The sequence below is a fragment of the Halanaerobium salsuginis genome (assembly GCF_900114545.1).
In the GTDB taxonomy this organism is placed as follows: domain Bacteria; phylum Bacillota; class Halanaerobiia; order Halanaerobiales; family Halanaerobiaceae; genus Halanaerobium; species Halanaerobium salsuginis.
Window position 1 is genome coordinate 1 of sequence record NZ_FOTI01000023.1, and the last position, 48,087, is coordinate 48,087.

45 protein-coding genes are annotated in these 48,087 nt (G+C 31.4%); 40 read left to right on the top strand and 5 right to left on the bottom strand.

Annotation, left to right across the window (positions count from 1 at the left end; translation table 11 throughout):
• The coding region (locus BMZ74_RS08390; RefSeq protein WP_177181400.1) for an ATP-binding protein at positions 1-234 on the top strand (234 nt) is incomplete at its 5' end.
• Here BMZ74_RS08390 and BMZ74_RS08395 read toward each other — a convergent pair.
• On the bottom strand, positions 226-681 hold the full coding sequence (locus tag BMZ74_RS08395; RefSeq protein WP_089861797.1) for an MATE family efflux transporter: 456 nt from the start codon (positions 679-681) through the stop codon (positions 226-228). The genes BMZ74_RS08390 and BMZ74_RS08395 overlap by 9 nt on opposite strands.
• A gap of 507 nt (positions 682-1,188) precedes the next feature.
• Here BMZ74_RS08395 and BMZ74_RS08400 point away from each other — a divergent pair.
• From BMZ74_RS08400 to BMZ74_RS08475, 16 genes are all read left to right on the top strand, one after another.
• Complete coding sequence (locus BMZ74_RS08400; RefSeq protein WP_089861798.1) at positions 1,189-2,181, top strand: LacI family DNA-binding transcriptional regulator; 993 nt, start codon at positions 1,189-1,191, stop codon at positions 2,179-2,181.
• Positions 2,182-2,231: 50 nt separating this feature from the next.
• On the top strand, positions 2,232-3,728 hold the full coding sequence (locus BMZ74_RS08405) for an ATP-binding cassette domain-containing protein (RefSeq protein ID WP_177181401.1): 1,497 nt from the start codon (positions 2,232-2,234) through the stop codon (positions 3,726-3,728).
• Between the two features lie 23 nt (positions 3,729-3,751).
• Positions 3,752-4,723, top strand: coding sequence for an ABC transporter permease (locus tag BMZ74_RS08410; protein ID WP_089861799.1), 972 nt, complete (start codon positions 3,752-3,754; stop codon positions 4,721-4,723).
• Between the two features lie 57 nt (positions 4,724-4,780).
• Entirely contained in the window at positions 4,781-5,722 is a 942-nt protein-coding gene (locus BMZ74_RS08415; protein ID WP_089861800.1) for an ABC transporter substrate-binding protein, read from the top strand.
• An 80-nt stretch (positions 5,723-5,802) separates the two neighbouring features.
• Positions 5,803-6,246 carry an RbsD/FucU family protein gene (locus tag BMZ74_RS08420; RefSeq protein WP_089861801.1) on the top strand — a complete coding sequence of 148 codons (444 nt, stop codon included), beginning with the start codon at positions 5,803-5,805 and terminating at the stop codon, positions 6,244-6,246.
• A gap of 97 nt (positions 6,247-6,343) precedes the next feature.
• Complete coding sequence (locus BMZ74_RS08425) at positions 6,344-8,143, top strand: L-fucose isomerase (protein ID WP_089861802.1); 1,800 nt, start codon at positions 6,344-6,346, stop codon at positions 8,141-8,143.
• 110 nt (positions 8,144-8,253) lie between these two features.
• Positions 8,254-9,696, top strand: coding sequence for a rhamnulokinase (locus BMZ74_RS08430; protein ID WP_089861803.1), 1,443 nt, complete (start codon positions 8,254-8,256; stop codon positions 9,694-9,696).
• 50 nt (positions 9,697-9,746) lie between these two features.
• Positions 9,747-10,391, top strand: coding sequence for an L-fuculose-phosphate aldolase (locus BMZ74_RS08435; RefSeq protein ID WP_089861804.1), 645 nt, complete (start codon positions 9,747-9,749; stop codon positions 10,389-10,391).
• A 411-nt stretch (positions 10,392-10,802) separates the two neighbouring features.
• Positions 10,803-11,969, top strand: coding sequence for an acyl-CoA dehydrogenase family protein (locus tag BMZ74_RS08440; RefSeq protein ID WP_089861805.1), 1,167 nt, complete (start codon positions 10,803-10,805; stop codon positions 11,967-11,969).
• Between the two features lie 94 nt (positions 11,970-12,063).
• Positions 12,064-13,287 carry a CaiB/BaiF CoA transferase family protein gene (locus BMZ74_RS08445; protein ID WP_089861806.1) on the top strand — a complete coding sequence of 408 codons (1,224 nt, stop codon included), beginning with the start codon at positions 12,064-12,066 and terminating at the stop codon, positions 13,285-13,287.
• 26 nt (positions 13,288-13,313) lie between these two features.
• Complete coding sequence (locus tag BMZ74_RS08450; RefSeq protein WP_089861807.1) at positions 13,314-14,459, top strand: acyl-CoA dehydrogenase family protein; 1,146 nt, start codon at positions 13,314-13,316, stop codon at positions 14,457-14,459.
• Between the two features lie 13 nt (positions 14,460-14,472).
• The gene (locus BMZ74_RS08455) at positions 14,473-15,264 is read left to right on the top strand and encodes an electron transfer flavoprotein subunit beta/FixA family protein (protein ID WP_089861808.1); all 792 of its coding nucleotides are present in this window, start codon (positions 14,473-14,475) and stop codon (positions 15,262-15,264) included.
• Positions 15,265-15,275: 11 nt separating this feature from the next.
• Complete coding sequence (locus BMZ74_RS08460; RefSeq protein WP_089861809.1) at positions 15,276-16,292, top strand: electron transfer flavoprotein subunit alpha/FixB family protein; 1,017 nt, start codon at positions 15,276-15,278, stop codon at positions 16,290-16,292.
• Positions 16,293-16,388: 96 nt separating this feature from the next.
• A complete protein-coding gene (locus BMZ74_RS08465; RefSeq protein WP_177181402.1) occupies positions 16,389-18,035 on the top strand; it encodes an AMP-binding protein in 1,647 nt (548 codons plus the stop codon).
• A gap of 96 nt (positions 18,036-18,131) precedes the next feature.
• Complete coding sequence (locus BMZ74_RS08470) at positions 18,132-19,055, top strand: LysR family transcriptional regulator (RefSeq protein ID WP_089861811.1); 924 nt, start codon at positions 18,132-18,134, stop codon at positions 19,053-19,055.
• Positions 19,056-19,568 (top strand): desulfoferrodoxin family protein, encoded by a 513-nt coding sequence (locus BMZ74_RS08475; RefSeq protein ID WP_089861812.1) that lies wholly within the window; start codon positions 19,056-19,058, stop codon positions 19,566-19,568. It abuts the gene before it with no gap.
• A 184-nt stretch (positions 19,569-19,752) separates the two neighbouring features.
• On the opposite strand, the gene BMZ74_RS08480 is transcribed toward BMZ74_RS08475, so the two are convergent.
• Positions 19,753-21,750, bottom strand: a complete 1,998-nt coding sequence (locus BMZ74_RS08480; protein ID WP_089861813.1) for an oxidoreductase — start codon at positions 21,748-21,750, stop codon at positions 19,753-19,755.
• 188 nt (positions 21,751-21,938) lie between these two features.
• On the opposite strand from BMZ74_RS08480, the gene BMZ74_RS08485 reads away from it, so the two are divergent.
• From BMZ74_RS08485 to BMZ74_RS08515, 7 genes are all read left to right on the top strand, one after another.
• Positions 21,939-22,835: a LysR family transcriptional regulator gene (locus BMZ74_RS08485; protein WP_089861814.1), complete on the top strand. Its 897-nt coding sequence runs from the start codon at positions 21,939-21,941 to the stop codon at positions 22,833-22,835.
• Positions 22,836-22,982: 147 nt separating this feature from the next.
• Complete coding sequence (locus BMZ74_RS08490; protein ID WP_089861815.1) at positions 22,983-23,855, top strand: shikimate dehydrogenase; 873 nt, start codon at positions 22,983-22,985, stop codon at positions 23,853-23,855.
• Between the two features lie 26 nt (positions 23,856-23,881).
• Complete coding sequence (locus BMZ74_RS08495) at positions 23,882-25,135, top strand: MFS transporter (RefSeq protein WP_218142065.1); 1,254 nt, start codon at positions 23,882-23,884, stop codon at positions 25,133-25,135.
• Between the two features lie 218 nt (positions 25,136-25,353).
• The gene (gene aroD / locus BMZ74_RS08500) at positions 25,354-26,118 is read left to right on the top strand and encodes a type I 3-dehydroquinate dehydratase (protein ID WP_089861816.1); all 765 of its coding nucleotides are present in this window, start codon (positions 25,354-25,356) and stop codon (positions 26,116-26,118) included.
• Positions 26,119-26,281: 163 nt separating this feature from the next.
• Positions 26,282-26,761: a TRAP transporter small permease gene (locus tag BMZ74_RS08505; protein ID WP_089861817.1), complete on the top strand. Its 480-nt coding sequence runs from the start codon at positions 26,282-26,284 to the stop codon at positions 26,759-26,761.
• A 3-nt stretch (positions 26,762-26,764) separates the two neighbouring features.
• Positions 26,765-28,057, top strand: a complete 1,293-nt coding sequence (locus BMZ74_RS08510; RefSeq protein ID WP_089861818.1) for a TRAP transporter large permease — start codon at positions 26,765-26,767, stop codon at positions 28,055-28,057.
• Positions 28,058-28,074: 17 nt separating this feature from the next.
• Positions 28,075-29,097: a TRAP transporter substrate-binding protein gene (locus BMZ74_RS08515; protein ID WP_089861819.1), complete on the top strand. Its 1,023-nt coding sequence runs from the start codon at positions 28,075-28,077 to the stop codon at positions 29,095-29,097.
• 177 nt (positions 29,098-29,274) lie between these two features.
• Here the strand turns inward: BMZ74_RS08515 and hydE are convergent, their stop codons facing one another.
• Positions 29,275-30,354 (bottom strand): [FeFe] hydrogenase H-cluster radical SAM maturase HydE, encoded by a 1,080-nt coding sequence (hydE, locus tag BMZ74_RS08520; protein WP_089861820.1) that lies wholly within the window; start codon positions 30,352-30,354, stop codon positions 29,275-29,277.
• A gap of 300 nt (positions 30,355-30,654) precedes the next feature.
• Here hydE and BMZ74_RS08525 point away from each other — a divergent pair, with 300 nt between their 5' ends.
• From BMZ74_RS08525 to BMZ74_RS08565, 10 genes are all read left to right on the top strand, one after another.
• On the top strand, positions 30,655-32,670 hold the full coding sequence (locus tag BMZ74_RS08525) for a BglG family transcription antiterminator (protein ID WP_089861821.1): 2,016 nt from the start codon (positions 30,655-30,657) through the stop codon (positions 32,668-32,670).
• A 125-nt stretch (positions 32,671-32,795) separates the two neighbouring features.
• Complete coding sequence (locus tag BMZ74_RS08530) at positions 32,796-33,254, top strand: PTS sugar transporter subunit IIA (RefSeq protein WP_089861822.1); 459 nt, start codon at positions 32,796-32,798, stop codon at positions 33,252-33,254.
• A 24-nt stretch (positions 33,255-33,278) separates the two neighbouring features.
• Positions 33,279-33,566 carry a PTS sugar transporter subunit IIB gene (locus tag BMZ74_RS08535; RefSeq protein WP_089861823.1) on the top strand — a complete coding sequence of 96 codons (288 nt, stop codon included), beginning with the start codon at positions 33,279-33,281 and terminating at the stop codon, positions 33,564-33,566.
• Positions 33,567-33,660: 94 nt separating this feature from the next.
• A complete protein-coding gene (locus tag BMZ74_RS08540; RefSeq protein ID WP_089861824.1) occupies positions 33,661-35,097 on the top strand; it encodes a PTS galactitol transporter subunit IIC in 1,437 nt (478 codons plus the stop codon).
• Positions 35,097-35,255 (top strand): hypothetical protein, encoded by a 159-nt coding sequence (locus tag BMZ74_RS14505; protein ID WP_177181403.1) that lies wholly within the window; start codon positions 35,097-35,099, stop codon positions 35,253-35,255. Before BMZ74_RS08540 ends, BMZ74_RS14505 begins: the two co-directional genes overlap by 1 nt.
• 41 nt (positions 35,256-35,296) lie before the next feature.
• A complete protein-coding gene (locus BMZ74_RS08545; RefSeq protein ID WP_089861825.1) occupies positions 35,297-35,941 on the top strand; it encodes an L-fuculose-phosphate aldolase in 645 nt (214 codons plus the stop codon).
• Between the two features lie 171 nt (positions 35,942-36,112).
• Positions 36,113-37,093 carry a dipeptidase gene (locus BMZ74_RS08550; protein WP_089861826.1) on the top strand — a complete coding sequence of 327 codons (981 nt, stop codon included), beginning with the start codon at positions 36,113-36,115 and terminating at the stop codon, positions 37,091-37,093.
• A 127-nt stretch (positions 37,094-37,220) separates the two neighbouring features.
• Positions 37,221-38,345: a DUF6765 family protein gene (locus BMZ74_RS08555; protein ID WP_089861827.1), complete on the top strand. Its 1,125-nt coding sequence runs from the start codon at positions 37,221-37,223 to the stop codon at positions 38,343-38,345.
• 18 nt (positions 38,346-38,363) lie between these two features.
• Positions 38,364-39,089, top strand: a complete 726-nt coding sequence (locus BMZ74_RS08560; RefSeq protein ID WP_089861828.1) for a M48 family metallopeptidase — start codon at positions 38,364-38,366, stop codon at positions 39,087-39,089.
• 103 nt (positions 39,090-39,192) lie between these two features.
• Complete coding sequence (locus BMZ74_RS08565; RefSeq protein ID WP_245750857.1) at positions 39,193-39,693, top strand: hypothetical protein; 501 nt, start codon at positions 39,193-39,195, stop codon at positions 39,691-39,693.
• A gap of 50 nt (positions 39,694-39,743) precedes the next feature.
• Here BMZ74_RS08565 and BMZ74_RS08570 read toward each other — a convergent pair whose 3' ends face one another.
• Entirely contained in the window at positions 39,744-40,121 is a 378-nt protein-coding gene (locus tag BMZ74_RS08570) for a helix-turn-helix domain-containing protein (protein ID WP_089861830.1), read from the bottom strand.
• A 693-nt stretch (positions 40,122-40,814) separates the two neighbouring features.
• Here BMZ74_RS08570 and BMZ74_RS08575 point away from each other — a divergent pair.
• The 6 genes from BMZ74_RS08575 to BMZ74_RS08600 all read left to right on the top strand — a co-directional run bounded on the left by BMZ74_RS08575 (position 40,815) and on the right by BMZ74_RS08600 (position 46,369).
• Complete coding sequence (locus BMZ74_RS08575) at positions 40,815-41,204, top strand: VOC family protein (protein ID WP_089861831.1); 390 nt, start codon at positions 40,815-40,817, stop codon at positions 41,202-41,204.
• Positions 41,205-41,445: 241 nt separating this feature from the next.
• On the top strand, positions 41,446-42,108 hold the full coding sequence (locus BMZ74_RS08580) for a GntR family transcriptional regulator (RefSeq protein ID WP_089861832.1): 663 nt from the start codon (positions 41,446-41,448) through the stop codon (positions 42,106-42,108).
• A 24-nt stretch (positions 42,109-42,132) separates the two neighbouring features.
• Positions 42,133-43,146 (top strand): zinc-binding alcohol dehydrogenase family protein, encoded by a 1,014-nt coding sequence (locus tag BMZ74_RS08585; protein WP_089861833.1) that lies wholly within the window; start codon positions 42,133-42,135, stop codon positions 43,144-43,146.
• Positions 43,147-43,162: 16 nt separating this feature from the next.
• The gene (locus BMZ74_RS08590; protein ID WP_089861834.1) at positions 43,163-44,713 is read left to right on the top strand and encodes a tagaturonate reductase; all 1,551 of its coding nucleotides are present in this window, start codon (positions 43,163-43,165) and stop codon (positions 44,711-44,713) included.
• Between the two features lie 109 nt (positions 44,714-44,822).
• The gene (locus BMZ74_RS08595) at positions 44,823-45,809 is read left to right on the top strand and encodes a C4-dicarboxylate TRAP transporter substrate-binding protein (RefSeq protein ID WP_089861835.1); all 987 of its coding nucleotides are present in this window, start codon (positions 44,823-44,825) and stop codon (positions 45,807-45,809) included.
• Between the two features lie 74 nt (positions 45,810-45,883).
• Positions 45,884-46,369: a TRAP transporter small permease gene (locus tag BMZ74_RS08600; protein WP_177181404.1), complete on the top strand. Its 486-nt coding sequence runs from the start codon at positions 45,884-45,886 to the stop codon at positions 46,367-46,369.
• Between the two features lie 199 nt (positions 46,370-46,568).
• Here the strand turns inward: BMZ74_RS08600 and BMZ74_RS08605 are convergent, their stop codons facing one another.
• Positions 46,569-47,927 (bottom strand): DDE-type integrase/transposase/recombinase, encoded by a 1,359-nt coding sequence (locus BMZ74_RS08605; protein WP_089860166.1) that lies wholly within the window; start codon positions 47,925-47,927, stop codon positions 46,569-46,571.
• Positions 47,928-48,087: the final 160 nt, after the last annotated feature.

Below are 48,087 nucleotides of genomic sequence, written 5' to 3' on the forward strand. Positions count from 1 at the left end.
GACAGAGAGGGATCCCAGCTCCTGTTTCAGATAATCTCAGACTGTTATGAGAAAAAGAGCTTAATAATCACTACAAATCTTGAATTTAGTAAATGGGCTAATATCTTTTATGATGAGCAAATGACAGCTGCTTTAATTGATAGATTAGTCCACCACAGTCACCTACTTGTATTTCCTGGTGACAGTCATAGAATCAAAAATTCACTGATGAAAGGAGCCCAAAATTCACTTTAATTTTTCCCTATTGGGTGGCTGCGAAAACAACTTTGCAAAAACCGGGAATTTTAACTTGCAAAAAACAGCCGCAAAAGGTGTAGACATAATAGTGACAATAGGCTTTACAACGAATATTAAAGTGACAGACAAAATAATGGATATCGCCATAAATAAGGTGATAGTATTGCCTATTGCATGTGAAGCATCTTTTTCTTTCTTTCCACCTATAGCCCGTCCAATTATAATGGTTGAGCCCATTGCTAGCCCAACAATCATAACAGTTAGCATACGCATAACTTGACTGCCAATAGATACGGCGGTGGTACTTTCAACGCCATTAAATTGTCCAATAATAAGCAAATCTGCCATGCCATATAGTGTTTGTAAAAAATAGGCTAATAAATACGGCATTGAAAAATAGATGACCGTTTTTAGTACACTACCTTTTGTTAAGTTTCTTTTCATATTTTTGATTCTCCTCTAATTATATTCTTTATTCATTATAAAGTCTACAACTATTATAGAGTCAATAGAAATATAAAATTAATCTTTACCAATGTTTTGCCAGTTTAGTCGAAGCAGTTAAAGCGGCAGAATTAATGCTTACTTGAAAAAATTTATAGAATAGTTAAAATAAACAATAAGTTTATATTGACTATTATATTTATTGATGATAAACTATATGTATACTAAGTAACAAAAAGCAATTACAAAACAAACATCTCTAGTCTCAAAAAAACAGAATATTTAAATCATTCATTGATTCTGGGGCCATGGGCCGGGAAATAATTTTCCTGGTCCATTTTTTTATTAACTAGTAAAAATTTTTAATAAGAAAAGTGGAAAGATTATAAAAATTAAATATAATTATTTGATATTTAATAATAAATCTCTATTTCACAGAAAAAAATCGATAAAATTTATGTTCTAACAAACCCACAAAATTATTTTCAAATATGAAAGGGGTTTCATATGGTAACAATTTACGATATAGCAAAAAAAGCAGGAGTTTCAATTACAACTGTATCGAGGGTGATTAATAATCATCCTTATGTTAAAGATAAAACAAGAGCAAAAGTAAAAAAGCTTTTAAAAGCAACAGGTTATGTACCTAATAGTAATGCCAGTAGTCTAGTTAGTAAAAAAACAAATACAATTGCAGTGATATTACCGGATATTACAAATATTTTCTTTGCTAAGATATTGAGAAGTGCAGAAGAAAGAGCTAATTCTAAAAACTTCACTGTGATATATGGTAATACAAATGAAGATTTTCAACGAGAAAAAAATTATATCAAAACATTTATTGAAAAAAGAATAGATGGATTACTTTTAGATCCAATTGCAACTGACATTTCAATTATCCAGCCCTTAGAGCAAAATAATATTCCTTTTGTTTTGATTGATAGAGAGATTAAAGGTTCTCAAAAAAGTCATGTTGGAATCCATAATGAAAAAGAGGCAATTCGTATTGTTAATTATCTAATCAAAAAAGGCAAAAAAAATATTGCATTAATTTCTGCTTCCGAAGAATTATCAGTTTATAAAGACAGAAAAAAGGGCTATATTAAGGCCTTAAAAGGTTCAGGTTTAGAATTAAAAAAAGATCATTTAAAAATAGGGACTAAGCCAATCAAAGCAGTTGGCTATAATTTAACTAAAGAAATGCTGAAATCATCAGCAGTTCCAGATGCCATTTTTGTGGCAAACAACTTCCTGGCTATTGGTGTCTATAATGCTTTACAAGACTTAGATTTTAAAGTTCCAGCTGATATAGCAATTGCTTGTTTTGATGATTTTGCTACAGAGTCAATAATACCACCATTTTTTACTTCTATAATTCAGCCGGCAAGTAAAATGGGCACGGTAGCTATGGAATTATTATTAAATAAAATTGAAGGAGGTGATAGTAATAGAAAAAAGATTTATTTAAAGAGTAAGTTATCTGTAAGAAGATCTACTTAAGTTTATTTTTTAATATCATGATAATAATTTTAGATTGGGGTGAAAGATAAGTGGAAAGAAATTTGGTCCAGATGAACGATATAGAAAAATCATTTCCGGGTGTTAAAGCACTCGATAAATGTCAGTTTACTTTAAATAAAGGAGAAGTTCATGCTTTAGTTGGTGAAAATGGGGCGGGAAAGTCAACTCTAATGAAAGTTCTGACTGGTGTTCATCAAGAAGACGCAGGGACGATTTTTTTTAAAGGAAAAAAAGTTAAAATTAATTCGCCCAGAAAAGCCCAGGAGCTTGGGATAAGCATTATTTATCAAGAGTTAAATTTAATGCCCCATCTTACTGTAGCGGAAAATGTCTATATTGGACGAGAAGAAAAGAAAAATAAATTATTTATTGATAAGAAAAAACTAAATCAAAAAACAAAAGATTTTTTAAAAATGTTAAATATCAATTTAGATCCACAGGCTAAGGTAAAAGATTTGACTGTTGCTAAACAACAAATGGTTGAAATAATAAAAGCTTTATCTTATCAAGCCGAAGTTTTAATTATGGATGAGCCCACTGCTTCTCTAACAGATTCTGAAATCGAAGATCTATTTAGAATTGTTAAGAAATTAAGAAGTGAAGGCGTCGGAGTTATTTATATTTCTCATAGATTAGAAGAATTAAAAGAAATTTCAGATCGAATAACAGTTATGAGAAATGGTAATTATATTGATACAGTTGCTACAAAAGATGTTGAAATAGATAGTATCATCAATATGATGGTTGGCAGGGAAGTTTATGAGACTTCAAATAATAAAAGCAGTAAAAACGAAAATGAGGTTATACTTGAAGTTAAGAATTTAACAAGAAAAGGTGTCTTTAAAAATATAAATTTCAATTTAAAAAAAGGAGAAATTTTAGGGATGTCTGGTTTGGTTGGTGCCGGGAGAACAGAAGTTGCAAGAGCAATCTTTGGTGCTGATAATATAGATGCTGGAGAAATCTATGTTCATGGCAAGAAAGTTAACATTAGTAGTCCCAGCCAGTCTGTAGAACTGGGAATTGGTTATCTTTCAGAAGATAGGAAACGGTATGGGCTGGCCTTAGGACGTGATGTAGCTACAAATATAGTCCTGGCTAATCTGAAAGAATATATGAACAAATTTGGTTTTATAAAAGAAGATAAAATTAAGCAAGTTGCTCAAAATCAGGTGAAACAATTAGCCATTAAAACTCCAAACTTAAAACAGGATGTTAAAAATCTTTCAGGTGGAAATCAACAAAAGGTTGTAATTGGTAAATGGTTAGACAAAGACAGTGAGATTTTAATATTTGATGAGCCAACGAGAGGAATTGATGTTGGAGCAAAGAATGAAATTTATAAACTTTTAAATAGTCTAGTTGAAGAAGGCAAGTCAGTTATAATGATTTCTTCTGAATTACCAGAAATTTTAAGGATGAGTCATCGAATTTTAGTTATGTGTGAAGGTGAAGTGACTGGTGAACTTGGTATTGAAGAAGCTTCAAAAGAAAAAATTATGAAATTTGCAACAATGCGAAATTAAAATAAGATATTGGAGGCAATAGAATGGATGCGAACATTAAAGAAAAGAAACAACTAATCTCAGCCGATTCTAAACAAAAAGTACTTGCTTTTTCTAGTTTAATTATGATGATAATTGTATTTTCAATTGCATCACCTCATTTTGCAACATTTTCTAATTTCATTGGAATTTTAATCTCTACAGCAGTAACAGGTCTTTTAGCAATTGGTGTAACATTTATCATTATAACTAGTGGTATTGATCTTTCAATTGGGACTGTAATGACTTTTGGTTCTGTGATGACAGGTGTATTCATCACTTTTATGGGGTTGCCAATTTGGTTGGGAATATTGGGAGGTATTCTAGCCTCTACAGTTGCCGGGATAGTAAATGGTAGTTTAACTGCCAAATTAAAGATTCCACCATTTATTGCAACTTTAGGTATGATGATGGTTGCAGAAGGTTTGAATCTAGTTATTTCTGGTACTAAGCCAATTTATTTTATGCATACACCTGCTTTCAGGAAAATAGCTATGGGTAAATTTTTTAATATTCCGCACGCAGTTTTCATATTTTTAGGTGCTGCTATTGTGGCTGGTATTATCCTGGATAAAACTGTGTTTGGTAAATATACATATGCTATTGGCAGCAATGAAGAAGCAGTAAGATTATCAGGAGTTAATGTAGATAGATGGAAAATTGCTATTTATGCATTTGGTGGGTTCTTTTATGGAATTGCAGGAGTTATTATGGCTTCTAGATTAAATTCAGCCCAGCCAGCCTTAGGCCCTGGTTATGAGTTAGAAGCAATTGCAGCAGTAGTAATCGGTGGTACCTCTCTAAGTGGTGGTAAAGGTACAATCCTGGGTACTATAATTGGAGCTTTTATTATGAGTGTTTTAACAAATGGTTTAAGAATTTTATCAATACCCCAGGAATGGCAAACTGTTATTACAGGAGCTATAGTAATTATTGCAGTATATACTGATATTTTAAGAAGAAAGAAAACAGCTTAATTAATGTTATTTAGCCTATTCTCAGGCTTTATAAAAAAATACTAGGAGGTTATATTTATGAAAAAGCTAACATTATTATTTGTTTTATTGGCAGTTTTGCTGGTGTTTACTGGAACAGTTATGGCACAGGATAAACCTTATATTGCAATTGTTTCTAAAGGGTTTCAGCATCAATTCTGGCAAGCTGTTAGACAGGGAGCTAAACAAGCTGCAGAAGATTATGATGTAGAAATAACTTATGAAGGGCCAGAAAGTGAAACCCAGGTAGCAAATCAAATTGATATGCTCCAGACAGCAGTTGATAAAAATCCAGATGCGCTTGTTTTTGCAGCCCTAGATACCCAGGCTGCCCTCCCCTTAATTGAAGAAGTAGATTCTAAAGGCATTCCAATTATTGCTTTTGATTCAGGTATTGATAGTGACATACCTGTAACTACAGCAGCTACTGATAATTATGTTGCATCTTCTTATGCAGCTGATAAAATGGCTGAACTAATTGGTTATCAGGGTAAGGTTGCAGCTATAGTACAGGATCAGACTAGTTTAACTGGTAGAAAACGGCGAGATGGATTTCTAGATAGAATAAAAAATTCATATCCAGAAATTGAAATTGTTGATGTCCAGTATGGTGGGGGAGACCACTTAAAGTCAACTGACCTTGCTAAAAGTATTATAGAATCTAATCCTGATTTAGATGGCTTTTTTGGGGCTAACGAAGGTTCGGCAGTAGGTATTGTTAATGCGATTATGGAATTAGGCAGAGATGATATTGCTACAATTGGTTTTGATTCGGGAAGTATTCTTTTAGATGCAATTAGAAATGGTATTATAGATGGTGCCATTACTCAGAACCCAGTTGGCATTGGTTATCGTGCAGTTGAAGCCGCAGTAAAAGCAATAAAAGGAGAAGAATTACCAGAAATGATTGATACAGGTTTTTATTACTATAATAAGCGTAATATGGATTCAGAAATTCTTCAGCCTTTATTATATAAATAAAATATTAAGCTAATCAAAAATATTTAAATGTCATAAGATTCGATTAATTTTTGATTGATTTTTATTAAAGGAGATAAATAATGTTAAAAAAAATACCTTCAATAATTAGTCCCGAGTTAATAAAAATATTGATGGAGATGGGACATGGAGACGAAATTGTTCTTGCAGATGGGAATTTCCCATCTGCAAGTATTGGCCAAAGAGTTGTTCGACTAGATGGACATGGGGGACCAGAAATTTTAATGGCTATTTTAAAATTATTTCCCCTCGATCCGTATGTAGAAAGTCCAGTTATATTAATGCAAACTACTGAATCAGATAAAGATTTAAAACCAGAAATCTGGCAAGAATATCGAGATATAGTGACTTCTTTTTCAAAGAGAGAGATAAAATTTAACTATCTTGAAAGATTTAAGTTCTATCAAAGAGCCAGAAAAGCTTATGCTGTTGTTGCTAGTAGTGAAACAAGTCTTTATGCAAATCTAATTTTGAAAAAGGGAGTAATAGCGAAAGAACCTGTTTGATAAAATAATTAATTAACTAATTAAATATATGTGAATAGATATTTTATAAATCTGTTTTTAATACTAATTAAGTCAATTTTAAAAGGAGGAAAAAATAATGAATGACAAAGAAGCTAAAAATAGACTTATTGGCTCAATGCCCAAAATAGGAATTAGACCAGTAATTGATGGTAGACAGAGGGGCGTCAGAGAATCTCTAGAAGATCCAACAATGAATTTAGCTAAAAGTGTAGCTAAATTTATAGAAAGAAATTTGAGACATCCAAATGGCATGCCGGTAGAATGTGTACTTGCAGATACAACTATTGGTGGTGTAGCCGAAGCTGCTAAAACAGAAGAAAAATTTCAGCGTCAAGGTGTAGGGGCTTCTCTAACTATAACAAAATCATGGACATATGGAACTGAAACAATAGACCAAAATCCTTTAAGACCAAAAGCGATCTGGGGTTTTAATGGTTCAGAAAGACCAGGAGCAGTTTATTTAGCAGCAGCGGCAGCTGGTCATAATCAAAAAGGATTGCCTGTATTCAAAATTTATGGGCAAAATGTCCAGTCTGCTGAAGATACAACAATTCCTGACGAAGTAAAAGAAAAAATACTTAAATTTGCTAAAGCAGGTCTTGCTGTTGCATATCTGAGAGGTAAATCATATTTAGCAATGGGTGGAGTGGCAATGGGTATTGCCGGCTCAATTGTAGATGAAGAAGTTTTTCAGGATTACCTGGGGATGAGAAATGAATACATTGATATGAGCGAGTTTACCCGCAGAATAGCAGAAAATATTTATGATCAGAAAGAATTTGAAAAGGCTTTAGCCTGGGTTAAAAATAATTGTAGTGAAGGTAAGGATAATAATCCAGCAGCAGAGCAGGCCAGCCGGGAAGAAAAAAATGAGCAGTGGGAATTTATTGTTAAAATGACTTTAATTGCAAGGGATCTAATGATTGGTAATCCTAGACTAGCAGAGTTAGGGTATAAAGAGGAGGCTAAAGGTCATAATGCAATTGCAGCTGGATTTCAGGGACAAAGGCAATGGACAGATCACTTTCCCAATGGAGATTTTATGGAGGCAATTTTGAACTCTTCTTTTGACTGGAATGGTATTCGAGAAGCCTATATTGTTGCAACAGAAAATGATAGTTTAAATGCAGTTCCAATGTTATTTAATCATCTTTTAACAAATCGAGCTCAGATCTTTTCTGATGTAAGAACTTTCTGGAGTCCAGAAGCAGTTGAGCGAGTAACAGGTAAAAAACTAACCGGGAGAGCTAAAAATGGAATTATTCATTTAATTAACTCCGGTTCTACAACTCTTGATGGAACAGGTAAAATGCAAGATGAAGCAGGTAATCCTGTTATGAAAGAATTCTGGAATATAAAAGAAAAAGAGGTAGAAGCCTGCCTACAAGCAACAGAATGGCCCCCTGCAAATCTAGGTTATTTTAGAGGAGGTGGTTTTTCCTCTCAATTTTTAACAGAAGGAGGAATGCCAGTTACTATGGCCAGAATGAATACAGTTAAAGGTTTAGGACCAGTTTTACAAATAGCAGAAGGTTATACGGTAGAAATAGATCCAGAAATTCATGAAGTCTTAAACCAGAGGACAGATCCTACCTGGCCGACAACCTGGTTTGTTCCAAACTTGACCGGAAAAGGTGCTTTTAAAGATGTTTATTCAGTTATGAACAATTGGGGAGCTAATCATGGTGCAATTAGTTTTGGCCATATTGGAGATCAGCTTATTACCTTAGCAGCAATGTTAAGAATTCCAGTTAATATGCATAATGTAGCGGCAAAAAGAATCTTTAGACCTGATGCCTGGAATTTATTTGGTACTAATGATTTAGAAAGTGCTGATTATCGAGCCTGTAAGAATTTTGGTCCTCTATATAGATAAAATCTAAAAATAAATATTCAGCAGAGTTATTTTTAGCTGCTCTGCTGAATATATTTAATTATCAAAGAGTAATTTATCAATTTAATTATTTATTGAAAAGAGGTGTAAAAATGAATAAACAACTAACAAAAGTTTTAGCTTGTGATTTAGGGGCATCTAGTGGTCGATCAATACTTGGCAAATTTGATGGAGAAAAGTTGACATTAGATATCTTACATAAATTTAATAATAATGGAGTTTATTTGAATAATAATTTTCACTGGAATACACTAAAACAGTTTGTAGAAATTAAAAATGGAATTAGAAAGGCTATTCAGAAGACTAATCATAATCTAGCTTCAATTGGAATTGATACCTGGGGGGTAGACTATGGATTATTAGATAATACGGGAAGTTTAATGTCTGTACCTTTTCACTATAGAGATCAGAGGACTAATAAAACTTTAAGCAAAGTTTTTAAAAATATATCTAAACAAGAGCTTTATTCTGAGACGGGCATTCAGATTATGCAAGTAAATACAATTTTTCAATTATATTCTGAATTAAAAGAACGGCCCTGGCTGTTGGAAAATGCAAAAGATTTATTGTTTACTCCAGATTTATTAAATTATTTTTTAACAGGTAATAAATTCAATGAAGCTACAATAGCATCTACTTCTCAGCTTTTAAATCCCTTGCAGAGAAAGTGGTCGTCAAAAATATTTAATACCCTTAATTTGCCACAATCAATTATGCAGCAAATAGTTTTTCCTGGTCAGAAAATAGGCAATATAAATAGTAAAATAAAAGATGAACTTGCTCTTCAAAAAGATATCCCTATTATTGCAGTTGGTAGTCATGATACAGCATCCGCAATTGCTGCAACACCAATTGTAGATCAAAACAGTGTATTCTTATCCAGTGGAACCTGGTCTTTACTTGGCATTGAGTTAGATAAGCCAATAATTTCAGCTAAAAGTTTACAGAAAAATTTTACTAATGAATTAGGGGTTGGAAGTAAAGTTACATTTTTAAAAAATTTAACCGGTCTCTGGCTAATACAAGAATGTAAAAGAGCCTGGAAGAGAGAGGGTAAAAACTTAAGTTATAAAGCTATAAATGAGGCAGCAAGAAAAGCTAAACCTTTTAAATATCAGATTGATACAGATCATTCAAGTTTTATTAATCCTGCTAATATGCCAGCAGCAATCAAAACTTATTGTAAAAAAACAAAGCAATCTGTGCCAGAGCAACCTGGAGAAATTGCCCGGTTAATTTATGAGAGCTTAGCTCAAAAATATAAAGAAGTTATTCAAGAGCTAGAGAAGCTTACAGATAAAAAAATTAAAACTATAAATGTAGTGGGAGGTGGAACTAAATCTGAGCTTTTATGCCAATATACGGCCAATATTACTAAAAGAAAAGTAATTGCAGGTCCCATTGAAGCAACTGCTGTTGGTAATATTTTAACTCAATTAATTGCTTTAGGAGAAATAAAAGATTTAAAAGAAGGTCGAGAAATTGTTAAAAATTCAATTGACTTAAAGGTATATGAGCCTGAAGAATTATTATAATAAATATAAAAACTAGCTTTTATATAAAAGTAAAAATTGGAGGAGAAAATATGAAATTAGAATTAGCAAGAAAAAAGATTATAGATTTTGGTAAAAAACTTGTTGATAGTGGTCTAACTAAAGGAACTGGGGGTAATTTGAGTATCTATAATCCTGAACAGGAATTAATGGCCATTAGTCCTAGTGGTATACCTTATTATGAAACAAGATTAGAGGATATAGTAATCATGGATTTAAAAGGGAATAAAATTGAAGGTGCTAAACAGCCCTCAAGTGAATATCAAATGCATAAAATATTCTATAAGCAAAGAAATGATATATTTGCAGTTGTTCATTGTCATTCAATTTATTCAACAGCTATTTCTATTTTAAGAGAGAATTTACCTGCCTCGCATTATATGATTGCACTGGCAGGAAAAAATGTTAGATGTGCAAATTATGCAACTTATGGTACACAAGAACTTGCAGATAATGCCTTCACAGCAATGCAGGACAGAAAGGCAGTGCTTTTAGCTAATCATGGTTTACTGACAGGTGCTGATTGTATTGAAAATGCTTTTAATATCGCAGAAGAAATTGAATATGTAGCAGAAACATTTTATAGAGCTAAAAGTATAGGAGATCCAATTATTTTAGAAGATCAAGAAATGAATAAAATGGCGAAAAAATTCAAAACATATGGTCAGGTCAAATAATTAAATAGAATATATAAAAAGATTATCCATAGTGCTAAATTTATTGTAGTTGTTAAATCCTACAGTTTAAAGCGCTATGGATATTTTTGTTTATATTTGAGATAATTTTTAAATAGTAATAATATTCATTTTATTAAGAATTTATAGCCAGAGACTATAAAATACCAGAATATATTTTTATTTAGAATTAGATGAATATTGCAAATTATGGTAGACTAGATTTAGAAATGATAGTGAAAAATATAACAAATAAACTTTAAATATTTTAATTAATAATCTCTCATCTAGATGAGTCACTATAGTATTACATATGGCTGCTATAATTGAAAAATTTAAAGATTTAATATTCCAGCTATCAAGTCTAAACAAGAATTTTTAGTTAGCTTTAAAAATAATTAAGGGGGAAAACTAATGTCAAAATTAACTGATCAAGAGTTTAAGGCGTATTTAAAACAGATCCGTGAATTAGCAGAAGGTCCATTTGATGAAATGCAAAAAGAGATTGAACAAACAAATAAGTTTCCCGAAGAGTTTTATAAACTATCAATTGAAAATGATCTCTATCGTTTCTACATGCCAGAAGAATATGGTGGTTGGGGATTTACAACAAAAGAAATTTTTAAGGTGCAGGAAGAATTTAGCCGCGGCCCAGGTGGAATGAGAATGCATTTACACCATGCAGCAGGTCTTAACTGGAAAATCATGAATGACTATGGTTCGGAAGAATTAAAAGAAAAATATATGAAAAAATTCCAGGATAAATCTGTTTATATTAACTTTGCTTTAACTGAAAAAGAAGCTGGTTCTGGAGCAGATATTAAAACTAGTGCTGTTAAAGATGGTGACTATTATATCCTGAATGGCGAAAAGACTCTTATCTCACATACTGATTGTTCTGATGCCAGTTATGTTTTTGCAGTAACTAATCCTGAAAATCCTAAAACAACTAGAATCTCATGTTTCCTTGTTCCAACAAATACTCCTGGTTATGAAATTAATCCTATGGCTCATATGATGGGCTGCCGGGGTGCAGGACATGCAGACTTAAAATTTACTGATGTAAAAGTACCTAAAGAAAATCTTTTAGGTAAAGAAGGTCAGGGTCTCGAAATAGCAATGGCTGAATTAGGTCTCTCTCGTGCTCATATTGCTGTTAGTAACTTGGGAATGAGTCAGAGAATGTTAGAAATGGCTGTTAAGAGAGCTAAAGATAGAATAACTTTTGGCAAACCACTGGCTAAAAGACAGGCTATTCAACAGATGATTGCTGATATGGGAACACAAATTTATGCTTTGAGAATGATGCTTTATGATATCGCAGATCAATATGATCAAGGAGAAGATATCGAAATGAAAGCAGCAATGTCTAAACTTCACAGTATAGATACTGTTAAATTAGTTTCCGATTATTGTATCGAAATATTTGGCGGAATTGGCTACTTCGAAGATAATCCTTACGGTCCAGTTGAAAGAATGTATCGAGACTGTAGAGCAATGTGGTTTGAAGAAGGCCCCCGTACAATTCAGAGATTTACTGCTTCAAGAAAATTAATTGCCAATGGTGGCATAGTTGAGTAATAAATACTAGATTGATAATAAAAAAGCATAGCCTTTTGCTGGTCAGAAGGCTATGTTTTTCAGATTAGATATAACAAGGAAAGGAATTGATCCTATGAAACCATTAGAAGGAATTAAAATTGTAGATATGACTACTTTTTTAGCAGCTCCTACTGTTGGTAGAGTTCTGGGCGAATGGGGAGCAGATGTTATAAAAGTAGAAGCTCCTAAAGGAGACCCCGGTAGAACCCAGGGAGCAGTTTTTAATATGCATTATGAAGATGATGAAAATCTCGGTTTTGATGTAGCTAATATGAATAAAAGATTTATTACAGTTAATTTAAAAAAAGCTTCTGGTAAAAAAGTAATGTATGACCTTTTAGCAGAGGCAGATGTTTTTCTGACAAATACCAGGACAAAATCACTATCTAAACTAGGAATCGATTATCAAACCCTGAGTGATAAATTTCCAGAGCTTATCTTTGCTCAGGTACTTGGTTATGGTGAAAATGGTCCTGAAAAAGATACAGCTGGTTTTGATGCAACAGCTTATATGTCAAGAGGAGGAGTTTTAGGTACAACTTTAGAAAAAGGGGCAAGTCCAATGAATCCTGCCAATGGTTATGGTGATTTTCAGGTATCAATGTGCCTGGCCTCAGGAATCTGTGGGGCATTAGTTAATAAAATGAAAACTGGTAAGGGTGATAAAGTTACCGTTAGTTTACATCATGCTGCAATATTTATGCAAAATATCGCAATGGTATCTGCTCAGTATGGCAACCAGTATCCTAAAACTAGAAAAGAGAATGCCAATCCTTTTAACAATACCTATAAAACTTCTGATGATAAATGGATGGTAATTTGCTTCCCAGAATATAACAAAGACTTTGATCAAGTGATGAGCTTAATTGGACGCGCAGATTTAGTGGGGGACGAAAGATATTCAGATATTGATTATTTAAATCAAAACAACTTAAACAGGGAATTTATAGATTTACTTGATCAAGAAATATCAAAACGGACATTAGCGGAATGGGTTAATTTATTTAAAGAAAATGATTTGCCGTGTGAAGCTTGTTATGAACCACTTGATATTTACGAAGATAAGCAGGTATGGGCTAATGATATTTTAAGAAAAATTGATTATCCAACTGGTGCTGAACGGATGATTCCAACCAACCCAGTTAGATTTAGTTCAATGGATAAACCTGATTTAAAAATATCAAAAGCACAGGGTGCTTCTACGATTGATATTCTAAAAGAGCACGGTTATAGCAAAGAGGAAATTGAAAGTCTAATCGCTGAAGGTGCAGTAGTAGGCGAAGAACATATCAAATAAATATAAATTATAAGGAGGGAAGAGTATTGAGTTTATTATATACAGAGCAACAAGAAGAATTAATTAAATTAGTTAAAGACTTTGCTGAAAATGAAATTAAACCTTACGTAGAAGAATTAGATAAAAAAGGAGAAACCCCTGCCAAAGAATTATTTAAGGGTGCTTTTGAGATGGGACTCCATATGGTAGAAATCCCGGAAGAATATGGTGGAGCAGGGCTCGATTTTGAAACTACAGCGATGATATTTGAAGAATTAGCTAAAGTAGATGCTGGTTACGCAATTACTTTAGTTAGTACTTTTGTAGCTTTAAGATCTGTAATTTTATCAGGTAGTCCGGAACAGGCCAGATTATTTGCTGATATTATTGAGCCTGGAAATTTTGCAGCCTTTACTTTGACTGAACCTAATGCTGGAACTGATGTAGCAGCTATGAAGGGTACAGCTGTTAAAGATGGTGATGAATATATACTAAATGCTTCGAAAACTTTCATTACAAATGGTGAAATTGCTGATGTTTATGTTGTTTTCTTTAAAACTGATAAAAATGCTGGTAATAAGGGAATATCTGCTTTTATAGTAGAAAGAGATCGGCCTGGAGTAACTGTAGGAGTTCATGAAGATAAAATGGGTTTAAGGCTTTCTAATACTTCAGATGTATTTTTCCAGGATGTTAGAGTTCCTGCAGATCATCTAATCGGTAGAGAAGGTCAGGGTTTTAAAATAGCATTAAATACTTTAAATCTTTCGAGAGCCTTTGTTGGTACTCTGGCAGTTGGTATTATGCAGAGAGCATTAGATGAAGCCATTGCTTATGCTCAGGAAAGAGAACAATTTGGCAGACCAATTATGAAATTCCAGTCTGTCCAGGGGCTAATTGCTGATATGGCTATCAAAACAGAAGCAGCCAGAGCATTAGTTAATAATACAATGCGGCTGATGGATCAGGGAGATCTAGTTAAAAAAGAAGGCGCAATAACTAAAACATTTGTTTCTGATGCTTGCCAGGAAGTTACTTCTAAAGCAGTCCAGGTTTTTGGTGGTTATGGAGTTATTAAAGATTATCCTGTTGAAAAATTAATGCGTGACTGCAAGGTATTTCAAATTTTTGAAGGTACAAATGAAATTCAAAGATCAACTATTGCTAGAGAGTTAGACAAAGAATATAAATAAAGGAGGTAGACTGATGAACATTATAGTTTTAATTAAACAAGTTCCGGATACATCTGAAATAAAAATAGATCCTGAAACTAATAGATTAATGCGAGCTGGAGTTCCAAGCATAATTAATCCAGTTGATAAAAATGCGATAGAGGCTGCTGTTCAATATAAAGAAGAATACGGAGGAAAAGTAGTAGTTCTATCAATGGGACCCAGTCAGGCTAAAAAAGCACTGAAAGAGTCACTTGCTTTAGGTGCAGACGAAGCCTATCTTGTTACAGATAGATTATTTGGCGGTTCCGATACATATGCTACAAGTTATATACTATCAGAAGCAATTAAAAAAATAGGCGATTTTGATATTATTTTTGCTGGACAGCAGGCAATTGACGGTGATACAGGCCAAACTGGTCCCAGTACTGCTCAACATTTAGGAATTAGCCGCTTAACTTATGTAGTAGATGTTAGTCTGGAAGGAGAAGATACAGTTATTGTAAAACGTGAAGTTGAAGAAGGAATTGAAGTTATTGCAAGTAAAAAGCCATTATTATGTACTGTTACAAAAGCAATTAATAAGCCCCGTTATGCAACAATTAAGAGTATATTAGCTGCCAATCAAGCTGAAATAGGCGAAATAACAGCTGCTGATCTCGGTGAGATAGATAAAAATAAAATTGGTTTAAAAGGTTCACCAACTAGAGTAAAGAAAACTTTTACTCCTGATATTAGCAAAAATGGCGAAATAATAGCAGCCGATACAGCAGAAGAAGCAGCCGAAAAATTAGTAGATAAATTACTTGCTAAAAATGTTTTATAGAGGAGGATATTATGAATTTTGAAGAATATAAAAATTTGTGGGTTTTTATAGAAACATTTCAGGGAAAACCTAAAGATGTCGGACTTGAATTATTAAATGAAGGAAGACGATTAGCAGATCTTACTCAGGAGAGGCTTTGCGCAGTAATTATTGGATCTGATGTAGACGAATCTGTTGCTAAAGTAACAGCATATGGAGTAGATGATGTTTATGTTGTTAAAGGAAAAGAATACGAAAATTATTGTTCTGACTCTTATGGTGATGCTATGGCAAAATTAGTAAGAAAATTCAAACCAGCTACAATTTTAATTGGAGCAACTCATAATGGTCGAGATTTAGGCTCAAAAGTAGCAGTTACTTTACAAACTGGTTTAACAGCTGATTGTACTAATCTTGATGTAGATCAGGAGACAGAAAATGTGATCTGGGAAAGACCGGCTTTTGGTGGTAATCTTTATGCTCAGATATTATGTGCAGATAGCAGACCTCAGATGGGTACAGTCAGGGCTGGCGTTTTTAAAAAAGGTGAGCCAGACGACAGTAGGACAGCAAATGTTATTGAAGTAGATATTCATACTCCGCAAGAATTGATAACAACTAAATTAAGAGAATTTATCAAAGGAGAAGAACCAGCTGATCTTAAACCAGCAGAAGCAAATATTGTTGTTGCAGGTGGTAGAGGTGTAGGTAGTAAAGAAAACTTTTCTATTATTCAAAAGCTGGCCGATGAACTAGATGGAGCTGCAGTTGGAGCTTCTCGGGCAGCAGTAGATGCTGGTTGGGTTCCTCATTTCCGCCAAGTTGGGCAGACTGGAACAACTGTAACTCCAGAATTATATATAGCCTGTGGAATTTCTGGAGCAATACAGCATCAGGTAGGTATGAAAGACTCTGCTACAATTGTTGCTATTAATAAAGATCCAGACGCCCCTATTTTTGAGATAGCTGACTATGGTATCGTAGGTGATCTATTTAAAGTAGTACCAGAATTAACTAAAGCAATCAAAGAATTAAAAGCTGCTAAATAGAATTTTCCTGGTAAACTATATCTAGTTGATTATTTTGCAAAATAATCAACTAGATAATAAAAAGATAAAATTATGATTATAAATTGAGGGATGTTAATGTTTGATAATTTAAGAATAGATCCTGATTTGAGTGATGAGTATCGGTCAAAAGGATATTGGAGCGATAAGACTTTATTAGACTATTGGTTAACTAGTGTTGAATTATATGCAGACAAAGACTTTGTTATAGATTCATATGGTGGTAAGTTCACCTATAAAGAAGCAGATAATTTATCATCTCGGTTAGCATCATTTTTGCAAGAAAGGGGAGTTGCTAAAAATGATATTGTAACTTTTCAGGTTCCAGGTTGGAAAGAATTTGTACTAATCCTGGTTGCCTGTTTAAAAGTTGGGGCCGCAGCTAATCCAATTTGTTTAAGCTGTGAGAAAGAAGAAGTTATAGCTCAATTAAATATGACAGAATCTAAAGTATTTTTTACTCCAACAGAGTATTATAAATATAATTATTCTGCTACTATGCTGGAAATAAAAAAGAAATTACAATTTGTTGAAAAAATTGTAATGCTCGATAATTTAGCCAAAAATAATACAGTATTTATAACTTTATCACAAATACTAACAGAGTATAGCCCACTTAAAGATTTTGTTAAAGCTGAGTCTGATTCGGTAGCAGCTATTTTGTTTACATCTGGAACAACTGGAGAATCAAAAGGGGTAATGCTAACTCACAATAATATTATTTATAGTGAAAAAGCTTTTAATCAGACATTAGGAATAGATAATAAGGATATCATGTTGATGCCTTCCCCATTAAATCATGCAATTGGATTTCATCACGGAATTATATCACCGCTGTTGGCAGGTGCAACTACTGTTTTACAGGATAGATTTAATGCTCATGATTCTCTGGAGCTAATTCAACAGCATAAATGCAGCTATGGAATGGGTGTTACTCCAATGATCCATGATATATTAGAAGAATTAAAAATTGCAGAATATAATATTGATTCCTTAGAATTCTTTCTCTGTGGGGGAGCTTCTATTCAAGAAAGTATGATAGCAGAAGCTCTGGAGAATGGATTTAAAGTCTGCGGAGTATATGGTTCTACGGAGAGTGTGCCCCATACTTGCATAAAACCAACCGATACAATAGATAAAATAGTTAATACTGAGGGTTCTCCTATAGCTGGGGTTGAAGTAAAAATTGTTGATAAAAATCTTAAGGAAGTAGCTGTTGGAAATATTGGACAAGAATTATCAAGAGGTCCTAATGTTTTTGTTGGTTATCTTAAATCTCCTCAATTAACAGCTAAGGCTTTTTTAGATAATGGTTGGTATCAAAGTGGTGATTTATGTAGTTTAGATAATGACGGCTATCTTAGTTTTGTGGGGAGACTAAAAGATATTATTGTCAGGGGAGGAGAAAATCTGCCTTCACACAAAATCGAAGCAAATATTTTGAAAAATCCTAAAATTAAAGATGCTGTTGTAATTGGAATGCCAGATAAAAGAATGGGTGAAAGAATTTGTGGCTATATAGTTTTAGAAGATAAGAATAACAGGCTGAATTTAGCAGAGTTAATAGATTTCCTGCAAAAGATTAATGTTAGTAAAAAACTATGGCCGGAAAGGCTAGTGATTATTGATGCTTTGCCGAGAAATGAATCTGGAAAAATTGAAAAATTTATTTTAAAGGCTGATATAAAAGAAAAGCTGAAACAAGAAAATAATGTCGACAATTAAATTTTTTTGGAGATTATTGATTAAAAAAAATTTTTAAACATGATATAATACGAGATAATTACAAATAATTTTTGCTTTTAAGAAAGGAGGGCTAGTATGAATCTAAATCAGTTAGAATATTTTTCAGTCTTAGCTAAGACACAACATTATACAAAAGCTGCCAAGATTCTTCATATCACACAGCCTAGCCTAAGTAATGCTATTTCTAAGCTAGAAGATGAATTAGGAACAAAATTATTTGTAAAGACTGGTAGAAGTGTTAAACTGTCGAAGATGGGCGAAGAATTTGTAGATTATATTGATAATTCACTGGAAGAAATAGATTTAGGTATCAAAAGACTGGAAGATTTAAAAAATAATGCTTACCAAAAAATAAGAATTTCATTTTTATATACACTAAGTTCAGACTTTATACCTCAAATGATTTCAGATTTTCTAGAGTCAAGAAACGAGAAAAATTTTCGTTTCCAACTTTCTGAAAGTACAACTATAGCTAGAGAATGTACTACTGAGATGATTGAAGGATTAAAAAATGATAGATTTGAAGCAATATTTGTTAATCGGATTGATGAAAAAGATTCTGAGCTGCAATTCACTAAAATTACTGAACAAAATTACGTTGCAATTGTAAATAAAAATTCCTTTTTAGCTGAATATGATACGCTTGACTTAAGAGATACAAAAGAAGTTCCTTTTATTCAATATTCAAGTAAATTTGGAACTAGAGATGAAATTACTTCTTTATTTAAGCAGGTTGATGTAGAACCTAAAGTATATGCTCAAATTGAAGACGAAATGTCTATATTGGCCCTTGTAAAAGCTGGAGTTGGCTATACTATAACTCCAATGAAAAAAATTTATAATAATATAGATGAAAAGATTTTGCCTATTTCTAATCCAGCTAATACGAGAGATATTTATATTGGCTATAAAAAAAATTCATGTAAAAGTCCCTTTTTTAAGAAATTTATTGATTTTATAGAAAATGAATTTGAGCTTAATTATGAAGTTGGTGAGTAAATGAAAGATAAAATAAGTATAACTAGATTTAATACTGGCAAAAAACCAGCAGTTATAAGTCCAGATCCAATATTTTTTAAATGTAAAAAATGTGGTGCTACTATAATCTTTTTGAAAGAAAATAAATCACCAGATATCTGCCAATGCTGTGGGACAGCAATGATTAGACTAAATCCTGAAACAGCAGGTCCGGGGAGTGAGACTCATTTACCAGATTATTCTATTATTGGTGGTTATGATAACAATGTAATTAAAGTATCGATTGGTAAAAAACTACATCCAATGGAAGAAGAGCATTTTATTGAATGGATTTATTTAAGAACTTTTACTGGTGGCCAAATTAAATATGTTAATAATAAAAAGCAGGCAGAGGTAATTTTTGCTTTAGCTAATGAAGATGCTTATGTATATTGTGATGAAGATTTATGTCAGGAATGTACTTTTAGATGCAAAAGAGGATTTAAAATATATTCTTACTGTAATCAACATGGTTTATGGAAATTTGAACTTTAATAATTAAATACTTGCTAAATTGCAGTGGTTGTTAATTGGAAAAAGAGTAGTTAACTATTGGAAGTTGTGCAGAAGAAAAATCTGGATAAAAAAATAAGTGAGCCCTGCTTTACCTAGCTCACTTATTTTATATTTATAATTTTGTTTAAACAATTATTATTTTTAAACTCTACTATAAAATATTTTAGAGATAGTTTCTTTTAGCTAAAATTTTAAGTATATTTCTTCCTTCATGGACTCCATCTATAATCTTTCTTGCTCTTACACTATCGCCAATATTCATTATTTCTATATCTGTAGATTCAAATTTTTTATGAAGTTCTTCCAGAACTGGATTATTAGATTTCATACCTAAGCAAACAAAGCCATAATCAAAAGTTAATTCTTTTTTACCTTCATCATTTTCTACGATAAAAGAGTTTTCTTTTACTTCTAAAAGTTTAGTATTTAGTAATTTTTTGACTTTATGCTCTTTAATAATATCAGAAATATTAGCTTCAGTTACCGGATCCAGGTCTTTGCCAATAGTACTCTGCATTTCTACAATACTGACTTTAGCATTTCTAGGAGCAAGAAATTCGACTACATCGAGACCAACTGCTCCACCTCCGATTACAACGACTTCTTTATTACTTAAGTCCTGAGGATACTTATCGATCTGATTAATCATTCCACTAATAGAAGATATTTTACTGTCTTCTTTATCAACAAGTTCATTAAGTCCTGTTATTGGTGGAAGAAGTGGTTGTGAACCAGTTGCATTTACAATAATGTCTGGATTTAGTTTTTCTATAAAATCAGTATCTGCTTCTGTTTCTGTAATAGCAAAAAGATTATTTAATTGTTTAGCTCTGTTAACAAGATATTTAGGAAAATCAGATAATCTTTTTTTATCAGGAATCTGAGATATTTGATTAACTAGTCCGCCAAGTTTTTGCTCTTTTTCTATAATAAAGGTTGTACAGCCAACTTCAGCTGCAGTGCATGCTGCTTCTAGACCGGCAGTACCTCCTCCGATAACAACTACATTGCAGTCTTTTTTTATGCTTTGTCCTTGATAATCATTTTCGCCACTAATATCAGGGTTAACTGTACAGCGGATAGGACGATTAAATTTAATTCTGTGACCAGCACAGCCGATATTGCAGGAAATGCATTTGCGGATATTTTCTTCAGCCCCAAATTCAACTTTATTGACCCATTCTGGATCTGCAATTAAACCACGTCCCATTCCAATAAAGTCTGAGTCACCATTGGCTAAAATTTCTTCTGCTACACGAGGACTTCTAATATTACCAGTTGTAATTACAGGTTTACTAAATTTTTCTCGAACAGCTTTAGCCATATAAGAACGCCAGCCATCTTCTAAATAGTTAGCATCAATTTGATAGTAAATTGAGTCATTTAGACCGGCAGAAACATCAATTATATCTGCTTCTTCCTGAAAATATTCTAATAAGACTAAAGTATCTTCTAAACTATTTCCGCCTTCTAATAATTCGTCAGCACTAATTCTAACCATGATTGGGAAGTCTGGGCCAACAGTTTTTCTTACTTCAGACATAACTAATTTTGCAAAACGAGCTCTATTTTCTGGAGAACCGCCAAACTCATCAGTTCTATCATTTGTTAGAGGAGATAAGAATTGACTAATTAAATATGAATGACCCCCATGGACTTCTATAGAATCAAAACCGGCAGTTTTTGCTCTTTGAGCTGCTTGACCATATTTTTTAGCAATTTCCTGTAATTCTTCTTTAGTCAATGGTCTCGGTATTTCGCCACCCTTTTTAGATGGTATGTTTGAAGCTGATGCTGGTTGCATTCCTGTTCTTGCAGAAACAGCTGAGGCTCCTGCATGATTGATTTGAATAGAGATTTTGGTACCGTACTCATGAACTGTTTCACAAAGTTTGAATAAACTAGGCAGATAATTATCCTGATCTATTCTAAGTTGGGTAGTTCCATTAGAGCCAAGTGGAAAATCAATACAAGCATTTTCTACAATTATAAGGCCAGCACCACCCTTTGCGCGTTGTTTATAATAATTGATATGTGAGGGACCGATTTCACCATTTTGCTTAGCAAAATTAGTTCCCATTGGTGTCATAGCAACGCGATTTTTAAAAGTTATATTTTTAACTGTTAATGGTTTAAAAAGGTTTGAATAGCTTTTATTCACAATTATCACTCCATAATAAATTTTGAACTAGAAATTGTTTGTGTTGTTAACTAGATTATAGATTATTAATTTCACTAAAACAAATTAATAATTTTAAGGCAATCAATAGATTTTATCTATATATTGTGTTATACTACACAAAGTAATTTGGATAGTTTTTATTAAATATTTAAAAGGGGTCTGTAAATATGAACTTACATCATCTGCGTTATTTTAGAAAATTAGCTTATCTTGAACATTACACCAAAGCTGCTGATGAATTAAAAATTACTCAACCTAGTTTAAGCTATGCTATAAATTCATTAGAAGAAGAACTTAGTACCTGTTTATTCGAAAAAGAGGGCAGAAATATCAGATTAACTAAATATGGCAAGCTGTTTTTAAAGTATGTAGAGGATTCTCTAGATAACTTAGATACTGGTATAAAAAAAACGAAAGCTATGACAAGTGGTAAAAGTGGTTTTATTGATTTAGCATATATCTATAGTTTAGGATCTTACTTTATTCCCGAAATTGTTAGTGATTTTTTAACTTGTAATGCAGATAAAGATATAAAATTTTCTTTTTCTGCTCAAAATACTACTGACATAGTTAAAGGACTCAAAGAAGAAAAATATGATGTAGCTTTTTGTTCCAAGAAAAAGAGTGAAGCTGATCTAGAGTTCACTCCTATTATGGACCAGAAGTTAGTTTTAATTGTTCCTCATGATCATCAGCTGGCAAACAAAGATAAGATTGATTTAAAAGAAGTCGCTTCATTTCCTTTTATAACCTACTCTAAAGAAAGTGGATTGCGTTCTGTTATTGATAATTTATTTACTAAAGTTAAAATAAAACCTAATATAGTTTATGAATTAATTGAAGATGGTGCTTTAGCAGGATTAGTTGCTAAAAATTTTGGAATCGCTATTGTGCCAGAACTGCTTATTTTAGAAAATATGAATATCAAAAAAATTGAAATTGTGAATCCCAAATATAAACGTGAAATTTATTTAGCAAGAGTAAAGAATAAGTATTTACCACCAGTTGTACATGAGTTTATAAAACATGTAACAAACTCTACTTTCAATAAAAAATATCTATAATTAGACAAGAAAAAATCGATTGGATTAATAGAAACTGATAGTTTATAATTACTGATAGAAAGTTGAGCTAGAGTGTTTGTGATCTTCAATGTGAAAAAATTTTCAAAGTTAAACTTTTCAAACAAAATTAACTAGGGGATGATAATTATGGAAAAAAGAATTACTGGACATACTGAATTAATAGGACTGATTGCTTATCCAATCAGACATTCAAGCTCACCTGCAATGCACAATGCAGCTTTTGCAAAATTAGGACTTGATTATGCTTATCTTGCTTTTGAAGTTGGTAAAGAAGATTTAGAAGATACAATAAAGGGTTTTAGAGCTATGAAAGTTAGAGGATCTAATGTATCAATGCCAAATAAGACAGTTGTACATAAATATTTAGATAAATTATCTCCAGCAGCAAAAATGTGTGGTGCAGTAAACACTATTGTTAATGATGATGGTGTGTTAACTGGCCATATTACTGATGGGGTTGGCTATATGATGTCTTTAAAGGATAATGATATTGATCCAATTGGTAAAAAAATGACTATTGTAGGTGCTGGTGGTGCAGCTACAGCAATTCAAATTCAGGCAGCTCTAGATGGTGTAAAAGAAATATCAATTTTTAATCGTAAAGATGATTTCTGGGCTACTGGAGAAGAAACAGTTAAGAAAATAAACGAAAAAACAGACTGCAAAGCAGCACTTTATGATATAGCTGATTTAGATAAATTAAAAGTTGAAATTGAAGATAGTTATTTATTTACTAATGCTACAGGAATGGGAATGAAACCTTTAGAAGGTAAAACATATATACCCGATAAATCATTTTTTAGACCAGATTTAATTGTTACAGATGTAGTTTACTCACCACGTGAAACCAAAATGTTAAAGATGGCAAAAGAAGTCGGCTGTAAAACCATGAATGGCCTGGGAATGATGCTCTTCCAGGGAGCTGCAGCTTTTAGATTATGGACTGATCAGTCCATGCCAATTGATTATATGAAAGAAATTTTAGACATTAAATATTAATTTGAATAGGAGAGAGGTGTACAATAATGGCAGCATCACAAGCAACGGGAATAAGAAATAATAAATATCTTGGAACAGCTATTGGTTTGTATATGAATTACTTTGTTTTAGGGGTACAAATGATTGTTCTGGCACAAAATATGCCAGAATTTGCTACTATGTGGGGAACGACTGAGGCAGGAGTAATGGGCGTAATTGCTATGACTGGAATTGGAAAAGTTATTGGTCAGCTATTTTCAGGTGCGTTATCAGATAAATTTGGTAGAAAACCTGTTGCCTTAGCTGGAATGGTAGGTTTTATGTTATTCTTTGGTATTTTACCGTTTAATACTAGTTTACTGGTAGCTAATATCATTGTATTTGTTGCCGGGGCATCTACTTCTTGCTGGGATGGATCAATTTATCCAGCTTTAATAGAAATTTTCCCTGATAATGCTAGTTCAGCTTCAGCAATGGTAAAAGGATTTATCTCAATATCAGGTATGTTATTTCCATTCTTACTAATATTCTTAGATAGTAATGGTTTCTGGTTCGGTTGGTCTTCTGTACTATTATTTGTGATTATATTAATTAATTTTATTTATTTGTGGAATGCAAAATTTCCTGATCAAGATGTAAAGAAATCAGAAAATAAGGATGAAAAGCTTCCAGAAGATGGCTTAGACTGTGTTAAAAAACCTAACTTTAAAATTGAAGGATTGACATTAGTAATGTATTCTTTCCTTTGTATGTCAACATTTTATTTATTCCAACAGGTTATTACTAGATATGGTACTCAAGTTGTAGGAATGACAGAAAATGCATCTAAAATATTGATGACATATTTTACTGCTGGTTCACTATTAGGGGTATTTTTCTCATCATTTATCATGGCTAAAGGTTTCAGAAATATAGCAGTTCTTATAATATATAGTGGTTTATCAGCTGTAGCTACCTTATCTATTTATTTAGCTCCAACTCCAGTAACTACATCAATTGGTTCTTTTGTTATAGGATTAACTGCCGCTGGTGGTGTATTACAGATTGGTAACACCTTATTATGCCAGTTTTTCCCAAAAGGTAAAGGGAAACTTACTAATGCATATTATATAGCTACAAGTTTTGCAGCTTATGTACTGCCAACAATCGCTGGGAAATTAATGGAAATTGATTTTACTAAAGTTATGTTATTAGATTTTATTGTAGCAATATTTGGTTTTGTTTTAATGCTATTCTTAGGTGCTAGATATAAAAAGCTTGTTGGTGTAAATAGTATATTTAGCATGGATAATAATTCATAGAACTAGTTATTGGTAAGATAGCTAAACAAGTTAGATATAATGGGCTTTAGTTAGTATAATAAGTATTGATATACGATTAGCTAAAGTCCTAAACAAATGTTTCGAACTAGGATTATATTAAATATTAATCTTAATTATAATAAAAATTTTTATAAATTATAAGTCCTATTTTATAGGAAGATTTACTGATAAGTAGAGAAAGAAAGGATGAAAAGATAATGAAAACTTTTAAAATTAAAAATACAATTTTAGGAGAAGGAGTACCTAAAATTTGTGTGCCAATTGTAGCAAAGACTAAGGAAGAAGCAATTGAAGAAGCCAAAAGTTTTGCTGATATTAAAGCAGATCTTGTTGAATTAAGGATAGACTGGTATGATGAAGTTAATGATATCAAAAAGGTAAAAGATTTATTAAAAGATTTACAACTTATTTTAAAGGACTTACCTCTGTTATTTACTTTCAGAACCGCAGAGGAAGGTGGAGAAAAAAAAATCACAATAGAAGACTATATTACCTTAAATAAAGAAGCAGCTAAGTCAGGTTTTGTAGATTTGATAGATGTCGAAGTATTTAAAGGGGATGAAGTTGTTAAAGATATTATAGCAACTGCTCATCAGGCTGGAATTAAAGTAGTAGCTTCAAATCATGATTTTGATAAAACCCCTGCTAAAGATGATATTGTTTACCGCTTACGTAAAATGCAAGATTTAGGAGCGGATATTCCCAAGATAGCAGTAATGCCAAAATCAAAATTTGATGTATTAGAATTATTAGAAGCTACTCTAATAATGCAAGAAAAATATGCTGATCGACCAATTATAACTATGTCAATGTCGGGCAAAGGCGTGATAAGTCGTTTAGCTGGTGAAGTTTTTGGCTCTTGTTTAACTTTTGGAGCTGCTAAAAAAGCATCTGCCCCGGGGCAAATAGGGGTTAATGAGTTAAGTAATGTTTTAGAAACTATTCATAAAAGTTCTAACTAGTTTTAGCTAAATATTGTTTTTATAGTAGGAGAATAATTTTGACTAATTTATTTAAATATGGATTTTATTTTAAATATTTAGCAATTCTTTTAATAAAAGCTATTTTTAACGAATTTAAGCTAAAATGTATTAGTGAAAAATCATTTATTATTGGGGGGGTATAATGAAAGTAATAAAATGGCTTGATAATAATCTAGAAGAATTTTTAATGGTTATGTTTCTTATTTTAATGATATTTATTATGGGAGTGCAGGTTTTTGCCAGATATTTTTTGAATTATTCTCTTTCCTGGTCGGAGGAAATTAGTAGATATTTATTTATTTGGTCAGCATTTATTAGTGTAAGTTATTGTACTAAAAAATGTATTTCAATTAAAATAGAACATTTAGTAGCTGAATTACCAGTCAGAAAAAAAGCTTTTGCTAAATTAGTTAATCATACAATTGAACTTATTTTTTTCGTATATATATTATACTTTTCAGTTTTGTATGTTATTTCTGCTGTTAAGAGTGGTCAGCTAAGTCCAGCTTTTAGAATTCCAATGTATTATGTTCAGGCCGCCCCCTTAGTTAGTTTTATTTTAGTTATTATTCGGATTATCCAGAGATGGATTATTGAATTTAAAACAATGATGGGGGTTTAAGCTATGCCAATTACATTAGTTTTCTTAATTTTTATTATATGTATATTACTTGCCATACCAGTCTCTATCTCGTTAGGAATTATTTCAATATTACCTGGAGCTTTTGATCCATCTTTTACAGCCAGTGGTCAATATATAGTTAGTTCTATGTTGGGAGGAGTAAATAGTTTTCCTCTACTTGCTGTGCCTATGTTTGTGTTGGCAGGAGTTATCATGGCTAGAGGTGGAATTTCAAAAAAAATATTTGATATTTTTACATATTTTATTGGTAAATTTACTGGAGGTATGCCTTCAGCAGTTGTAATTACCTGTTTATTTTATGGGGCTATTTCTGGTTCTGCTCCTGCTACAGTTGCTGCAGTAGGTAGTATGACTATTCCAGTTTTAACTGAATTGGGTTATGATAAATTATTTGTAACAGGTATTTTGGCTACAGCAGGAAGTTTGGGCGTTATTATACCGCCAAGTATACCTTTTATTATGTACGGAATGTCTTCGGGAGAATCGGTAAGTGAGCTTTTTTTAGCCGGGATCATGCCGGGAGTTTTAATTGCTTTTCTATTAGTAGTATATTGTGTTTATCATTCTAAAAAACATGGAGAAGATAAAGAAAAGATAGCAAAAAAACTTAATGAATTACGTGCTAAAGGAGTTATGAGTCTTTTTAAAGAAAGCTTTTGGGCTATTTTATCCCCGGTAATAATTTTAGGCTGTATTTATAGTGGCTTTGCTTCCCCGACAGAAGCAGCAGTATTATCTGTTTTTTATTCACTTTTTATTAGTTTGTTTATCTATAAAACACTTAAAATTAAAGATTTATGGGGGATTTTTGTTAGTGCAGTAAAAACTTTTTCACCAGTGTTATTTATTTTAGCAGCTTCAATGGCTTTTTCTAGAATGCTTACTTTAATGCAAGTTCCTCAGATGATTAGTAGCTGGATATTAGGAAATATAGTAAATGAAGTGTTTATTTTAATTATAATAAATATTTTATTGTTAATTGTAGGTATGATAATGGATACAACTCCAGCTATTTTGATATTGTCTCCAATTTTACTTCCAATTATTAAAGAAATAGGGATTTCCCCAATTCAGTTTGGAGTTATTGTAGTTATAAACTTAGCAATTGGTTTTGTAACTCCTCCTATCGGAATTAACTTATTTGTGGCGAGTTCATTGACTGATATACCCGTATTTAAAATTTCTAGACAAGTTATGCCCATAATTTATCTTTTTATAATTGCACTGCTGTTAATAACATTTATCCCAAATATTAGTTTGATATTGTTAAATTAAAATAAGTAGGTGACTTTATGCAGAAAAAAAGAATAATAATGGTTTTTTTATTAGTTATAATTGTGATTTTGGTCACTATTTCTTACAAGGACCTCTCTAATGCTGACACACAATATTATGCCTGGCCGCTTGGAACTGCCAGTCCAGAAGATACAGTAACAAACATATTTGCGCGTAAGTTTGCTCAGGAAGTTAATGAGCTCAGTGACGGAAAAATGAAAATTGAAGTTTATGGTAATAGTGTTATTGGTACGGATAGAGAACTTCTAGAAAGCTGTAAAAATGGAGATATACCTTTTGTGGCTCAAAATACTGCCCCTCAGGTTACTTTTATGCCAGAAATTGCAGTATTTGATATTCCCAGTGCTTTTTCTTCAATTGATGAAGTTAGGGCTACAGTTGATAATCAAGAGTTTAATAATTATATTCAAGAAGTTTATCAGAAAGCTGGCTATAAATTGCTTGCTTTTGCAGATCAGGGATTTAGGGTAATGACAACTAATAAAAGAATTGACAAGTTAGCTGATTTTAATGGCCTAAAGATTAGGACAATGGGTAATACTTATCATTTAGCTTTCTGGAAATCTCTTGGAGCTAATCCAACGCCAATGTCTTTTAGTGAAGTTTATATTGGACTTCAACAGGGAACTATTGATGCTCAGGAAAATCCTTACGAAGTTATTGCTTCAAGTAAATTATATGAGCAGCAAAAATATTTAGTTAAAACTAATCATTTACCACACTTAATATCATTAATTGTGAGTGATGAATTTTATCAAGGCCTACCTGCAGATGAACAGAAGATTATCGATAAAGCAGCTAAGATAGCTCAGCTATATGCCAGACAAACTTCTGATCAAAGAATTGAATCTAAGTTAAAATTAATTGAAGAAAAAGGTACCGAGGTAATAGAAGTTTCAGATGAATTATATAAAGAAATTAATGAAAGATCTATTCCGGTTTACGAAAAGATTAGAAATGAAATTGGGGACGAAGTTACTGGACTATATATAAAAGAAAGTAAAAACTATCATCAATAGATAGAGTTTAAATAAATCACAGGGATAAGTAAAATCAAATAGATTTAGCAAATAATTCTCAGCCTTTGATTAGGTTGAGAATTATTTTTTTGTATATAGTTAATTTTTGCAGCAATTAGACTGAAATATTCTATTTTATATAAAACAAATTAATCTGTTTAGCTAAAACAAATTTATTTAATTTGAATTGCGTTTAAAATAGTGGGGAGAATCTCCCCATTTATTATAGCCAATTTTTGCATTTAATTCTTTACTTAAATCAAATTTTTTGAACTCGTCTGCTGCTGAAACACCTATTAATTCTTTGTTTTCATAAAGTTGATAATCTTTTCTATAATTTGGGTGGGTAATTACCGGCATAATAATATTAGCACCTGCTTTTAAGCCTCTTTTTTTGCCATCTGGACTCAGAGCATCTAAGGCTGTAGTGGCTGCAATATTTATATCAGGGATTAAAATTCTGAGAGCAGCGATCATTTTTAGAGCTAGATCAAAGTTTCGTACTTTTAATATTTTTTCATCAACTATTTTTTTAGCCAGTGGTGTTTGCTTATGAATAACATAAGGTCCCATTCCTACCATATCTACGTCAATTTCTTTAAAAAATAATAGATCATTGGCCAGGTCTTCTATTGTCTGACCTGGCAGTCCAATCATAACTCCTGTCCCAACCTGATAGCCTATTTCTCTTAGTATATTTAAACAGTTAAGCCTTTTTTTAAAACTATGACTTACTGGATGAATATTTTCATATAATTTTTGATTAGAACTCTCTATTCTCAGCAGGTAACGATGTGCTCCTAATTCAAACCACTTTTGATAGGTTTTTTTATCCTGTTCACCTAAAGAAAGAGTTATTCCTAATTTATTGTTACTTAAATTTTTAATTTCTTTAATTAAATCGTTAACAAAATTTATAAACTCGGGATCATTTCTTTCTCCAGATTGAAGTACAATAGAAGCATAGTTATTTTTATAAATCCAGCCAGCACTTTCCAAAATTTCTGTTTTGCTCATTTTAAATCTATTAATCTTTTGATTAGATTTTCTAATACCGCAATAATAACAATCTTTACTGCAAATATTACTAAATTCTATAATTCCACGTAGATAAATTTCTCTATCCAAATTGTTAATTCTTAATTGATAAGCAGTTTTAAATAATTCTTTTAATTCTGCTGTCTGCTTTAGATTCAGCAAATATTTAAGCTGATTTGAAGTCAGATTTCCAGCTGAATTTTTAATATCTATCTGCATTGTATCACCACTTTATTTAAATTTAAAAGAAAGAATGCTTTTTAATTATATTTAGATTTTTTTATTAAATTATTGTTTAGTTTAATAAAATTATATCATTTTAAAGAAGTTATTTATATATATTCAATTAAAAATTACGTTTAGTTAATATTAATTATATTATATTTATTACCACATTAATCTGGAAATAGACGTCAGCTCTCAGCTCTACTATTTTTAAATTTTTTGTGCTATTATAAAAACAAGTTAACTTAAGTTGATTTTTATAAATGATCCCAAATAAATATGTGGTGATTAAATATGGTAAATTTACCAACCAAAAGATTAAAAGATATTTTGTTTAGTTTACTTAAAAGTCTAAAACCAATTACAATAAGTGATCTGGCAAATAAGTTAAACGTATCTAATCGAACTATTCGCAGTGATCTAAATAAATTAGCAGAATGGGGGTTAAATAGAAATTTAAACTTAATTAAAAAGACAGGAGTTGGTGTCTGGTTAGAGATTGATGACTTAAGAAGAAGGCAGTTCTTACAATCACTTGGTCGAGTTAATAATTATACTGAGCAGTTATCTCCTTATCAGCGAGAACAATATATTTTAAGATTATTGTTACAGTTTGAGAGTAAATATACTGCTCAATCATTAGCAGAAGAATTATATGTTAGCCGTGCTACTGTTTATAAAGACTTAAAAGAAGTAGAAAAGTGGTTAGTAAAATATAACTTAACTTTAGAAAGAGAAAGAAATTATATATTAAATATCAAAGGTCAGGAGTCTGATTGGAGAAAAGCAGTTGCAGATTTATTAGCAAGATTGAAAAACAATCAGAAATTGAATGATATTTTAGCAGAATCAGATGACTTTTCTCCTGATAGTCGTTTTGATAATCAGACTTATCATCAGATAAATAGTCTTTTAGGTGATATTAGGCTTGAAAAAATTGAGAGTATTTTATCTGAGTTAGAAAAATCATTAGATTTTGTGTTTACAGATGAAGCTTTTATTGGTTTAGTTATTCATATAGCAATTAGTTTTGAAAGGCTAAAAAAAGGTAAAGATATCAAAATGAATCAGGAGCAGCTGGAAAGTTTGAAAAACAAAACAGAGTTTAAAGTTGCAGAATTAATTGCTCAAAAATTGCAGACTGAACTTGGTATTATAATACCAACAGCTGAAATTGGATATATTTCTTTGCATATTCTGGGATCTAAATTAAAACAAGACATCAACTCTGTTAGAGTAGATGATGTTTTAAAAAATTCAGATGATCAAGTTATAATGATTGCTAGAGATATTATAATAACCGCCGAAGAAGTATTAAGTATAGATTTAAGTAAAGATAAACAGTTATTATTAGGACTAGTTTTACATTTAAGATCTACTATTAATAGATTGAAATATGGGATGAGTTTAAGAAATCCTTTATTAAGCCAGATAAAAAGTAATTATCCGGCTATTTATGGAGCAGCCTGGGCCACAAGTGTTATTTTTGAAGAACATTTAGGAGTAAAAATTGAAGAAGAAGAAATAGGTTATTTGGCTATTCATTTAGGAGCTGCTTTAGAACGAATAAATAATAAAATTAAAGCTATTGTGGTTTGTGGAAGTGGAATTGGAACTTCCCAACTGGCAGCGACTAAGTTAGCTAGCCGTCTGCTTAATTTAGAAATAGTTGATTTATTAGCGGTTCATGAATTAAAGCAAGAAAATTTACAAGGAATTGATATTATTATAACTACGGTTCCTTTGCAAGAATTTAATGATAATATTGTCCAGGTTAGTCCTTTAATAACAGATAATGATATTAATTTAATTAAGACTAAAGTTAATAATTTATTGACTGTTAAAAAACAGAATATTTTAAATGTTAAATATGATAAAATTGATGAGTTATTTGATAATGACTTAATATTTATTAATTTGAATATAAATTCTAAAGTAGAAATAATTAAGTTTTTAAGTAATAAACTACTTATTAAAGATCGAGTAGATGAGTTTTTTGTTGAATCAGTTTTAGAAAGAGAAGAATTCACTTCTACCAGGATGGCAATGGGAGTTGCAATTCCACATGGAACAGAAGAAAGACATATTTTAAAGTCAGCTATTGCTGTAGCAACACTGGCCAGGCCAGTTGAATGGGGGGATGGATTTGTAAAAATTATTTTTCTACTGGCTCTTAAAAAAGAAGAAGGCAGGAAATTTTTTAAACATTTTCACCCCATTTTGGAGAATGAAATTATATTAAATAAACTTAAGAATACTTCTGAAAAACGATTAATAATCGAAAGTATATTAAAATTTAATCAGAGGTAAATGCTAAAATATCAGAAGGTGAATAACAGTGGCTCCGCCTGCTTTTTATTATTGGCAATATCTATCTATTATTTGCTAGTTAACCTATTTTTTAAGCTATTTATTTGGCAGGGAGGTATTAATTAATGAATGATCTATATATAGATGAAAATTTAATTGAAATTGATCTAAATTTAAACAATAAAGAAGAAATTATTAAAAAATTAAGCAATATTTTAGAAACAGCTGGTCTTGTAAAAGAGACATATCAATCAGCAGTATTGAAAAGAGAAAAAGAATTTCCAACAGCTTTAGAAACAGAAAGTATAGGTTTTGCTATTCCACATACTGACCCTCAATATGTTAATAAAGCTGCTGTTGCCGTTGCTAGATTAAAAAATACAGTTAATTTTATCAGTATGGAGAATTATGAAAAAAATATTGCAGTCAAATTAGTATTTCTACTTGCAATAACGGATCCGTCTAAACAAGTCAAAGTATTGCAGAAATTAATTAAATTAATGCAAAATAAAGAAATAGTTAATACTATTCTAAGAGCAGATAACCAAAAAAAATTGAGTGAAATTTTAAAAAATAATTTTTAAATAAAAATTTAGGAGGTAATAATAATGAATAAGAAAAAAGTTCTGGTGGCCTGTGGATCCGGGATTGCGACTTCAACTATCATCATGGACAAATTAGAAGAAGGTTTAGCAGAGAGGGGAATTGAAGTTGAATTTGAGCAATGTAAAATTTCAGAAGCTAAAAATTATATTGAAGATTTAAGTATAGATATTATAATTCTAAATGGTCCAGTAAATAGCGAATATAGTATACCTGCTTTTAGTGGAGTTAGTTTTTTGACTGGAATTGGTGAAGAAGAGTTATTTGATAAAATAGTTGCCGAGCTTGAATAATTAAGAGCTGTTTTTACTAACTATTTTTAATTCAAGTTTAATAGAGTAGTTTAAACAAATTGTTTAATCATTTTAGATCAGGAGGGAAATAACAATGGCACAAATTATGAATGTCGTTAATTTCATTTTAGATTTAGGTCCCAGTGTGATGATGCCTCTCATTTTATTTATTATGGCAATGATCTTTAGAATAAAAGTAAGCAAAGCAATCAGATCTTCTCTAACTGTTGGTATGGGCTTTATTGGGATTAATCTTGTGTTAGGATTAATGGTTCAGACTTTAAGTCCAGCAACCGAAGCAATGGTTAATAATTTGGGTCTAGAACTTAATGTTATGGATGTTGGTTGGCCAGCTTCATCTGCAATTGCTTTTGGAACTACTGCACTTGTTCCCTGGATATTTACCCTGGGAATATTATTAAATGTAGTTTTAGTATTATTAAATTGGACTAAAACTCTGGATATTGATCTCTGGAATTACTGGCACTTTATTTTTGCTTCTGCTTTTGTCTATGCAGCTACTGATAATTTTTTATTAGCAGTTATAATTGGCTTATTGACAGAATTAATTGTCTTAAAATTAGCAGATTTAACTGCACCAGTAGTTCAGGATTTTTTTGGAATGCCAGGAGTCTCATTTCCCCATACAGAAACAGTATCCTGGGCACCTGTTGGATGGGTTATTAATGAGATAATAGATAAAATACCTGTAATTAGAGAATGGGATTTTGATCAAGATAAAATTCAGGAAAAGTTTGGGATTATGGGTGAATCATTAATGATCGGCACAATTATTGGTTTGTTAATTGGTATTTTTGCTTATGGACCAAATATTAGTTCTGATATGTCAACTAGTTTAGCTAATATAATTAACATAGCAATTACTTTAGGCGCTGTTATGCTGATCTTTCCTAAGATGGTTAAACTTTTAATGAACGGTCTTTTACCACTTTCAAAAGGAGTAAAAGAGTTTTTGAATCAGCGTTTTCCAGATAGAGAACTCTACATTGGTTTAGATGCAGCTACGGTTATTGGACATCCAGCTAATGTTGCTACAGGTTTAATCTTAATTCCAGTTTCACTTGGATTAGCAGTAATTTTAAGTATGCTGGGAGTAAATAGAATGCTTCCTTTTGCTGATTTATCAATAATGCCTGTTTTGATTTTGTGGGCAACTGGTTGGTCAAGAGGAAATATATTTAGAGGAGTAGTTATTGGCAGCGTTTTTATAACAGGTTTTTTAATTATTGGAACTTTCCTTGCTCCAATGACAACTACTCTTGCTCAAGGAGCCAATTTTGCTATTCCAGAAACTGCTGCTCAGATTTCTAGCTTAGATGTTGGGGGCCATCTTGCACCCTGGTTGTTAATGTTGCCTTTTATCGGAAATATATTTTCTGAACTAGGCAGTGGTTTTGCAATATTTTCGGTAATATTTGCTCTTTTTACAGCTGGCTGTTATATATTATTCTTTTATAAGGCTTTTAAAGGAGATCTGGGCATTAAAACAGCTAAAAAAGGTGTTAATTAATGATTTATCAAATTGTTTTAATTTCTTTGGGTCCATATGGAAGACGTTTATTAGACTTTTTGACTGCTAATCAATTAATAATAATGTCACTAGTGTTTTTAGGCTTAATTATTGAAAAAGTTTTTTTAACTAATAAAGGTAAAAATAATTTTAAATAGATAAAATTATAGAATTAAAAATTTATTAAGGGAGGAAAAAGATGAAATTAGAATTAGAAAGAAAAAAAATAAAAGAATTTGGTCAAAAACTATTAACAAGTCATTTAACTAAAGGAACTGGTGGGAATTTAAGTATTTATAATCCATCAGAAAATTTAATGGCAATTAGCCCAAGTGGAATTCCTTATCCAGAAATTAAACTAACAGATATAGTAGTTATGGATTTAAATGGGAATGTAGTTGAAGGTGATAAAGCACCATCAAGTGAATACGAGATGCATAAGATATTTTATGAAAAAAGAAATGATATTTTTTCAGTAGTGCACTGCCATTCAGTATATTCTACCAGTCTTTCTATTTTGAGAAAAGAACTACCAGCATCTCATTATATGATAGCACTTGCTGGTAAAAATGTTCGCTGTGCTGATTATGCTACTTATGGTACAAAAGAATTGGCCATTAATGCTTTTACAGCGATGCAGGATCGTTATGGAGTTTTACTGGCTAATCATGGTTTATTAACTGGAGCAGACTGCATAGAAAATGCCTTTAATATAGCTGAAGAATTGGAATATGTAGCAGAAACATATTATAGAGCAAAAACAATTGGTGAACCTGCTATTTTAAGTGAACAAGAAATGGACTTAATGCAGAAAAAATTTAAGAATTATGGTCAGGCAAGATAGGATATTGTTAACTTTTCAATTATTATATATTATTAATCCTCAACTAATTATTAATTAGTTGAGGATTTTTTATTATTTTTAACAATTGCATTTATTATCTAATAATCCTATAATAAATAAAATAAGCTAAATTAGTAGAGATTCAAATAAATTTAATTGGAGTTGATATAAATGCGTTATATTGATTTACATTGTGATAGTTTATTAAAGATCTTTAATAAATCCGAACAAGAAAATCTATTTGAAAATAACAATTTAAGTGTTGACTTTAAAAGTTTACAACAAGGAGAAGCTCTGGCTCAGTTTTTTGCTATTTTTATGCCAGATGAAGAGACTTTAACTGAATTAAAACTTGAAGAAATAAATGATGATCTATATATAGATAGGGCAGTCAATATTTTAGAACAGGAAGTTACTCAACATAATCAGATAGTTGCTCTAGCTAAGAATTATCAGGATATTATTGTTAATCAGCAGCAGGGTAAAATATCAGCTCTTTTAACCATTGAAGATGGTAGAAGTGTTGCTGGTAATTTAGATAAATTAAAAAGATATTATAAAAAAGGAATTAGATTAATTACTTTGACCTGGAATTATGAAAATTGTTTTGGTTATCCCAATTCAACAAATCCTGCCCAGATGGCCCGGGGCCTAAAAGACTTTGGAATTGAGGCAGTTCAGTATATGAATCAGCTTGGGATGTTAATTGATGTTTCACATCTTTCGGATGGAGGATTTTATGATGTTGCTCAATACAGCAGTAAGCCTTTTATAGCTTCTCATTCTAATGCCCGCTCTCTTGCTAACCATCCTCGTAATTTGACTGATCAAATGATAATAAAAATAGCTGAAAAAGGTGGTGTAATAGGGCTTAATTTTGCTCCTTATTTTTTGAATAAAGATAGCACTAATTCTAAGAGCAGTATTGAGAGGATGATTGCTCATTTAAATTATTTGAAAAATATTGGGGGAGAGAATGTTTTGGCACTAGGAACTGATTTTGATGGTATTCATGGTAATTTAGAAATAGCTAGTAGTAAGCAGATGCCTCTTTTATTTAAAGCTTTAGCCAGATCAGGTTGGAATATAGATTTAATTGAAAAGTTTGCTTTTAAAAATAGCATGCGGGTAATAAAAGAGGTACTTAGCTAATTATAGAGCTTGGCTGTTTTAATTAAAACAATAAAAATCAGATCATTTTTTACAAAAAAAGCTTGAACTTTACAAATATTTACAATAAAATAAAAGTGAGCTAATTAAAATAAGGAGTTGAAATAGTATGGATCTTGAATTTCATTATTATATTACTTATTTGATTGCTGTAAAAGCAGGCTTTAAAAAATCTGCAGCAGAAACTCTGGCTTATGCAAGCCAATACATTGATGATAATGATTATATCTTTGATATATCTCCAGAAACTCCAGCTCACTATCAAAATTATATTAGTCAGACTAAAGATATTATTCAACCTCGCAAAAAGTTATTTAGAATTTATCCTATTTTTCATTTTATTCCTGGTAATCCTCTACAGAAATCAGCCCGGAGGAAAGATGGTAAGTTACATTATTTAAATACTATACCTGCTAATCAAAATGCCAATAGAATTTTGGCTGAAGCTTTAAATAGTCATAATATTTATCAAATTGGATTGGCAATTCATTCTTTTGCCGATACCTATGCCCATCAAAATTTTGTTGGTTATTATGATACATTTAATTCTTTAAAAGGAATTTTAAAAAGATCACCTGCTAAAATAGGACATGCTTCAGCAACTCATAAACCTGATATTCCTAATCTCATCTGGCAGGATAAAAGATTATGTAATTTACTTGCCACTAGAAATAACAAAGCTCTTTTTTTGCAGGCGGCAGCTAGTATTTTTGTTAAATTAAAGCGATATAATCAACCTGAAGTAAGTAATTTGGAAGTTGAAAGTGAAACAAAAGAATTAATAGCTGATTTAACTTCTGCGATTGGAGAAACAACTACTGAGTATAATTTTTTTAAAAATACTTTATCTAATTTATTAAAAAAGGGCAGTCGTCAGCAGAGAATTAATAATTATCGTGCTCTTGCTTTAAAAGAAAAATATGGTGGTCAGGAATTAGCAGAGTATGATTCTAATAAATGGCTTAAGCAAATACTTGAAGATACTTTTCAATTTAAGCTGTTTAAATTACTAAAGAAATTTCCTCTGTTAGGCTTGGGTATAGAAATTATTACTGATAAAATAAAAGAGATTTTTAGTTTTGATCTTTCTCTTAATTATCAATGGAAAGATAAGTTAACATACCAGAAAAGTCATTGGTATAAGTTTCAGCAGGCAGTTAAAGAAGTTCAGGCTAGGTCAGAAAAGATTATTGGTAAAAGTGTTTTCTCAAAAATGGATCTCGCTAAATTTTAATTTACATGGAGGAGAGTAATGGCAGAAATAAAGTTGAAAGATAAATTACTTAATTATAAAATAGTGCGCAGTCAGCGTAAAACTATTGGCATAATAATTAAAGTAGATCAGGAGCTATTAGTTAGAGCCCCCCAGACTACATCACTTAAAAATATCGAAAGACTTTTACATAAAAAAACTGATTGGATCTTAAGAAAATTGAAAAAAGTTGCTCAGATTAAACCTGCTCCAGCAGCTAAAAAATTTATTAATGGTGAACAATTTAGTTATTTGGGTCAGAAATATGAACTCATTATTAAAAATAGTTCAGCTGCAGCAAAAGTTGAACTATTTTCAGATAAAATTATTGTTAATTATCCGGCAGTTCAACAAGGGGATTATCAGGCAAGACAGCCAATTATACGAAAAATTTTAGTGGATTGGTATAGAAAACAGGCTAAAATAAAAATTGAACAGAGAATATTAAATTACAAGGATCTACTTGGAGTAGAACCAAACCGAATTGTAGTTAAGAAACAGCGTAAACGGTGGGGCAGCTGCAGCAGTAAAGGTAATCTTAATTTTAATTGGAAAATTATAATGGCCCCTCCACCAATTATTGATTATTTAGTTGTACATGAACTTAGTCATTTAGTTCATGCCAATCATTCAAAAGCATTCTGGCAGACTGTTGCTAGTTTGATTCCTGAGGTTGAAAAAAAGCGGGAATGGTTAAGAATTAATGCTCGTCAGCTTGATTTTTAAAACTTTAATTTATATTATATAATTAAAGTTTTTTCAAATAAATTAATTTTTTAAATATGGGAATAGGTGATTTATCATTAAAACTATCAACTATCAAAAGTATTTGGCTAAATATCAATCTACAACAGGTTTATATCCAGCTGCTTTGCTAGAAATTGGCAGTCAATATCACGAAAAAGGTTATTTAACAAAAGAAGAATTATATGAGTTGGCCCATCTAAATTCAACTAGAAGCTCTTACCATGTTAAAAAGAATCCAGCTCAGCGGGTTGAACGAGTAACTGAGGCAGCTTATCAGCTTAAAGACGAATTTTGTCAGCTTGCTCTTTACAGCAGTTTAAGTGGAATTGGAATTCCAACTGCTTCTGCTATTTTAACAGCTCTAGATAAAAATAAACATTGTGTTATCGACACCAGGGTTTGGGCAGCTTTGTTTAGATTAGGTTATTTTGAACAGGAAAAAGAGAGCTTTAAAGCGGATGATTATCTCAGAATAATTGCTATTGTCAGAAAACTGGCAGCTGAATCTGATTATAATCCAGCTGAGGTTGGTTATGCTCTGTTTGCTTATGATGTAGTACATCGAACAGGAAATTTACATTAAAATAATAAAACCATGGCTTAAACCAGGGTTAAATTCAGGTTATTAACTAATTATCTAGTGTGAAGTGCTTTAATTACTCTAATTAACTGTTTAACTTCATCTGGGGTTAAATCTTTAGTTTCTTTAAATAATTCCTGTAGGTCATCACGTTCAGAAATTTTATCCATAAAGTTTTTAAATTCTGGATCGGCAGCTAATTCTTCTTTTAAACCTTCAACAGTAATTTTTTCATAAGAATTACCCAGCAAATAATCAGTCGACACATTAAAATAGTCGGCCAGTTTCCGGATCATTTTAGTATCAGGAAATCTTTTTCCTTTTTCATAATGAGAAATAGCCTGATCTGTAATTCCCATAACTTTGCCCAGTTTTTTTTGAGTTACCCCTTTTTCTTTTCTGAGCAGTCTTAATCTTTCCCCAAATGACATGTTATTATCTCCTTAGTAAAAGTATTTAAAGCCTGTTTATATTATATCCAGCATAGAAATTTATGTAAAACTATGTAAACATTATGTATATAAAAAAATAAAATATCTGCTTGCATAAACATAATGTTTATGATATTATTTATTTAAAGATAGATAAACATTATGTTTATAGTAATTATTTAAAAAAAGAAATTCTTTAACTTTAAGGTGTTTTCCAATAATAGATTGATTTCTACCCCTATTTATCTATTATTATAAAATTGCCTGTTTTTAGCAGGTAAAATATACACTAAAAAAGACATACTTATCCCACTTTGTCTTTTTTAGATAAAGAAAGGAGGTATATATTAAGCTGGTGATAATTGAACAGCTGTAACTGTTCATAAGTTTTAATTTATCAATTTACTAAATAATTATATCATATCATTAGAATGGTGTAAATTTCTGGGAGGACTTATTATCCAGAGATAACTGAATTTTTCTAATAGTGATATTTATCCAGATTTATTTAATTAATATAATTAAATTTATTTATTCTGGGGCCATGGGCCGGGAAAAGATACTTTTCCCGGCCTTATTTTTTTATTTAATCGTTTGGGTAATTATTTAATGAAGTTAAATAAAAAATAAGAAGATTTGGTTTCAAAGTTAGTGATTAAAATTTTTAAGCAACTCTAAAGGGTGTGATAAATAATGATTGCAGACCATTTAACCAGGATTCAACATTTGGGAATTCCAACTGATAAGATGCACCAGACAATTGAATTTTATCAAAAGCTTGGCTTTGAGCTTATTTATACAGAGAGTGATCAATCAGGAAAGTTAGAAGTCGCTTTTTTTAAATTAAATAATCTTATTATAGAAAGCTATTTAGTGAATTTTATTGCCAACCAGACTGGTCCAATTGATCATTTTGCAGTTAATGTTACACAAATCAATAGTTTGTTTAAAAAAATGAAAAATGAAAACTACGAAATTATAGAAACTACAATTCAACAACGTTCCTTTTTGGGGAAAAAGATGGCCTTTTTTACTGCTTTTGGTCCTAATGGTGAAAAGATAGAATTTAATCAAATAAGATAAATAGTTTATATCTTAATTTAAAATAATCTGCTAGTTTCTAATAGTCTAAATTTTTGAAAGAGAGGTTCTGAAAATCAGAAGAGCTGATGAAAGATATAGTTCTTTAAGTTTAATGACTATATATTTTTAGCTTATTATGTATACAAGATATATATAATATCTTTTTAATTTAGATTGTATATAGTAACTATGTTTAAATTAATTTGATTTTTAAAATATATAAGAAGAAAGGCTTTGAAAAATGAATTTTATATATGATAAAGAACCTGTTTATGATAATTTAAAAGAAAAAGCTTATTATATTATCAAAGATAAGATAATAAACTGTGAGGTTCCGCCGGGAAGCTTTTTAGATGAAAAAGAATTAACTGAAGAAATTGGTGCTAGTAGAACTCCTATTAGAGAAGCTCTCAACAAACTAGAACAAGAAAATTTAATTAATATTTTACCTAAAAGAGGAATCCTGGTTTGTGATATTACAATGAAGGATATTAAAGAAATATTTACTATAAGAAAATTTATGGAACCATATATTTTAAGGCTTTCTTATAAAAACTTAGTTAAAGAAGAATTAATAAAATATAAAAATTTATTTGAAGAATTTTACACTGATAGAAAAGATAATAATTACTATACAAGTCTAGATGCAAGATTTCATTATTTTCTAATTAAAGCTTCTGATAATAAATATTTAATAAATATGATGCAGCAAATTTTTATTCAAAATCATCGGATTAGAATTATTACAGCTAAAAAGCCAAATAGATTAGAGCATAGTATAGAAGAACATTTAAGAATAATTAATTTTATGTTAGAAGGGGAAATAGAAAATGCTGTTTCAGAACTTGAAAAACATATAGGTCAGTCTTGGCAAGTATCTTTACAATTAGGTATAGATATATAAATATAAATGCGAGGTGTTTAACTAATGGATGTTGTTTTTATTAAGGAACCTGGTGAAATTGAGCTTTTAGATGTGCCAGAGCCAGCTGTTAAAGATGGGGAAGCTCTTCTAAAAATAAAATATTGTGGTATTTGTGGATCAGATATTGCAACTTATACGGGGAATCAACCATTTGCTAGTTATCCAAGGATACCTGGTCATGAATTTTCAGCTGAGATAGTTGATATTGAAGATAATGATCTAGGACTTAAAGCAGGAATGATTGTCACAGCAAATCCTTATTTTAATTGTGGTCATTGCTATCCCTGTAGTAAAGGAAAAGTTAATTGTTGTGAAAGTAATGAAACTATGGGAGTGCAGAGAGATGGATCTTTTGCTGAATATATTACTATGCCGATAGAAAGAATAGTGAATGGAAGGGGCTTGTCTGCCCAGACCTTAGCTTTAATTGAGCCCTTTTCGATAGGTTATCATGCTATTAATAGAGGGAATATTAAAAATAAAGATAATGTTCTTGTTATTGGAGCTGGGCCAATTGGTATTTTTGCCATGTTATCAGCAAAACTAGCTGGAGCTAAAGTTACAATTGTTGACATGTTAAAAGAAAGATTAGATTTAGCTAAAAGTATGGGAGCAGATCAGATAGTTAATGTTAGTCAAAAAACATTGGCTAAAGAGGTAGAAAAGTTAACTAATGGCAATGGAATGGATGCTTGTGTTGAAGCAGTTGGACATGCAAATACTTTTTTGCAATGCATAGAAAATGCCGCGTTTGGTGGGAAGATCATTTTAATTGGCAATGGAAAAACTGAAACTAAATTTAATCATTCTATACTATTAAAAAAAGAATTAGATGTTTATGGCTCACGTAATAGCCTATATGATTTTAAGCCTTTAATTGATAAAGTTAAAACTAATAATTTGGATATTGAAAAGATAATAACTCATATTTATGCTAAAGAAGATGTATTACAGGCTTTTAAAGAATTAAACAACAATGACGGCAGTATGGCCAAAGTATTAATCAAATTCAATTAAAAAGAGGAGGCAAAAAATGTCTGAAGACAATTTACCAATGCTTAATAGAGAGTATTTAGAATCAGAATTAATAGGAACAGAGCTGGCAGATTTTTCAGCTGAAATTCTTGATTATCCCGAAAAAGTAGTTCAAATTGGAGAAGGTAACTTTTTAAGAGCTTTTGTTGATTGGATGTTTCATACCATGAATAAAAAAGGTATATTTAAAGGTAGGGCAGTTGTTGTACAGCCAATTGCCGAAGGTAGAGTAGCTAATTTAAATCAGCAAGATGGTCTCTATACACTTTACTTGCGGGGAATAGAAAATGGCAAAGAAGTAAATAAAAGAGAAATTATGACAGCAATTTCTCGTGGCTTAAACTCCTATACAGAATGGGAGCAGTTTTTAAAATTAGCTGAAGATCCTGCAGTTGAGTTTGTAGTTTCTAATACAACTGAAGCCGGGATTAGCTATAATGAAGCTGACCAATTAGCAGATACACCGCCCCAGTCATATCCAGGGAAATTAACAGCTTATTTATACAGACGTTACCAGAGTTTTAATGGAGATCCTGAAAAAGGAATGGTTATTATTCCTGTTGAATTAATTGAGCGTAACGGAGATAATCTCAAAAGAATTATTCTACAGCTAGCTGAAGATTGGAATTTAGAAGCGGAATTTAGCAGCTGGATTAAAGAGGCAAATCATTTTTTAAATACTCTGGTTGACAGGATAGTAACAGGATATCCTTTTAATGAAATAGATAAATTGGAAAAAGAGTTAGCTTATCATGATCAAAATCTGGATACAGGAGAGATCTTCCATCTCTGGGTTATTGAAGGTGATGAAAGTTTAAAAGAAAAATTACCTTTTCATAAAGCCGGTTTAAATGTCAAATGGGTAGATGATTTAACACCTTATAGAACAACTAAAGTTAGAATTTTAAATGGAGCACATACTTCAACAGTACCAGTTTCCTATCTAGCAGGTATTGAACTGGTAAGAGATGCAGTTAATGATGATTTAGTTGGGGAATTTATTAAACAAGCAGTTTTTGAAGATATAATACCAACTCTTGCAGCAGATCCAGCTGAACTAGATGATTTTGCTCATAAGATTTTTGAACGTTTCAAAAATCCATATATAGATCATAAATGGCTTGATATTTCGCTTAACTCAACTTCAAAATTCAAGACGAGAGTATTGCCTTCTCTAGTTCAACATATTGAGAAATTATCGAAAGTGCCAGCCAGATTAAGTTTTTCCTTAGCAGCTTTAATAACCTTTTATCAGGGAACAGAGCTTGAGAATGGTAAATTAGTTGCATATCGAGGAGAAGATAAGTATTTAATTAGAGATGATAAACCAGCCTTAGAGTATTTTGCCCAACTATGGAGTAAATTTAAAGCAGCAGAAATAACTCTGGCTGAACTGGGAAGAGACGTACTGGCTAATCAGGATTTTTGGGACCGAGATTTAAATAAATTACCTGGTTTAACTGAGTCAGTAGTTAGCAATTTAAAAATGATAAAAAAAGCAGGAATGAAAGCCAGTTTATTAAATTTATTAGGGAATAATGATAATTAAAAATTTGCAGATTAATGAAAAATATAATTTTAAATAAATAGCTATTTTTAAAGCTGGGTTTACATGATAGTTAATATTTAATAATAAAATTAATTTTAGGGGGAAAAAAATGAAAAAGGTAATTTTAATATTAATAGTATTAGGTCTTTTAATTGGTGGAGTTGTCCAGGCAAAGGATGAGACAATTGTTATTCAAGCAGGATATGCAAATAATCCTGGTGAACCTGTTGATTTAGCTATGCATAAGTGGGCTGAACTTTTAGCAGAAAGAACAGATGGTAAAATTAAGATGAATTTATATCCATCAAGTCAATTAGGAAGTAAAAGTGAATTGATTGATCAAATGTTTGCTGGTGCTAATGTTATAACACTTGCTGATGGAGCATTTTATGCAGATCTTGGTGTAGCGGATTTTGGAATTGTATTTGCTCCTTACTTGTTTGATACATGGCAAGATGTTTGGAACTTAACTGAGAGTGACTGGTATGCAGAACAGTCTGCTAAACTTGAAAAAAAGGGAATTAAAATACTAACTTCAAATTGGAAATATGGGGACAGACATACACTTATCGATAGACCTATCAAGTCAGTTGATGGACTTAAAGGATTAAAAATAAGAGTTCCTGGAAATTTAATTCAGGTAAAAGGATTTGAAGTACTTGGTGCTACTCCAACTCCAATGGCTCTTGGAGAGGTTTATACATCATTACAGCAAGGTGTAATTAATGGTTTAGAAAATCCATTGCCAGTACTTTATAATGGTAAATTTTATGAGGTAGCAAAATATTTAATTCTTGATGGTCATGTTAAAAACTTTACTACATGGATCACTGGAACTGTATTTTTTAATTCATTAACTGAAGAACAACAAAAAATCTTAATTCAAACTGGTAATGAGGCTGGGATATATAATAATAAAGTTCAAGCTGAGGTTTATGATAAAACACTTCAAAATATGCAGGATGAGGGTGTTAAGGTTTTAGATCTTAATCTAGCTGAATTTAAGAAAAAAGCTCAGTCATTTTATAAACTACCTACTTTTACTGAAAAATGGTCAGATGGACTTTATGAAAGAGTAAAAGAAGCAATGAAATAAACTTAAGTTTATAAATGATTCATTCTGGCAGATATATCAATATATCTGCCAGAATGAATAAAGGGGGAGTATATATGGGCATGAAAAAAAACAAAATAAGTAATCTTCTTATAAATATTGATTATTTTATAGCAGGAATATCATTAACTATTTTAGTAATTATAACATTTTTGGGAGTTCTGGCAAGATACTTCTTGAATTCTCCCTTTATATGGTTACAAGAATTACAAATGATGTTATTTGTTTGGCTTACATATATAGGAGCAGGTGCCGCTTTTAGAACTGGCAGTCATATTGCAATAAACTATTTAATAAATCAGCTACCTTTAAGGATCAGAAAAATAGCTGAGATATTAATTTCAATAGTTGTTATATCTGTTTTAGGATATTTCATGTTAAAAGGAATTGGTCTTGTAAAACAACAATTAATGATTAGCAGAACTACAAATATACTAAATATCCCTTTTGCATTTATTTATTCTGCCTTGCCGATAGGTAGTATACTTATGATTATAAACTATATTTTTACCACATATATCTTTATTGTTAAAAAAGGATAACGTCAAATAAAATATGATAGTTACCATAAAATGTAAGTAAATAGTAATAGAGTATCACTAATTTTAATTATAATAAAAATCTTAAGAATGTCAAAAGCTTGAAGATGTAAATGATGTAAAAAAATGTAATTAAATAAATATAAAACTCTAAAAGAGTTGAGCAAGATTTTTTGAAAAGTTATTCAGTAAAGATATTTAGTTACTTATCAGTTTTGTTGATCCACCTGATAAGTTGAGCCCAGGAGTTAATGGGCTGGCCTCTTGAATCTTCAACAACAAGAGGAGCCTTGTTATCAAAAGAGCTATGAGGTTTTATATAGTTAAAATATAGCTGATATAAAGTTAAATGAGCAAGAGCACCATCAAAGGAACTAAAGCTTTTATGACGTTTGTAATGAGCTTTATAGGTGCCAAAGAAACGCTCAATGATGTTTTTATAGGGTCTGTAAACCTCATCTGAATTATCGTCATCAGTAAAAAGTCCTTTAACTTGTCTGTGATCTACATCGGTCTTTAAAAAGGCCTTTGCAGCATGCACAGCAGTTCTATAGATTGGTGCCATATCAGAAACCAGGACAAAATCCCGACCCTGGTATTGGTCAATAATTCTTTTGAGAATGGTGATTGCACCTTTGGCATCTCGATGTTTTGAGAGATGCTGAGCAATGATACAGCCGTTTTTACCATCAATGGCAGTAAAAAGATAATGCCAGCTGCCTTTGATTTTGATATATGTTTCATCAACAGCAACAATGCCAGATAAAGGTAGATCAAGGTCCTTAATGTTAGGACCAAGTCTGTGAGCTAAAGAGACAGTCCAGTTTTGGATAGTCTGAGCTGAAGGTGAAACATTATATGCAAGTTTCAGGGCTCTTTTAGTCTGTCTTAGAGAAAGACCAAGACCCACATAAAAATCCATAGCTTTGGAGATTATGAAGTTCCCATACTGGGAATGATCCAGGTTAACAGGTTCTTTATCAGGTCTTGAAACTTCAAGGTTTTCGACATCAAAATCATAGGCTCTATAGCGATATCTTTTGTGTTCATTTTTCCATTTAGAGCAGTCATCATTGCGGCATTTATACTTGGTAAAATGCTTACGCTCTTTCTCTTTAGATAAAGCATAGCCGCAAAAAGGGCAGCGATAGGTAGGCCTGTTACTGGATCTTAGTTCAGGTTTTTCAGGAGCCCACTGATGATCACAAACTTTGCACTGAAGCTTCTGGTAACCATCTGGGTCATGACCGAAGCTGTAGAGATATTTTTTAGGAGCGCCACATTCGGAGCATTTTTCGACTTCTACAGTCAGAGGTTTACGGCGGTTAACAGGCTTTATGGGCTGACCATTTTCTTTAGCTTCAGCCAAAATTTCCTGATAATTAAGCTGTTCAATAACAGGAAGTGGGTCATCAAAGCTGTTAAACTTAGTATAGCTGTCATCAAGTTTTTCTTTGGGTTCAAAGTCAACGTGAAAGAGCTTGGAGAAAAAGAGATAGACCAAAAGAACAAAATTCATAAGAGGTTTAAGCAGGAAATTAGGTAAATTTCGAGAAATCATAACTTAGGATCCCTTCCTTTCTGGGTGTAGTAGGTTGTGACTTCTCAATTACTATTTACGAGCTCAGGGGGAGGGATTCCTGCATTTAGTGCAGATTCCTAAACTGACAATTATGATAACTATTAATATTTTTAAAAAAACTATTAGATTTGACGTAACG

Excerpts from the sequence above, each read along its gene's own strand:
- BMZ74_RS08425 (WP_089861802.1), top strand. The coding sequence starts at position 6,344 with ATGAATGACAAAGAAGCTAAAAATAGACTTATTGGCTCAATGCCCAAA.
- BMZ74_RS08485 (WP_089861814.1), top strand. The coding sequence starts at position 21,939 with ATGAACTTACATCATCTGCGTTATTTTAGAAAATTAGCTTATCTTGAA.
- BMZ74_RS08400 (WP_089861798.1), top strand. The coding sequence starts at position 1,189 with ATGGTAACAATTTACGATATAGCAAAAAAAGCAGGAGTTTCAATTACA.
- BMZ74_RS08435 (WP_089861804.1), top strand. The coding sequence starts at position 9,747 with ATGAAATTAGAATTAGCAAGAAAAAAGATTATAGATTTTGGTAAAAAA.
- BMZ74_RS08475 (WP_089861812.1), top strand. The coding sequence starts at position 19,056 with ATGAAAGATAAAATAAGTATAACTAGATTTAATACTGGCAAAAAACCA.
- BMZ74_RS08515 (WP_089861819.1), top strand. The coding sequence starts at position 28,075 with ATGCAGAAAAAAAGAATAATAATGGTTTTTTTATTAGTTATAATTGTG.
- BMZ74_RS08495 (WP_218142065.1), top strand. The coding sequence starts at position 23,882 with ATGGCAGCATCACAAGCAACGGGAATAAGAAATAATAAATATCTTGGA.
- BMZ74_RS08415 (WP_089861800.1), top strand. The coding sequence starts at position 4,781 with ATGAAAAAGCTAACATTATTATTTGTTTTATTGGCAGTTTTGCTGGTG.
- BMZ74_RS08395 (WP_089861797.1), bottom strand. The coding sequence starts at position 681 with ATGAAAAGAAACTTAACAAAAGGTAGTGTACTAAAAACGGTCATCTAT.
- BMZ74_RS08410 (WP_089861799.1), top strand. The coding sequence starts at position 3,752 with ATGGATGCGAACATTAAAGAAAAGAAACAACTAATCTCAGCCGATTCT.
- BMZ74_RS08540 (WP_089861824.1), top strand. The coding sequence starts at position 33,661 with ATGGCACAAATTATGAATGTCGTTAATTTCATTTTAGATTTAGGTCCC.
- BMZ74_RS08575 (WP_089861831.1), top strand. The coding sequence starts at position 40,815 with ATGATTGCAGACCATTTAACCAGGATTCAACATTTGGGAATTCCAACT.
- BMZ74_RS08560 (WP_089861828.1), top strand. The coding sequence starts at position 38,364 with ATGGCAGAAATAAAGTTGAAAGATAAATTACTTAATTATAAAATAGTG.
- BMZ74_RS08605 (WP_089860166.1), bottom strand. The coding sequence starts at position 47,927 with ATGATTTCTCGAAATTTACCTAATTTCCTGCTTAAACCTCTTATGAAT.
- BMZ74_RS08445 (WP_089861806.1), top strand. The coding sequence starts at position 12,064 with ATGAAACCATTAGAAGGAATTAAAATTGTAGATATGACTACTTTTTTA.
- BMZ74_RS08465 (WP_177181402.1), top strand. The coding sequence starts at position 16,389 with ATGTTTGATAATTTAAGAATAGATCCTGATTTGAGTGATGAGTATCGG.
- hydE (WP_089861820.1), bottom strand. The coding sequence starts at position 30,354 with ATGCAGATAGATATTAAAAATTCAGCTGGAAATCTGACTTCAAATCAG.
- BMZ74_RS14505 (WP_177181403.1), top strand. The coding sequence starts at position 35,097 with ATGATTTATCAAATTGTTTTAATTTCTTTGGGTCCATATGGAAGACGT.
- BMZ74_RS08430 (WP_089861803.1), top strand. The coding sequence starts at position 8,254 with ATGAATAAACAACTAACAAAAGTTTTAGCTTGTGATTTAGGGGCATCT.
- BMZ74_RS08580 (WP_089861832.1), top strand. The coding sequence starts at position 41,446 with ATGAATTTTATATATGATAAAGAACCTGTTTATGATAATTTAAAAGAA.
- BMZ74_RS08455 (WP_089861808.1), top strand. The coding sequence starts at position 14,473 with ATGAACATTATAGTTTTAATTAAACAAGTTCCGGATACATCTGAAATA.
- BMZ74_RS08535 (WP_089861823.1), top strand. The coding sequence starts at position 33,279 with ATGAATAAGAAAAAAGTTCTGGTGGCCTGTGGATCCGGGATTGCGACT.
- BMZ74_RS08530 (WP_089861822.1), top strand. The coding sequence starts at position 32,796 with ATGAATGATCTATATATAGATGAAAATTTAATTGAAATTGATCTAAAT.
- BMZ74_RS08505 (WP_089861817.1), top strand. The coding sequence starts at position 26,282 with ATGAAAGTAATAAAATGGCTTGATAATAATCTAGAAGAATTTTTAATG.
- BMZ74_RS08440 (WP_089861805.1), top strand. The coding sequence starts at position 10,803 with ATGTCAAAATTAACTGATCAAGAGTTTAAGGCGTATTTAAAACAGATC.
- BMZ74_RS08590 (WP_089861834.1), top strand. The coding sequence starts at position 43,163 with ATGTCTGAAGACAATTTACCAATGCTTAATAGAGAGTATTTAGAATCA.
- BMZ74_RS08460 (WP_089861809.1), top strand. The coding sequence starts at position 15,276 with ATGAATTTTGAAGAATATAAAAATTTGTGGGTTTTTATAGAAACATTT.
- BMZ74_RS08570 (WP_089861830.1), bottom strand. The coding sequence starts at position 40,121 with ATGTCATTTGGGGAAAGATTAAGACTGCTCAGAAAAGAAAAAGGGGTA.
- BMZ74_RS08510 (WP_089861818.1), top strand. The coding sequence starts at position 26,765 with ATGCCAATTACATTAGTTTTCTTAATTTTTATTATATGTATATTACTT.
- BMZ74_RS08470 (WP_089861811.1), top strand. The coding sequence starts at position 18,132 with ATGAATCTAAATCAGTTAGAATATTTTTCAGTCTTAGCTAAGACACAA.
- BMZ74_RS08545 (WP_089861825.1), top strand. The coding sequence starts at position 35,297 with ATGAAATTAGAATTAGAAAGAAAAAAAATAAAAGAATTTGGTCAAAAA.
- BMZ74_RS08595 (WP_089861835.1), top strand. The coding sequence starts at position 44,823 with ATGAAAAAGGTAATTTTAATATTAATAGTATTAGGTCTTTTAATTGGT.
- BMZ74_RS08525 (WP_089861821.1), top strand. The coding sequence starts at position 30,655 with ATGGTAAATTTACCAACCAAAAGATTAAAAGATATTTTGTTTAGTTTA.
- BMZ74_RS08550 (WP_089861826.1), top strand. The coding sequence starts at position 36,113 with ATGCGTTATATTGATTTACATTGTGATAGTTTATTAAAGATCTTTAAT.
- BMZ74_RS08600 (WP_177181404.1), top strand. The coding sequence starts at position 45,884 with ATGGGCATGAAAAAAAACAAAATAAGTAATCTTCTTATAAATATTGAT.
- BMZ74_RS08585 (WP_089861833.1), top strand. The coding sequence starts at position 42,133 with ATGGATGTTGTTTTTATTAAGGAACCTGGTGAAATTGAGCTTTTAGAT.
- BMZ74_RS08555 (WP_089861827.1), top strand. The coding sequence starts at position 37,221 with ATGGATCTTGAATTTCATTATTATATTACTTATTTGATTGCTGTAAAA.
- BMZ74_RS08420 (WP_089861801.1), top strand. The coding sequence starts at position 5,803 with ATGTTAAAAAAAATACCTTCAATAATTAGTCCCGAGTTAATAAAAATA.
- aroD (WP_089861816.1), top strand. The coding sequence starts at position 25,354 with ATGAAAACTTTTAAAATTAAAAATACAATTTTAGGAGAAGGAGTACCT.
- BMZ74_RS08490 (WP_089861815.1), top strand. The coding sequence starts at position 22,983 with ATGGAAAAAAGAATTACTGGACATACTGAATTAATAGGACTGATTGCT.